We start from the raw sequence: 57,671 nt of genomic DNA, 5'->3' as shown, positions 1-57,671 counted from the left end.
GGACCTTTGGTAGAAAAAGCAACCTGCTCGATCTCAGATGTCTCTTCATTCAAATAATATAGTGAAAGATCATAATCAACCGTAGCCGAATTAACTACACTTAAAAAAGAAGTCAGTTTCGCTGGATTAGTGACTTGAGTATAAAACCAGCGACTTTCTCCTTCAGCAGCAATGTAACCTTGATAGGCTTGTCCTGTCTGAATAAACAAAGCTTGATCCGGTGTAGTATTCGTTCCATACGTATCGTCAGCTACTACACTGAATGAACGAGCAGACGACGGCAACGTGATGGATTGTGATAATTCACTTTTTGAGATAGTCAAGAAATCTTTAGAGTTGTTCAATCCATTGTTTGGCGCAACATTTTGCACTAGAGGTGTAGTTACCCCCAAATCTTTATGTATTGCTGGAGTCTGTGCATGGGTGGTTACTCCTCCCCAACCTAAGCCTAATGTCACAAGTAATACTGTTATACCTACTAATTTCGTTTTCAAAATATCACTACTTTTTCAAATATATGTTATTTATTAGTAAATTATACCTAAAATAAAATTTGATAGTCAACTACATTTTTATCATTTTAGGTAAAAAATATTAAAAAATAAAAAAACTCTGTATCTTTTTAGCGATACAGAGTTTTTTGTGATTTATATTATATTCAAAATATAGCGCATTAACGTATATGACTATGCCAGATTTCTTCTTCTTCATCTGTCATTTCGCCTACAATTTTGTGGAATTTCACATATTGAGCGAATGTATCTTTTAACAACTGAAATTGAGCAAACGATCCGCTGAATTGTTCAAGTGAAACCGATTTGGAAACCGTCTCAATATTGCTAATCTGGCATCCACTGTTCAGTTCCAATTGCTTCAGATTAGGCAAATCGGCAATCGCTGAGATATCAGAGATACGTGTATCATGAATGGTCAGCATTTCCAATTGGTCACAAGCTTGTAGACAACTCATATCAGCAAAATAAGCATCTTCGATATGAAGCTTGCGTAAAGACAACGACTCACTAATATGTTGCCAGTCCTCCGCTGTCCATTCTCCAGGAGAGCATACTTTCAATTCCCGCAGTCCTGTGATCGAAGATAACGCTTGAACCGCTTGACGTGACGGTGATGAAAGAGCAAGGGTAGTCAACTGCTTCATCTGGGCTAAAGGCGTATAATCTTGAATACGCGTATCTGTGCAATCTAGATTACATAGATGTGGTAATGTGGCTAAAGGGTCCAAGTCTTCAATCAATGTTCCTTCGAGATTCACAATTTGCAAATAAGGTAATCCTCGTAATGGAGTCAGATCCCGAATCGGATTACGAACAAGATATAACTTTTTGAGTTCACGGCAATTCGCAAGCGGACGAATATCTTGAATATCATTGACACTTAGAATCAATTCACGCACTTCATGACAACGTTCTAGTGGTGTGATATCCGTTAGTTGTTCACGAATCAAAAAGATTTGATGAGCACGAGCGAACTCTTCCACAGTATTGGATTTGTTGATAATTCGGTCTCGCCAGCTATCATCCAACTGCTCAAACCATTCTTTTAACGGTATTTCTGATTCATTAGCTGGCGTATGGGCTTTGGGTAGATCAGCAAGCGCATAGGCCTGAGCATCTTTCAACATACGTGATTGTTCATTACGGCCATACATCCAATATTTGAATCCATCATCTTCTTCAATCGTATAATTTCCGTGACGAACCGTATCACGCATAAAATGAATAAATTCGCCCAGACTACGTGCAATCACATATTTCATTTCTTCATCACGTCCGAAATTAATTACCTGTCCAACGACTCCATGTTCAGCAGGAGACAAATCAATCCCTAGATGATTCCCCCCTCCATCATGACAAAAAGGAATCCAGTGACGATTGATATATTGCTCTTTGATCCAACCTGATGGAATCGAATAATGATCTCCCATCGTCTGGTACTCTGGTTCAAGCTCTGACCATATTTTCCATTCGCTAACCATCTCTTCCAGACTCAAAAATTGCAAGCCAAAAAAGAACCCCGGTCCACTACGAGACTCGCCATTGTGTATGTGATACAGTTCTTTCAGATCATCAGTGAAAGAGACACCAATTGTAGCTTCAGCTTGCTCTATTTCTTCATCTCCAGCAGAAGCTTTGAGCGCTTCTTCGAGACTATTCAATTCTGGTCGTAATATGGATTTAATTTCTTCAAGCCATGTTCCGATCATTGTTGTTTCCTCCTATTCGATGAGCCTTTCCTTGTGCTTATCATCATCGTCATTCATTAAAGTATACCGTTGCTGATGCTGCATACCTAATTTCGCAGCATGATTCACCTCAAATATAATATGTATTAACCGATATTAAAGGTAACGATTAACATTTCCAAAAAAAGGTATACATCTGTACGTACATAATACAGATGTAATTACAGGCTTAATCAAGCAATGCACTTCTTTTGAAAATCAAAATAATTTCTCGTGAACCACCTTGTGACAGACTGGTATCAAATGTCGATACAAGCTCCCATCCATCAAAACCATAGGCGTTCAATTGCTCTTGTAATTCGACATCATCTACTTTGCCACCGAGGAAACCTCCGGTGTGTAATTTGACTGTACGGTATTCCCATTGACTCATTGTATTCTTCCTTTCATCACCAAACATAATCTTCATTTATAAGCTTATGACTAAATATACACGATTACGTGTCAGGTTTCAAAACGTCATTTGGCAAGGCAGTACTTTTATTTTAAAATAAATAATGAATATCGTCCCTGTCCTTGCGTGACTATGTTAAACTAAAATTATCTACTTATTTTTTGTTCAGGTACAGAAAGACCATACTATTCTGGAGGAATTATACACGACTCATGACGAAGACAATCGGACTTGTCCGCCATTTTAAAGTAAATAAAGAATTTCCTCTTCGCCAGTTTGTCACAGTCAGTGAACTGATTGCTTGGCTTGAAGAATATGATATTGCGGATATCCATGATGGTACAACAGACTTGCGCGGATTTAATTGGGGAAAATGCTTTGCCAGCGATCTCCCGCGTGCGATCAAAACGGCACGTTCGATTTATGATGGCGAAATTACAGTAATGCCTGAGTTGCGTGAACTCACACCTCCAAGCTTCAATACGAATATACGTATTCCGTTTATCGGATGGGGCGTTCTTTTCAAAATGGCTCCTTTACTAAGCCGTAGATATCGTAAAATGATTCGAGAAGTCGAAGCACGTATCAATCGTGCACTAGATGTGATTTTATCTTCAGAGGAAGAACATATCCTTGTCGTGAGTCATTGGGCATTAATGCTGTATATGCGTAAGCAACTGGTCAAACGTGGCTTCAAAGGCCCACGAATGAGACAAGTGGAAAATGGGAAATTGCATGTTTTTCAAGCAATAACAGTTCAATCTCCTTATCCGATCAACAAAAAGCAAACCCATAATCAATTCGATTAAATAACGATTGAACCTCAATAGACTATCCTTTTCCTCAGAAACACTCAGGAACGGGATAGTCTATTTGAATATGTCTAATATAATATAAAGTAGCGCCCACAGCTTCTTTAGCTAGAATAGACAGAACAATACGTTCGTTTAAAGTTCAACTGAAGCAAATCTTCTTTGCGGATAAAAAAATGAATGACTCCGGCATCCCACCACATATAACCGATATCATCATCGCTTTCGATCTCCAATAACATCAGCATATCTTCAATCTCTTGATCTGCTTTCTGTTCATCGCCTTCCAAAACATCAACCAGCCATGCCCGGCGCTTCTGTATTTCATATGTATGCTTGCCTGTCAGTATCGAAGTGATGGCTTCAATCTCATCGTCTCCATGTTGTGATACAGGATAACCAAACATTTTCCCAATTGCATCATCGGGTTCATTATTCAACCCTTCGATCCACTCCAGATACTGTTCCTCAGACACACCATGATCTGCTAAGGCATCATATTCTAAATATCCGTAATTCGGAAATTCTATTTTGCCTTGAGCATGAACTTCATACGCTTGAAACGGTTGTTCTTCATCTTCTTCCAATATTGTCGTCCCTGCTGGTTCACGATAGTATAGTGATCCCATATCTTGCTCCGACATATACAGAATCTGATGCTCAATCTGGTAAGAGGGTTCATCTAATCCCACAAAAAAATAAAGCATTCCCTGACGCGGAAAATAATCAGGCAACCGATCTTCACCCACTTCGCTAACGATCTGTGACAAATTCAATTGAGCCAGTGAAGTCATATATTGTCCACCTTTAGTGCAAGGCCACTGGATATACGCAGGTAGATCAGGATAACCGCCTATACGCGATACTCCCACTTGCTGACTTCCATGCTGTCCACGTTCTAATTGAAGTACAGAACGCTGAGTAGCCTGTAAATATGGTGCTAATACAGACATCTGATGCTTATCCAGTAAGGATGGAATATAATCGCCTTGAAATGCTTTAGGCATCGAATTCATAAAGTCATCTTCCTTTGAAATAAGGTATTTTGTGTTGTAACCATCATTTCTCATTATCATGGTTGCGTTCATCGTGCCAAGCGCTACTAGCTAGCTATATTTCGATCAAGGCAATAACATCAATAGCATAAATCCACTGACCGGCACTATAATACCTACACCAATGCCCACATAAGGATAAGGTGTTTTCCAAAAAGAACGGGCTTCTTGGATATTCGACTTTTGCTTATGCCAGAAAGTGATCTGACGATCGAAGCTACGCATTAACTGTAAAGCATCCTGCTCACTACACTCGGATAATCTTTTTTTGTAAAGCGGCATAGGCAACGTCCCGTTCATGTTCTTGCCCTTGTAGAGAGTTCATCCGTTGCTCCTTCTTTCGTTATATGTTGTTGTCTTACATTATAAGATGTTCTCCGGTATTCACCGTCACATCAGGTTATTAAAGAATCCCTATGATTAGTCCGTCCACTTCCGTTGAACCACCCAATAATTCAAAAATCGCACAAAAAGACAGGAACTAATAATAATTAATATATACGCTGTATCTTTTTCCCAAGGAGCATGTCCATCCATAGATAGAAATAGGATTAAGACCAGAACACTTAGAAAGGATAAGCCTGTATTTTCACGATTATACTTCTGGAATCGATGATATACTGAACGGAAAATCAACAAAATAACGATCAAGGATGAACAGATTAAAGGATAATATTCTAACAATACAGCACCTCTTTTCACTTCTTTCTATCCGTATATCTGTCTATGGGATATATGGAAATTATAGTATAGAGACTGGAAAATTACAAAAGGTGTTTACAGCTCTAATCCTATTTCTTTGCTACGTTCCATTAAAGCTCTAAGCTTCACTTCTGTAGCTGAATCTTCTAAAGGCGTATAAATACTACACCGTAGATCGGTATTGCCTTGTACTTGTAATGAGGTAAGATCGAACAGCATTTTACCGGCTTTGGCATGTCGGAATTCGATCACAACTTCAGGTGCCGAACTGACTTTACTTTGCTCCCATAAATGATAAAAATCAGGATACAATTCACTCATCTCTGCAATGAATTGCTCATACCACTCATCATCTACATATTGACCATAATAAGCACGGAAAATCGCCAAAAATCCGCCTACAAAGTCATCCCAATTTACCGCTAAACGGCGAAACTCTTTACGTGAAAATAACAAACGAATCATATTGCGCCCCGGTTCAGGAATACTTTCAAAATCGAGAAACACATGTTTGGCGGCATCATTCCATCCAACAATATGACAATGTCGATCAGAAATAATCGTAGGACAGTATTGTAGCTGTTGTAAGATTTTGTATAGCGCAGGTGTAATAGAAGGAAGTTCTTCGGACAAAGGAACGATCGATGCACTTTTATCCAGCGCTAATGAAAATAAGTATTTCCGTTCATCCGGTGTTAGCAAAAAGGCTGATGCTATATTTTCCAATACAGAAGCAGATACTTGAATATCTCTGCCCTGCTCTAACCATGTATACCATGTTGTACTGACACCTGCTAATTGAGCGACTTCTTCCCGTCGTAATCCCGGAGTGCGTCGTCTAATGCCAACAATTAACCCCACTTGTTGAGGTAAAATCTTCGCCCGCTGAGCTTTGAGAAAAGAAGATAGGGCTTGTAACCGATGCTGTTGATTCACTGTATACCCTCCTTAGAGTGAATATGATTTTAATGCTCGTTTCATTACATATCAGTGTTCTATGATTTTGTTATTGGATTGATAGGTTTAAAAAGTATGCAGTAACCTGTTACTTATTATACTAGGATAAACGGTAACTTGTAATAGGATATTTTGCATGCCAGAATAACAGTGTAGAGGTCGCGTTTATACTGCCAAACCCAAACGCTTAGGAGGATAAAAAAGGATGGAACGAGTTGTGATTACAGGGATGGGGATTGTTTCTCCGTTAGGGAATGATATAAATACATTTTGGGATAATTTGGTGAAAGGTCAATCGGGTATTAGTATGATTGATGCGTTTGATACGTCACGGCACAAAGCCAAAATTGCAGGTGTGGTGCGTGATTTTGATGGGGATGCTTTATTTGGACGAAAAGAAGCTAGACGGATGGATCGCTTTGTTCAATTTGCAATCGCTGCGGCTGAGCAAGCTGTATCTCATGCGGGCTTAAATATCGAAGAAAGTGATCGTGAACGAATCGGTGTCTATGTCGGTTCAGGTACAGGTGGAATTCAATCGTTGTTGGATCAAGATCATATTTTATTAGATCGAGGACCTGAACGGGTAAGTCCTACACTGGTTCCGATGATGATCGCTAACAGTGCGGCCGCGATGATTAGTATTCGGCTTGGCACATGGGGACCGACGCTTTCACCTGTTACGGCTTGTTCGATCGGTAATACCGCTATTGGCGAAGCGATGCGAATGATTGCTTATGGAGATGCCGATGTGATTCTGGCAGGTGGTGCAGAAGCAGCGATCAATGAAGTCGCTCTCGCTAGCTTCGGCAATGCAACTGCTTTATCCACACGTAATGACGACCCAACCGCAGCCAGTCGTCCATTTGATCAATCCAGAGATGGTTTTGTAATGGCAGAAGGGGCTGGGATTGTGGTACTGGAATCTTTATCTCATGCGCTCGCTAGAAAAGCGACTATCTATGCTGAAGTAATCGGCTATGGAGCCAGTTCAGATGCTTATCATATGGTAGCGACTCATCCTGAAGGTCGTGGAGCTCATCAAGCCATGAAATCCGCATTGCGCAATGCAGGCATCACACCAGAGCAAGTCGATGTGATCAGCGCCCATGCGACCAGTACAGGCGTTGGAGATCGCTCGGAGACGTATGCGATCAAGCAATTATTTGGAGAACAGGCGTATCAGATTCCGGTGACTGCTAATAAGTCGATGTTAGGGCATATGCTCGGTGCGGCTGGCGGTGCAGAAGCGATAGCACTGGTTCAAATGCTACGTAATGGGATCATTCCACCGACGATTAATTTGCACCAAGCTGATGCAGAATGTGATCTCGATTATGTTCCTGAAGGTGCACGAAAAGCCGATCTCCAGATTGGATTATCCAACTCGTTCGGCTTTGGTGGTCATAATGCTGTTGTCGTTTTGAAAAAATACGAATAACCGTATAGTTATTCATTATGAACTCTACTTTATTGAACATACTTGGTTATGATGAGTTTGTGCTTATAAGGCTCTAATGCTTCGATAATATTTTTCTTCGTATGTCGTTCAAAATGATGATTCCATTCAATCATATTCATTAACGTACCGAATGAGAATCGATCTTGATCGACTTCTGTTCCTATTTTTTGACGCATAAAACGCAAAATCATTCGTCCATCTCGCACCAATGGAGACGGAGTCAAAAAAATGATCTGCTCTGCCATAGCAAAGCTAAACGTTAACCATTCATAATCCTGCCCCTCGACGATCCATGAGTCTTGCGAGACGATATCTAACAAGAGTTGTTCTCGCAGGGCAGGTATATTTCTGCGCTTCTTCTCCCCTGTTCCATTCCACACTAAATTTTCCAGTGCATAATGAGGAATACCCAATCTGCGAGATAATCGACGTGCCAGATGGGTTTTTCCACTTGCATGGGCGCCTATAATATGTATTTTCCTCGGTGTCATCTATGTTCACTCCTATTCGCTCGTTAGCCGCCCATTACGATCTGATGTCGTCTTTACTATACTAGCATAGGTTTAGTATAAATCGTTAGAGTTAACCTTTAAAAAAATAAGAGATTACGGTATGCTCTTAGCCAGACTTGTACATATTTTAATTATCGTTATACATATTGCGTATCTTTTGAATCACCTTATTCGTTTACAAAATATACAACGTTGTAGTCAAAGCATTTCTGATCACAAAGGGGGCGCCCCATAGATGACGCTTTTACACAAGCAAGATCTTACTTTATGTTCAACACATTCTACAGATCAGACGACAGCGTATTGGAAAGAGCAACTTCCATCCCTGTATAAATACTGTCTGTCATTAACCCATCATATTGCAGATGCTGAAGACCTTATGCAAGAAACCTGTCTCAAAATTCTATCTGCTCAGTGCAAAGGATTATCTATAGCACAATCAGAAGCCTATACGATTCGCACGGCTCGTAACACATGGATCGATATCATGCGTAGAAAACGTTATGTGGACGATTATATTCAGCAACATCAGCTAACGGTACACGATATAGCAGAATCCTGTCCGCAAGATATTGAACTCGCGATACAACAATTAATGAATCAGTTATCTCCGTGGCAACAAGCGATTTTTATGTTACGAGATTTATTTGGTTATTCAGCGGCAGATACGGCGCAGATGTTAGAGACGACTGAAGGTGCTGTCAAAGCAGCTCTGTATCGGGCAAGAACAATTCTGAATCAAAAAGCTGACACCTTAGACGAATACACTTCGCTCGCCGAAGATAGGGATACGCTGGTGCTCTTACATCAATACGTACAAGCCCTTCATGCAGGTGATGCTTCCAGAATCGTGCAGTTGACGGTGATGCGCATGAATACGTCCAGTCAGGATGTTCAAGCTATAGCTATCGATACCCAATGGGCTTGTGCTAAGCATTCAACATCGGCAGCAGTCTCTAATACAATGCAGCCCTTTTTGCCGTATCACAAGCAGTTCTATTCATCCTCTTCTTCTGAGATGCGTATAGCGGCTGCTTAACAAGGAGTGCTTCAGATGACAACTATCCCTTATGTGGTGGAACAAACAGATCGTGGTGAACGTAGTTACGATATTTATTCTCGATTACTGAAAGATCGGATCATTATGGTGTCTGGCGAAGTGGAAGATCAGATGGCAAATATTATTGTAGCTCAACTGCTTCATCTAGCAGCCGAAGACGAGCAAAAAGATATTCAGATGTATATCAATTGCCCCGGTGGTTCGGTATCGGCTGGCTTCGCTATCTATGACACGATGCAATTTATCAAACCAGATGTGTCGACGATCTGTACAGGTATGGCGGCAAGCTTTGGTGCAATTCTACTCGTGGGTGGTACGCTTGGAAAGCGGATGGCTTTACCTAATAGTGAAATTATGATTCATCAACCTCTTGGTGGTGCTAAAGGTCAGGCTTCAGATGTGATTCTCTATGCCGACCGCTTGCTTCGCAGTCGAGCCAAGTTGAATGAAATCATCGCAGATCGTACCGGTCAATCTTTGGAAAAGGTTGCGCAAGATTGTGATCGGGATTATTTTCTAACGGCTGAAGAAGCGGTGGCTTATGGGTTGGTGGATCAGGTTGTGACTAGGGTTTAGAAAAATAGATTAACCATATGAAATAAGCGATTACCTGATAAAAAGGGAATCGCTTATTTTTCTTTTATCAGGTCATCTTTTGGATTCTTAATGCACTGACGTTTACTTATTTTTGGGCTATCTTTAAATCCCACTACGTGCATATAAAACCAACAGATCGTCCAGACTACCCAGTCATACAGGATGTGACTTTAAATCCCACTACGTGCATATAAAACCAACAGATCGTCCAGACTACCCAGTCATACAGGATGTGACTTTAAATCCCACTACGTGCATATAAAACTACGTTGGACTGGCTTCTAACCGGGTTATGTGCTTGCTTTAAATCCCACTACGTGCATATAAAACATCCTGGTGCGTGAGCTTGCTACCATCATGCAACAGAACTTTAAATCCCACTACGTGCATATAAAACCCCGGATTTTCACACTGCAAAACCCTTGCTACATCAACACTTTCAATCAACTTCAAATTTGATTTTGCATTAAACCTCCAATGAGGAAAATAGACAGTTGTTTAAAAACGCTCAAGTCCCTTTCCCTGTCTGGCTTACAGCCGATTCGACAAAAAAATCGATCACTGCAAAATAAAAGTAAATTGTTCTCACCTATACTATTCTACACTATCACAAAAAGAGCCGATCAAATGAACGATCTTCACCAATCACTTCTTTTTTAATCGCTTTAGCAATAAAGGTCAAAATTATTGCCTATAAGGGGATCTTTCATTTAATCTTAATCCTTTTTGATTATCGTATGGAGCATCGACATAATACAGGTCAGGAATAATTATAGATTTAGACAACACTTGTCGATCAATTGTATAACGATTGATATTTACTGAGTATTCTTCAAGTTGAATCCGTGCTAATTGACGTTGAGCTATTTCTTTTTTACGATTCGCTTTCCGCCAAGTTTGAAGTAATTTTTTAAATTCTGGATCATTTTTATATTGTTTAGGTACAACTTGTACTGTTTGAATATCACGGAATAAGGCTTTGGCAAGCTTAGATGTAGTATTATACATTGTTAGATTTTCCAATTCATAAAGAGAATCTGCAAACTTTTTTCTAAAATTGAAGTTCCGTTCTGAATGCTGACTATATAAATTTTCAATCATCTGTTGCTTTTGAGATTCTAAAAGAACTTGTCCATCATAAGCTCGAAGTAAATCTACACTATATTCATAGATTTCTTCATCATAGACATACTTTACTCCACTTACATCTCCTGTATAGATATGAATATTATAATCAGTAATCGACTTTTGACCTTTACGATTGCAACGTCCATATCTTTGAAATTGACTATCTAATGAAGACATTTCACTATACAGATGATCAAAATCAATATCCAAACTCGCTTCTACCAATTGAGTAGTTACCCATATCCCATGAGAAGAAGACACCTCGAAATTATTATATTCAGATTCAACTATTATAGATACATTTGATAGTGTACCAGCAAATTTAAGAATACAATCCTCTTTGAATGCTCGATCTCGCTGAGTAAATTTAGAATGTAACAACTGGCAATGTATAGATAATGATTCTGTATTTGTGGGATTTACTTGATGTCTATTATTGATGATCTTCTCATATATTTCAGTTGCTTTAGCAATCGTATTACAGATAACTAAAACTTTACCTTGTTGACCTTTATGAATGATCTCAGCAATAACCTTTTCGTCTGCAATAGGATCATCATGTAATTTAAGGTAATGACGTTGGAGAGTATCCTCTATAAAATCATGTCCGCTATAGGCAATATTGCGCTTGGAAGAACCATTTAACCTTTTGGTTAATTCATCGTAATAGAAGCTAGGCAATGTAGCTGTCATTATCATAAATGATCCACCGATCTCATCAATCATTACAAGTGCACGAATAATTAGAGCAGCTAGTCGAGGGTCATAAAGTTGTAATTCATCTATAATCAATTTCGAGTATGCAAATACAGAATATTCCTTCTCATAGCCCAAATAATACATTGGAAATTGAAGGATCTGATCAATGGTTGAAATAATCAACTTATTTGCATATTGCTTTGATTGTGTAATTACTTTATCCATAAGAGCATAATCAATCTCTTGTTGCTGATCTCCGTTGTTAGATTGTTCTTCTTGATCCAAGCGAATTAAATATTCCATACTTGTAGAATGAAGTAATCCTACAGCTTGCTCTCCCCAGTGATCTTCATGATTATCTATAGACTTATAGCTAAAATGAATTCCATGCTCTCCTACAATACGTTTATACATAGCATTTAGGCTTACTCGTAAAGGAAGCGTAAAAAAGGTTTTACTATTTCCAGCCCAGATCAATCCTGCTTCTGTTTTCCCTTCGCCAGTAGGAGCAATCATAATGACATGATCCTGTTGATGATCTAATGCAAATTGCTGAAACATTCTCAATTTTGATTTAAGCCGCTCTACAATATAATGTTGTGCATATGTTCCAACCTGAATCGGAATATCGAGTTCAACAGGTACATGAGCAGAAGCAGCATGATCTAACCGATGTAGAAATCCTTTAATTAGAAGATAAGATGAATAGAGTTCTGGCTTCTTATCATGACTAATTCTCATACTAGGTAATACTTTACTGATCGAGGAAGGTAACACTTCTGCTTCCAAAACAATGCCTAATTCTTGCTCAATCTGCTCTTTATGAGGCAGAATAGAACTTTGATAGATTTGTGCAACCTCAGCCGGTGTTTCTGCACGATTACGTTCATGATGATAAGCAACGGCTTGATACAAAATTAATTGTTCCGATAAAGTTAATTTGAGAGAGCCTGCAGGTATTGCCAATACTGATAGAAAATTGTGCTGAATAATTCTTATACGCTTGGATGAATTAGTAGAATTCTGTTTTAACATGCTTTGAAAATGATTATCATATTTTCCCACATCATGATATGAGACAGCCCATTTTAATAGTTCCCAGTCTCTTGAACTCATTTGTAATATCTTATCTTTGCAATAATTATATAATTGCTCATAACGTTCTTCTAATGCTTGTGTATGTTGTTGGATCGTTTCTGCTGGCTCTGATTTGGCTAGAAAAGAAGATGGCATAGATTTGTTCTCCTTTGACATACAATAAAAGGAACTTGATCAATATCAAAGTCCCTTTTATTTCATCTTATTTACTTTATATTTCAGCACGTTATACTAATCTACTGTTGGAAAAAATACACCATACTTTTTACCATGATCGGTATCTACCATATAGGGATAATCATGATATCCAATAGCTTCCCCAGCTTGAATATAACCCACCCTAAACTTTTCCCATACTCTGACTCCATTAACAATTTCATATTTCCAATTCAAGCGATAAGGATAACAACCATATTGATCTAATTCGAGGAAGTCTTTAGGCACATAGGCATTATAAGTAAGTGTCAAATCTTCTGTAGCCTGTACTAATTCTACCTGTTCACAAGGTTCTTTAAGCTGTACTAGATCTTCCCAACGTCCTAGACTCAAATGCATAGAATTGTTATTAATTCGATCTTCAAGCTGATCCAATACATCAGGTTCTGCTTGTACATGAATAAGTAAGTTCACATCATACAACATATGTGTATAAATCGGCATTGTTGAAAGGTCTTCTAGATTGCGCTTAAACCCCAAACCATCTGTTGTTAAAACAAAGTCAGATGTATCACTTTCTTTAAAGAAGTAATGCGTCTGATAATCATGAATCAACGTATCATAATCTCCTTGAATACTGATCTGCATAGGTACAAATGCTGTAGCTTCCAACACCGCATGAAGCATTCCTTTTACAGTTGAATGTGGTGGTAGTGGATACGTTTCTGCTACTTTAAAAGCAAATGGTTTTTTGTAACAAGCGGTCTGTTGATACAATTTGAGACGTAACACTTTCATTACGAACGATCCTCAAAATAAACTTTGATTTCTTGTTTGATCGACTCAAAAAATTGTTCTACTGTTCCTATTCGATCTTCGGATGTTACATTTTTCAACTCACTCTCATTACGGAAAATGCCCGATACATAACCAATATGGGTCGAATCACGCATCGTTTCCCCTTTAAATGTGCTTGAACCGACCTCAGATAACATCTTCGTCTCAATATTCCATAATTTATTATGAGGCTTCAATGCGACTCGCCCTAAGAAAAATGGATTTGCTACAGGATACATACCACCAATAATGAACAGCGGGGCTAGTGTCTCTTGACGACCTCGAATATTGCGATTAAGTAATTTAAGAACATCCAGCAATTGATGCAATCGAGCACTCTTTTGAGTAGCTTCAATTTCAACATGTGTATTAGATCGGGGTTGATGGTCTATACCAATATGATCCAGATCAATCGTGACTGTATACGTATAAAAACTTTCGTGTTGTTCAATATTCGCTAAATTAGCTGTCTCCTGAATACGCTCTGCCATACCCATGTTTGTTAATAACTCCATATCAAAGCGATAAGGCTCTAGAGAGATCGCATGAGATAAACGAACGGTAGCTGGACGCTTCAATGATGGATTACCTGTTTTCAAATAACCAAATAAGTCCATCTCCACTGAGTCTTCGATAGTGATATTGTCTTTAAATTGAACAGTTCCTTTAGCTTTATCTACTGTATTCAGATTCCAATCAAACCACTCGTTTCCCAATCGTACAATATCGTAGCGAATGCTTTGACGCGAAGCGAATGTTAACACTTCTCCGTTACCACGATGAATCTTTTTTAGTTCAGAAATATTAGCGATACCTTCTCCATAATTAAGAGAATTTGCGCGGAAAATAACCGTAAATGTGAGGGCTCTACTCATTAATTTTCTACCTCTCCTTCTGTATGCGCAAAATTCTGTTCTAGTTCATCATCTCGCATATGTTCTGATGTATCTTTAGTTTTGTCTATTTTTCTTTTTTCACTACCCAATAAAGCGGCAATAAAGGTATTAGCAATCGTCTCAAAATCTAATTTTTCTTCTTGAAAAATATCGACAAAGATTCTTGGAATGCCTAAAGGTGGGGAACTGGTACCATTTGCATTTCTACGAGCTCCTGTAGTATTAGCCGATAAGTAAATACGGAAAGTAGTATCTAAAAAAGATTGCTTATCCCCTGCATTCACAGCATTCAAAAGACGATATACAATACCTTCAAGCTTTTTACGTCCACTAGCTCTATAATCACTTTGTTCTGTATTTGTAGCATTAGATTCGAATGGGCGACTAAATACAAACCGTCTTCGAAGCTTGACCCCTTCTTCATAGATCTCATTAATCTGGCTATCATGTACACTCAATTGAAGTTCCCCCTTTTTGGCAAGTGAAAGATGGTACCTTGCATTAATAGCAATGTGTGCACTTTTAGATAACAATTCTTTTTCATAAAAATTAGCTCGAATCATTTGACGCAACAATTCATAGATATGCCTTTTGGGATCATGCCCTTGCAGAATTTTGCGTAAATACAAATCTCGAATACGATTGTCACTAATATCTTTCAATTTGTATCCTGAATCAGCCAGATATGTAGCTATATAAGCAGGCATATGATAGTAATCTAGCAATGTTTTTTTCATTTGATATTCAGAATGAAATTCCACGAATAAATATGAATTTTTAGACTTTATATTTTCGGCTTTATGTTTCATTTCTCCCAGTAAACCAATAATAGATTCACTCCAAGAATTTGTTCTTTTTCGTTGTAAGCGATAAATATTATTTAATTTTACTAATCCTTTAAAATTAATATTATCCATAACTATGCCGAAAAAGCGCTTATTGACTTCAGTATGTTCATTCCCCAAACGTCGATTATAATCAACCATACCAATAGGTACGCAGAATAACAGTAGCCGAGCAATTGCACTGATAGGAATAGGATTCTTTTTATCAAATTCCCAATAAAAATTAACAGCTTTCTTTTTAGAAAGTGCTAGAGGAGAAAATGTAAGTTCTTCATAAGATTGTGTAGCAGGTACACCCTCTATAATGGAACATTTAGATATATGTTGATCAAAATATTGCAAAATATCTTGACGACTATTTAATTTTTTGACAGCACGTAACCAATCTTTATAAGGCTTATGCGTATCACTATATTTTTGAAGCAAGGCAGGAATAGTTGATTCTACAGTTGATCCATCTTCTTGTTCCTGATGAAGACGTTCATATAACTGCAAATCTCGTAGTGCAGGATCAGCAAAGTCTTTATTTAACTGCTGAATATGTTCTTCTTTGGATTTTGCATTGAAAGACGGCTGTAATATCGAAGCTTGACCAAAAAATATACCCAAAATAACAGCTTTCACATAATTAAGAGTTAACTTCTCTTCTATGAAAGTGGTAGCCATGATGCGCTCATATTCGAGTACACTAACTTCGATCTGCTCTGCATCTTGGTAATCTTCAACTTGATTTAATTGTTCAATCACTTGCGCTAACTGGTTACATTCATCTGTATTTGGAAAATATTTTTCTACTTTTTTATACTGATCATTCATGATTTTGCGAATCGCTTTTGCACACTCTTTGATCACTTTATTTTGATCTTTCAGAAGTTGAGCATCTATTAGCTGATTGGGATCGCTTGCTTGAGACGTTATAATTTTGTTATATGCACCATTAGCTTTCTTTTTTGACCATTCCATTCTACCGACATCTCGGCGAACAACACTAGATTCTTTGATCCACCATTCGATATATCGTGCAGAGAAAAGTTCTATATGTTTTTCAGTCAAATGAATACTATAAGAAGTCATTATATTAGGTACATCTTCTTCTAAAGGAGTCATACTTATATCAGTACGATCAAATAATCGTGTTAATCCAATCATTCCCGCGGTGATCATCCAATCTTCTGCAAATATTTCTATTGAAGCAGACAAATACATTCACTCCTCTCTCACATATTCCAACATACCAAATGATTGTGAAGCTCGCTTTCCTACGCCAGATTGATATAGAAATTGCAGATCATCTGGATGCCCTGTTAACTTTAAATGTCCACGATAAGCCGTAAAATACAAATTTTTCTTACCTGTATGTTGATTACGGAATGTAGAATTAGACTCTTTGATTACCACACGCTTCATCTGTAGTGGTTCGATTACAATTGGACGATAAGGTTTACGTCCTGTAAGTTCTTGAATACGGAGTGCTGCATAATAACCGAACTCTGTTACGTATTCAGGTTGGTCAGGATGAAGAGGTTGCCCCTCTTTATTTTCGATTAAGATTGGAGATAACGTAGAAAAATAAACCTGTTCGCTTTGAATTTCAGTCTCGGGTAACATCTGAATATTTAAGCGTGTCCAAGTCTCATGATAGGTAGTATACGTTGTTAGCCGTTGCAATCCATTAAATAGGTGAAGCATAAATGACATATCTGCGGAGGTAATATTGATGGTGAGGCTTTTCAAATGAATCTCATCTTCTACATATGTAAAATCACGCAAATATACTGCTGTGGCGAACGGCTTCATTTTGCCTTCATTCTCAATATAAAGAGATTCATAATAGCCACGATTTGATTTTTTTAGTGCTTCTTTTAAGATTGACAACACTATAAACCGATAACTGACTGCTATACGTGCGACTTCGTATGTTACGCTCAAGCGCATAAGTTCACTTCCTTTTAGGTAAATTTAGTTAGTGACCTTTAGAACTATATAAAAAGGAATATAGTCCCATATTATCATTATTGAGATAATAGTGTAAATATAAATAATTTACACTATACTTTAGATAATCAAGGCATCTAATTCAGATGCCTTGATAAAAATAGCTTATTACAGACAAATGAGGTAAAATGATAGATAATGAAATAAGGTCGAATCTTTACTTGGCGGTGGGATTCGTAAGGACTACTTGAATTGTTAAATTGAAGTAGTCCTTTTTTATTTCAAAATCATAATGACAACAATAGTTAACAAAATCATCAAATAAATAGTCATCGAATTTTGAAATGTTTTCATCTTGCTACCTCCTTTATTTTAAAAATAATTTTTTATAAGATGTAGTTTTGACTTGGATCATATTTTTATTATACTAAGTTTTGATGATAATACAAGTATGTTTATTTCTGTTGATTTTTAATCACTAATTTATAAATAACATTTCTATACAAAAAGGAGTAAAGCAAATGGTTTTAAAATCCATTGCTTTACTCCTTTTTTCCACTACGTTCATATAAAATTGTTTGCTTATGATATAGTTTTGACTTTTTATATCCCACTTGTTCAGATCACTAAACATGCACGATTAATTTTAACATAAAATTTTGAACTAATCTTGTTCGTTTTTCAAATCATACACTAGACCACTTAATCCTAAATTTCCTGATCCTTGTTCTAGGAAATCTTTCATGATAAATTCTAAAGCATTCATACTCTTTAGATATGTAAACCATTTTTCTATTTCTTGAGCTTTTTTACTTTTTAAATCAGTGACTAAAATGACTCCTCCATAATCAACATCATGAATATATTCTTTCACATCACCATTTCTAGATAGCTGAACTCGTCTGATCCAAAGTGTGTTATATTCATCTATAAACATGGCATGTTCTTTTCCAATTATATATCCTGTAATAAATTCTATATTCGAATCATTTCCATATGAGTTCATTTTAATATTAATTTTTTCTAAATTAATCATTATACACCTCTCATATCATTTATAGTTTAACTCCTAAAGATAATATAACGCTTCTAAAGTTAAACTTCAATCGTTAATTCAATATTATAGATGTTTAGGCTATAATGAGGTGTTGGAGGTGCTACATATGCCCATTTATATAAAACTGGCTGAAGTTTTAGAAGAAGCAGGTATCTCAAGAAATACACTTGCTCGCGAAGCTAAAATAAGACCTAACACGATTTATGACATGCACGATAATAAAACAAAACGGATCGATTTAGTGATGCTTACTAATCTGCTAGACGCTTTGTGCGAACTTACGGGTCAAGAGTATCAAGTCAGTGATATTTTTGAATACCGCAAAGGAAAACAAAAAGAAGACAATTCCTAAATAGGAGTTGTCTTCTTTTTTACCTTGATAAAAATTATGACTACATTACATATATTTAACTACCACTACGTGTATATAAAACTTCTTATTGTCTTGGATTGCAGATGTGTCTATTTATGCTTTAAATCCCACTAAGTTCATATAAAACACTTTATATACTAAACGAGCACCAGTTGGGCTAGAAGCATTTAAATCCCACTACGTGCATATAAAACCCCGAAATTCCACACTTCAAAACCCTTGCTACATCAACGTTTTTCCTAAATTAAATTTTCTATTTTGCATTGAACCGCCAATAAGGAAAATAGACAAGTGTATAAAAAGTCTCAAATCCCTTTCCCTGTCTGGCCTACAGCCGATTCGACAAAAAAATCGATCACTGCAAAATAGTAATAAACTGACTTTACCAAATTATAATAAAGTACTAAAAAAAAGGAAAGTATATTCTATATTGACCCCTTTAATCACTTACAATAAAACCTCATTTAAAGATTAGGAGTATTGCCTTCTTACTCCTACAATTCTTCCATACCCGACAAAAGCGATGTGTCTTTTTGTAAATACAAAAATTATTTCACATCTTCAAATATGTAATGAAGTTGTAATCCATCTTTTAATCCTTGCTCATACATAGTGGATTCTGCTAATCCTTGAACTAAAGTTATTTTTTCTTCGTAGGTTAAGAAGAGTTCTTTTACTTCAGCAGGAACTTGATTAGAAATGTGTTCGAGAAGTTGTGTACATCTTTCATTAATGACTGATACTCTCCCAGACTCGCTAGATGACTGCTTCCAATCTCGTCCATTCGTATCGACATGAATTGATGAAAAGCAGACTTTATCTGATTGTGACGAAGTATATTTTCCATGATTATGTCTCCTTAAAAGTTAAAACTATATTTGAACATAACAAATAAAACTATTTCTTGAGCAAACTAATGATTTGAGATAAGCTAATCTGGATATATTCAATAAATCGAATTTTTAATTTGAGAAATCAAATATGTATGAATCTACAACACAAAGTAAAAGATGTGATTGAATATATCCCCAGATAAAATAATCAATACTATTATCCGCTTATTAGTATAAAAATGATTATATACGCCTTTTAGTATAGAGTCAATCTTCAATTCAAGACTTTATGTCTTTATTTTGCATTTGTAACAGTTTAATATGATGGAAAGAAGGACTACATAATGAGAACGATACGAATAAAATTAGATGAATTGATGGCAGAGCGTGGTCTTACACAGATGAAGCTTGCAGAAATGTCGGGCGTACGTCAAGCAGCCATTTCTGAAATGTCACGTAATATCCGTGAACAAGTTAATTTGAGAACACTCATCAAAATTGCTGATGCTCTAGAAATAGATGATCTATCCGAATTGATGGTAATCGAGAAAAACGAATAATACTAGTTTTGAACTTAATAGTAGAAATACAGAAAAGACTCACTAATATGCACTAAAGCATAGGCGAGTCTTTTGAGCATGCAATTTAGATTTAGATTTTCATTTCAATGTCCGTTTGAAAATGTGCCATTTTATATGTAGCAATTAACTACTTGATTTTAAATATGTAAAACGATTATAAAGCAAAGTGGTGAAACAGAGATACCCTTCCCCTACTCACACCCTTTTACTACTTACTATATGCATATAAAACTACCAAAAAGAGATATAGCCAATTGCACTTGTTATGTCTTTAAGTCCCACTACGTACATATAAAACTTAATAATTTCAAAAGGAATTAGCACTCCTACATCCTTTAAATCCCGCTATGTTCAAATAAAACGTGAAGCTAATTCCTCAATGTGAAACTTCCAATTGTTCTTTAAATCCCACTACGTGCATATAAAACTCGCGCGGAGCGTATAAACGCTCACGAGCTGATTGCTTTAAATCCCACTACGTGCATATAAAACTTACCTGTTTCATGCATTGCAATAGCTGCTAGTGCAGCCTTTAAATCCCACTACGTGCATATAAAACTGAAGTGAAAACAATTAGACAGAAATACTATAACGTTCTTTAAATCCCACTACGTGCATATAAAACCAGCCCATGTCTGACCGCACAGCTCACACAATCCCACTTTAAATCCCACTACGTGCATATAAAACCCCCTTCCCTTTAACTAAACGACCATCTGCCATAATAACTTTAAATCCCACTACGTGCATATAAAACAATAGTTCTACACCGTTAAAGTACTATTACAACATATCTTTAAATCCCACTACGTGCATATAAAACGAATGCTTTTACCCAGGAGCAAGATCCTTTTGTAGTCTTTAAATCCCACTACGTGCATATAAAACTCATTTACTACGTACTATTCGGAACGGTCATACATTCTTTAAATCCCACTACGTGCATATAAAACAGGAATGCCACCCGACTGAGCGGTTTGCAAAAATTCCTTTAAATCCCACTACGTGCATATAAAACGATCGGAACGATAGATGATGTAAAACAGACAGAAGATCTTTAAATCCCACTACGTGCATATAAAACTTCCGTCCATATTGACCGACCAGGCTGTTGTACCGGTCTTTAAATCCCACTACGTGCATATAAAACACGTGGCAACGTGTTGATGATCAATGCTGGATATAACTTTAAATCCCACTACGTGCATATAAAACCCCAAAATTTCACACTCAAAAACCCTTGGTACATCAACGTTTTTCCCAATTGAAATTTTCCATTTTGCATTGAACCTCCAATGAGGAAAATAGACAACTGTTCAAAAACGTTCAAATCCCTTTCCCTGTCTAGCTTACAGCCGATTCGACAAAAAAATCGTTCACTGCAAAGCCAATACACTTTACTTCTATTCCCATCATAGGACACAATATTCTAATCGTCAAAGCCAACTTTTTTCCCCTTCTATTCTACTATTACTACTTCCGAATACACAAAAACAGACTTATCTCAATCATATGAGATAAGCCTGTCTTTTTTATTGCCAATTACCCCTTCGTTGCCCCTGCCGTCAATCCATGTACCAAGAACCGCTGCAAGAACATATACAACAACGTAATCGGCAACGCCACCAACACCGAGCCTGCGGCGAATAGGGTAAACTCTGTACTTGAATACGTATTGACCAACTCATACAACCCTACCGCCAATGTCCAGTTCTCCCTCGAACGTAAGATCAGACGGGCGAAGATAAAGTCAACCCATGCACCGGCAAATGTCGTCAATGCAATATACGTAATAATCGGCATCGACAACGGTAGAATAATCCGACTGAAGATTTGAAAATGACTTGCACCATCCAACAAAGCCGATTCTTCTAATGCTCTTGGAATCGTATCGAAAAAGCCTTTAGCCACAAACATTCCCAGTGCTGCACCAGAGGTATACACCAGTACTAGCGCCCACGGCGAGTTCAGTAAGTTCATTTGTAGTAAAATAACATACACTGCAATCATACTCATAAATCCCGGGAACATGCCTAGAATCAGTACAAGTGACATCATCGTTTGTCTGCCTTTAAAGCGGAAGCGTGACATGGCGTATGCGGTTAGCACTTGGAAAAGCGTTCCTAAAATCATACTCGTAATGGCAATTTTGAGCGTATTCCAATACCATTTTAAGTAAGGCAAATCTTTGTCCGATTGCGAACGGAACAAGTCCATATAATGCTCTAATGTTAATTTTTGCGGAATCAATGTCTCACTATAGAGCGAATCGCCTTCTTTGAGTGAGGATAAAATGATCCAGAGTGCTGGATAAATACAGCCAATCGCGATCAGTACAAGCAAGATGTAACTGAACACCAATTTGACACGTTGTTGTTTTCTCATTGGATCATATCCTCCTCTTTAAAGGAACGGCTACGTCGATAGTTATAGAGCGAGAATGCCGCAATAATAATAAAGATAATAATGCCGATCGCTGAAGCAAAGTTATAACGCTGATTTTCAAGAGTTAGCTTATAGAGCCATGTAACTAATAGATCGGTACTACCTGCAAACGCATAATCTCCATTGGCTGGTAATCCATTTGTTAACAAGAAAATCACGTTAAAGTTATTGATATTGCCTGCAAATTGCATAATTAAGATCGGAGCCGTCTGGAACAATACGAATGGCATCGTAATATTGCGGAACTTCTGGAACCCTGTCGCTCCATCCACTTCTGCCGCTTCGTATAGATCACGCGGAATCGCTGTCAGTACACCCAGTACAAGAATCATCGACACGGGAATACCGATCCACATATTTACTAGAATCACGGTCACTTTTGCCCAGAATGGATCATTCAGCCACGGTACTGAACCCAGACCCATCATCCGCAAGTATTGGTTGATCGGCCCAAATTGGAAGTTCAGTAGATTACGCATAATTAGTAGAGAGATAAATTGCGGAATTGCATACGGCAAAATAAATAGCGTACGCCACATGCCTTTGAATTTGATCCCTTTTTGCTCAATCAGTAATGCGACTAGAATACCGCCGAAATATGTAGTGACTGTCGCAACCACTGCCCAGATAATCGTCCATGTAAGTACACCAATAAACGTATGACTCCAGGATTTGAGTGTTAATAGATTGGTAAATGTACGGAACCCTACCCAATCGACTAGATTTTTAGCTGGAATATGATCGGGTGCCGAGTAATTGGTAAATGCCATTAATACCATAAAAATAATCGGAACAATCGTAAACACTAATACGCCAATCGCTGGTAAAGTCAGTAACAAATAAGGAAACCCTTGATTACCGATCATTTTCCATGTCTGACGGAATGTATTGGCACGTTCGCCACGTTCGCGCTTTTTACCAATACGATAAGCGTCTTTGATATTCGCAATATAGAAGCATATCAATAAACCAATATACAATAGTGCGACCAGTCCGTAGATCATCATAAAGATCGAATGATCTCCCGGTACGTTCTGATACAATCTGCCAACTTTCTCCATACGGGAAGGCTGATCACCAAGTGTGATCAACCCCCAGATATTGTTCGCCAGACTGGTAATAATCAGATAGACACTTACCAGTTCAGCAATCAGGAAAATAATTCCTTTCGCCCACTGACGATTAACCATTTGCCCGAGTCCCATAATCAGCGCAGACAAGATCGCTGCTATAAGCCCACTTCCTACACCTGTTGTTCGCTCAGGATGGATCGATACGTTCCCCATTGTTATTGCCCTGTCTCGATATTACTCTTCATTTGACTAACTAGATTATCCAGTGCTGCTTTTGGATCTTTATTATCGTTCCAGATCGAAGACATTGCTGCTTCCATTGGAGACCAGAATTGCGCCATTGCTGGGATCGAAGGCATCGGTACTGAATTTTCAAACTGTTTCAAAAATACAGATGCAATCGGATCGCTTTGTACTTTTTCGCTTTCAGCTACTTTGGTATTGGATGGAAGAGCTCCATTCATTTCAAAGTTCTTAGTCTGCCATTCTTCGGAAGTAATAAAGTCTGCAAATAATTTAGAAGCATTCGGATACTTCGTATAAGCGTTTACAAAATAAGCTTTTACACCGGAGAATGGAGTCATTGGTTTACCATTTGGCAAATTTGGATACATGCCTACACCGATATTTTTAACCGATTCTTTGAGTGAACCTGTATCCCATGGACCACTGATATTCATTGCTAATTTGTTAGACGTAAATAATGATTTTTTGATATCTGCATTGATATCTGATGTTTTAAGCGGAAGAATTTTGTTCAATCCTTGAATAAATGTTGTTGCTTCAATAGCTGCTGGATTGTTCAGACCGATATCTGTTGCATCTGTACCATCACTGCCGAATACATAGGAACCGTATCCACCGATAAATGGGAATACATAGTATCCGTTACCAACTTCCCACATGATCGCAAATTTATTCGCTTTTGTATCGTTAAATGTATTTGCAAAATCAATTACGCCATTCCAATCTTGCGGTACTTCTTTGATCAAGTCTTTGTTGTAGAAAACGGCTGTGGTTTCTACCGATTTGGGATATCCATATAACATATTGTCATACGTTAACGCTTTGATCGCAATTTCACTATTGCGTGATTTGGTATCTTCTTCGAACCAGTCATTAGGCAACACAACGCCTGCGGATACCCCTTGACCAATCTGATCATGAACCCCGGCGAATACATCTCCACCTACACCTGCTGGTCCATCTGTTACCATTTGACCCATCGATTTGTCTGGTCCAACTTCAGCAAAGCTTACTTCTACATTATATTTTTCTTTAAAAGCTTTAGCGGCTGCTTCGATAAATGTTTTCTGATCGCCACTATCCCATACGGTAAGTTTGGCGCCTTCTTCAGGTACCATTTCTTGCTGATCGGCTGCTGTTGCAGGATCTGTGGTTGTTCCCGGTGTAGTTGTTCCTGCTCCACCACTATTACATGCCGACACTATTAACATCATAATTAATAAACAACTCATGATTCCCCACTTTTTACGATTCATCATTCTTTTTTCCTCCGCTCTATAGTATGATGGCGAGCGCTAAAATTATGTACTGTTATCAAGGGTTTGTTGCCTATGTACTTTGACTATATCATTTGCGCAAACGTTTGTTCATATTAGCATATGATACCCTTTTCTTCAGCCATAAAAGTCTAATAATCACCACTAAAGGTAAATGATGTTATAAGTAAGCGCTTTATCCAGCAAATCCATCATAACTGAAATATGGAAATTGTAAAAACGTTTGCACAAACAATTTAACGCCATATTCTGGCTTTTTGCAGATATAATTGCTTATATCCTATCTATTTCTCTGAAAATCATAAAATATCGCCTATTTTCTTTGGAAGTGTGTATATTTTGCAGTTTACATCCGTATAGCATATGTTTTAACATAGATAATACAGATAGTGATGGTTCTCAATATCCCAAAAACCATGACCAGGGAGGTACACATGTCGGTTACGATCAAAGATGTCGCCAAAAGAGCAGGCGTATCTCCTTCTACCGTTTCGCGTGTATTGTCTAATCATCCGCGAATCAGCCATGCTACCTCAGAAAAAGTGAGAGAGATTATGGAGGAGATGGGCTACCATCCGAATATGATGGCGAAAAGTCTAGTATCCAAAACAACCAAAAGTTTAGGTGTGATTTTACCTAAGCCTGCGGAAGAGTTGTTTTTGAATACTTTTTTTATGGAATTAATACGTGGTATTGTGACCCAAGCGAATCGAAGTGGATATGATGTCGTCCTCACTTCAGGCGCTAGTGAAAAGGAAGAAGTAGACGCCGTGTCTCGCTTAGTTTTTGGTGGACGTATTGATGGAGCGATCTTACTTTATTCTCGTCAAAATGATCCGGTTGTTGATTTCCTAAGTGATAAAGAATTCCCAACGGTACTGATTGGACGCAGTGAGCAACATGCGAATGTTCTTTCTGTCGATACCAACAATATAGAAGCGGCGGCAGATGCTACCCGTCATCTGATCCAATTAGGGCATCGACGGATTGGCTTTGTAAGTGGTCCTTCTGAGCTCGTCGTATCGCTTGATCGAATGAGCGGTTACCGACAAGCGTTGCAAGAAGTAGGTCTTCCTTTACGGGATGATTGGATTGTGGAAGGAGAATTTTTGCAAGAAAGTGGTTATCGGGCAATGTCCTTTTTTATGAATTTGCCTGAACGTCCAACAGCACTTGTGGTTGTCGATGATATTGTCAGTTTTGGAATTTTGCGTGGGCTCCATGAATTGGGTTATAAAGTACCTGATGACATCTCAATAGTGAGTTTTAATAATATTGCGCTTGCTGAATTATCGACTCCACCACTAAGCAGTATAGATATTGGTATTTATCATCTTGGATATACAGCTTCGCAAGCATTGATTCAAGCGATTCGTGGAGATGATCATGCGTTACTTTCACAGCGTCATATTGTTCCTCATCGTCTGATTGTACGGGAGTCCTCTATGTTCTCCCCTCCTCATACGGAGTCATAATCATTCACATACGAACTCAATAAAGCGACTGAACCAGACATTATTGTTCTGGCACAGTCGCTTTATTTGCTATGAAATACATACATCCGATATCCAATCTATAACGTATACCATATAACACTAGCATGAGATGGTACATAAATATTTAACAATAATAGGAAATAAATAGATGTATATTCAATCATTCCCTTTATTTTGTCTTATTTGTAGCATAATTTAATGTTATTTTAAGCTAGCCATCACATTTCGTTAAAGTATGCACGATATAATAACTATACAGAAACAGCATACAAGTTATAGATCATTATAGTTTCTGTATTGATCTACTGATTTTTTGAGTCAACTACTATTTCATCCGAGGAGGGTTTACTTATGAATAACGATAATAACTTATCTCTATGGATGACCCAATTTCTGTGCAGTCCTGATCCAGTGAAAGAAGAACGTATTGAAGAAGCAGAGATTGAGAATAATCCAGTTCTACTGCAAAGCATCCGTTTTCACTTAGAGCTTCGCAATCGGCATGATCTGCTTGAACATCACACGTTATAATAAAGGATGGACTCATGAATACATTCAATCCCAAGATTGAGCGATCTCATCACAGCGATTGTTCGTTCCATATATAAACCCCTTATCCACTTACAGGACAAGGGGTTTATTGTATTTAAACTTCTCTTTTTTGATCCGTATATAGAATACGAATATAATCTTCATGTTGAGCTTGCGTTTTGGCTACACGAGGACGTTCATTCTCTGGAATCACTTCATAAGCTTTACGTAGATATTCTTTATTCTCTACTGTTGGATTTTCTAAATAGTCATAATACCGATTTCTACAAATATCATATAAGCTTGGATGCTTGTTTAACTTTTGATAAATGTCGAGTACTTGCTTGTATTTATCCTCAATATCTATAATGTAACTTCCATTGACCATTACTACATCACCGAGATGATCGAGTGTAATCTTAGTCGGTTCTACGAGTTCTGTAAAAAAGGTGCCGTTGCTAAATAATTCTTCTAACTCTTCTAACTTTAATATTTTTTGAAAAACAGCATTTTGACATTCAATCGTACCGTCTTTATATACCGTGAGGTATACCAGATAATCAATACCTTCATACTTCATAAAGATAAAAAATCCTTCTCCTGTAACGACTTTATATCCTACTTCAGACTCTACAAAGAAATCTTGGGCATAAGGTGATTCTACAATTTTATATTTCTCTTTTTTCATTTTTTCGGCAAAAGAAACTTCGTAGATATTATGCATACCCGGATTCAATTGCTGTACTAACTCCGTTATGTAGTCATAATAGCTCTGTGCATCGTGCTTCCATGAACCGCCAATCGTGCGATAATCCCCTAAGCCAAAAACGGAAATAGATTCTCCGTCAGGTACTTGTGGTGTTAACCATTCCAAATCAATCTTTTCGCGCACGCCTTTGAGATCAGCCAGTTCCCAACAATTCACCATTCCATCTTCATAGATATCTACATTGATATAAAAGTATTGTCCATTACGGATAAATCCAGGAATAGTGGTACCTTCTATTATTTTTTCTCTTCGAATTTTATGCATGAGTCATCTTTCTTCCTTCCTATATGCACTATCTTTTTTATAGATTGATAATAATAGTTATCTATTTATTAACCTATTAAGTAATTGTTTAACGTATTATAAGTTATAAATTTTAGGCGGTCATCTATTTTCTTGAATAAAACCCTTAATAAGTATAGCTTACTTTTTTAAATAGTTAAGTAAATTATGTATTTAGTCTAGCAAAAAGCTCTTACCCTGTAAAATAATCATATCGATTACTTTCAGAATAAGAGCTTATTTAGATCTTATCGTTATTTAATTATAAGCTTGCTAGTTATAAGCTTTGTTACCTATTAATCGTTATCGTAGTCGTCGTTGTCATCATCATTGTCATAATCTTTATCGACTGATAATACTTTACCTGTAGCTGCATCAATCTCTACAGTTGCTTCGCCACCAGCGATTTTCAAGTCAACTTCATAAGTCACTCGACCATCATCACTATCACGATCTACTTTAGTCACTGTACCTTTTACAGCTTTCAAAGCAATGGCTTTAGCTTGTGCGACTGTTTTTACCTTGTTGTTGGCATTGTTTGTAGCCGTCTGGTTGTCGTTGTCATCATCGTCATTATCATCGTTGACCACTTTCAACACAGTACCTGTAACTGCATCAATATGAACATCTACATCTTTAGTAGAATTGGCTTTATCTACATCAACTTCATAGTACATTTTGCCATTATTGTAACGTTCCAAATCTACACCATCAATCGTACCTCCAGGTACTTTCGTTAATGCGATTTGCTTCGCTTTGGTTTCACCAATTAATTTGCTTGTTGTTGCTGTTGCACTATTTGAATTACTTGAATTATTCGTAGTCGCTGCTGTCACAGTTCCCATTGTTCCCAAAGCGATTGCTGCTGATAATACACCGATACCTAATTTTTTGTTCATCATGTTATGTTCCTCCTAATAATTTTGTAATATGTTTTTCACTTGTTCTTGCCTCTGCTATTAATATAAAGCTTACAAATGAGATGTCGATTACAACAAGATTAGAATTTGATGAGAACGTTAATTATTATGAACTTCTTCTTAGTTCTCGTTGTCGGAATCGTCAACATCATCCCATGTGACAGACATGACTGCTCCAGAAATCGCATTCACCTGTACAGTAGCTTCTCTTTCATCTGGCGTATCAATATCGACCAAGTAATACGATTGTCCTTTATCTTCATCATCTTCATAGTCGGTATCATCCACTTTACCGGGTACTTGAGTCAGTGCAATTCGCTCTGCATCTTTTTCTTTTAAAATCAATACAGGAGGTTTGGATGAATTGTTCTTATCTTTAGGCTTTTCTTTGTCTTTACGATCATCTTTGCGATCTCGCTGATCTTCAGGTGACGCAGGCGCACCGACTGGCGGCTGGTTCGGATCAGGTGTACCCATAGCTGGCTGATCATTAGACGGTGGTTGGTTATTAGCTATTCCACTGTTGTCATTACTGCTATCTTTATTTTCAGTAGTTGAAGTCGGTGGTGAAGATTCAGTCGGTGTCGATGTAGTATCGCTTGTATCTGTCGAATCTTCAGCAGATGATGTATTTGTACTATTGCTGCTATCTGTTGTTGCCGGTGTAGTAGTAGAAGTCGTTGGCTCGGTTGCTGTTGAACTGGATGAATCTGAGCTAGACGAATCTGTTGTATTCGTACTATTAGGTGTAGTGGTCGCTACTGTCGATTGTCCGATCTGTTGAATCGATTGAATCGCTCCACTGTTACCGTTGACTTGAACTTGATACATGCCTTGATCCGATTGTAACTGAACTGTATAGATTCCATTATTTAATGCAGTCTCTGTTACTTTACCCGGATATTGCTTGAGTACTACATTTTTGGCTTGTGTTGATGTTAAAACAGGGCTCGCTTGTGCTATAGATTTCCACCATAATGTCATTAAAAACATTAAAATTAATAAAATCACGACTGCTCCGGCAATCCACCATCGTCTGTCTTTGATAACAGTTGCTACTGTATGAGTAGCAGGTGATGCTGTTCTTTGCATCTCTCTTCGTCGCATTTATGGATCACTTCCTCAATATAATTTCTAATTGCATCGTTATTATACAGGCTCTTCATTAGAATTTGCTGAGAACACGGTAGTTGTGGGTACAAAAATAGCAGGTAACGAGACAATCGCTGTTGTGCCTTCTTTTTCTACACTTTCCAGACGTATCGTAGCGCCAATCGCATCTGCTATTTCTAAAGCTAAAGTCAGACCTAGTCCAGATCCTCCTACATCGGTACGACTACGTGCTTCATCAACCCGATAAAAGCGGTCAAATACTTTGGATAATTCAGCTTGAGGAATACCAATTCCTTGATCAATAATTCGAATACATCTACGCTGTATCTTCACTGTACCTGCATGCTCTGACATGGGTTGATCATTTTCAATCTCAATCACGATCGGATTCTGACTATATTTACGAGCATTATCTAATAAAATGAACAACAATTGTCGCAATTTACCAGCATCATTTTGAATCAATAGTAGCGACGGTTTGGCTAGCAATTCAGGGGAAATACGAACATCAATCTGACGCTGATATGCATTATGGAACCCTTTGACCAATTGATCAATTTCTTCAGCTAAATGCAAAGGTTCTATCGATAAATTCCACTGTTCTTTGTGCTTGGCTAATAACAGCAGTTGCTCGGTCATTTCTTTCATACGTACCGCTTCTGAATGAATCGCATCAACCGACTCATGGAATAGCTCTGGACGATCCATCCCTCTACGCTTTAACAGACTGGCATAACTTTCAATAATGGTGAGCGGTGTTTTGAGTTCATGAGAAGCATTAGACACGAACTGTTTTTGCTTATCATAATTGGTCTCAAGTAGATCAATCATTGCATTAAATGTCTGACCCATTTCTAATAATTCATCTTTGGACTTAGGATCTAATTCCAAACGCTTGAATCGCCCGCTTCGCTTAATCTCACTCATCGTTGAAGTCATGGCTCCAATAGGGCGCATAATAATTCGTCCTAGAATATGACCTGATAAAATAACCGGAATCATGGCTAACCCTGTGACTGTAATCAATACGATTCGAAGTACCTGCAAATAATTTTCTGTCTGATGCAGGCTTTCTGTCACTTGCACATTCACAACAGAACCGTCCGTCCAGATCACAGGAATAGATACGAATACATACCCATTCGCATTATACGTAATTTTTTGAGATTGTAATTCTTTACTATAGCTTACGGTGCGCTTACTTAATTCTTGTTCCGAAGAAGAAGTTACGACTAATGAATTATTTCCTTTTTCAGTGACAATACGGATCATTCCATCTACAGGAACATAAGCACGTAATAGATCGGCTGTGGTCATCGAACCTGCGATTTGCCGAATATTGTCCGCTGTTTTGTTGGTCTGTGATTCCACTCGTACCAATTGTTCATTGATCGACAAGCGGCTAAACACAATATAGACCAGCACATTGGTTAAAATAAATAACAAGGCAAATAACACCGAAGAATACAAATGTATTTTACTTCTTAGCTTCATCCTGTATCCTTTCTGTTAACTATTATCTTTAATAACATACCCTACTCCGCGTACTGTATGAATCAGTTCGCGTTCAGGATCTTGATCTACTTTTTTGCGTACATAACGGATATAGACATCTACGACATTGGTATCTCCGTAATAATCGTATCCCCAGACCGCAGTGACAATCTGATCCCGATTCAGTACTTGCCGTTTATTTTTGAGCAAATAAGCTAACAGATCAAATTCACGTGGTGTGAGCTCAATCTGTTGCTCACCTCTGATTACTTCTCGGGTTCCTTCGTTAAGACGTAAGTCTGCTGCGGTTAACCAGACTCCATCATTGTCTTCGATAACCGGAACAGTCTGTGGACGTTGCCGTAGAGCTGCACGTACACGAGCTAATAATTCTTCGATTTGAAAAGGCTTGGTAATATAATCATTCGCTCCCAAGTCCAGACCGGCTACTTTATCTTCAACAGAACTTTTGGCGGTTAATAAAATAACAGGTATATTGCCACCCACACCACGAATCCGTCTCAAAATTTCGATACCACTCATTTCGGGTAACATCACATCTAACAAAATAAGATCATACGTACTTTCTTGATACAGATCCCATGCTTGTGCTCCATTATAAGCTTGTGAAATATCATACCCTTCTGCTTCCAGTTCAATCTGCAACAGTCGAGAAATTTTGTGTTCATCTTCTACGATTAAAATATGTTCCTTCAATCTCTGTTCCTCCTTGTTGCTATAGCTACTCTGTATTCACTTATCCTTTATCATAACAGACCGTGCGATGTTCACGAAATTCAGTTGTTGCGCTAATGAATTATATCGACAAAAAAGGATATCCTGCTTGAACAACGATAGGCATGAGACGCTATCATTGCAGTCAGGATATCCTGTAAAAGAAGTCTATATCATTAAGATTTGTTTTTATCGATCAGCATGTCTTTGATTAATCCGATCTGACCAATAATTGATTCAGGATCATAGTAAGCATAGGTGTCATAAGGTAACATATAGACCTGTCCTTTTTTCACAGCCGGCAAGCTTTTCCATAAAGGGTTATCCAGAATAGAACTCTTATCAACCTGTTCCGCATCATTATTAAAGCAAATAAAAATATAATCAGCATTCGCATATTCTGGCAATACTTCAAGGGAGATATCTTTGATCTGTGCATCGTTATCAATCACTTCTTTTTGCACGATATCTAATGGTTTTAATTGGAGCGCATCATAGATAGCATATCCGCCACGCCCATAATTTTCACCGAGTACAGCTATTTTTTTACTCCGCACATTAATAAGTGCCGCAGTTTGTCCCGGTTTTACTATATGTTTAATTTGTTCACGTGCTTGTTCAGCTGTCTGATCATAGCGATCTAACCATGCCTTTGCTTCTTTTTCGCGATTTAATAATGTACCGAATAATTGTATTTCTTCTTTGGGATTATGGTAGGAAGAATAAGGAACATAGATCGTTGGAGCAATTTTGGAATATTCTTCGTATTTTTCGACATCAAAATCGTTAATAACGATCAGATCAGGATTTAATTCAACTACTTTTTCCAAAGAAGTGGGTGTACCAATATCACTAATCGATTGTTCTTGTTCTTTCAAAAATGGACTGCCCATCCACCACTCTTTGTTTGCCCCTACAGGAGTCAGTCCAAGTGCAATCAGTGTTCCATGGTAATAGGTAGATACAATTCGTTTGGGGTGAGTAGGGATAGTCACTTTCCCTTTAGCTGTGTCGATCGTTCGTGTTGCAGACTGTGATGATTCTGTGTTCGTCTGTTGACTCTCTGTTGCTGAAGTAGTACTTGTACGACTACTACAAGCTCCCAATACCAGTGCTATACATAACAATAGTACACCTGTAATGATAGTCTTTTTTGTATATCTGTAATAATTCATAATGTCCCCCTGCGATTTAATTGATAATCATTCTCAGGTGGAATCATAACAAGTCTATCGTATAACGTCTATGCACAAATATGATCATTTATCATGACAATCATGATATGAACTGTTGTAACCATAATTTTAATTGTGCTTCTTGTGAACAAGGATCAAATCCATAAAAAATATTGCGATCCATAGTATAACATTGTCGATTCTGTACAGCTGCTAATTGTTGCCACTCTAAAGATTCCATTACAGGCTCCAAAGCGACTTCTGATGTGCCTTCAACTGGATAATAAATCACAATCATATGATCTGCTGCATATCGACTTAATTCTGCTAAAGTCACTTCTTTACTGATCAAATTCTGATCTATAATATCTTCTTGTACGATTGCAGGAGGATGATGATGTAACTGTTGATAAATAAGCGGCCCACCCATACTGCGCCGATCACCGTATACATATATTTTTTCTGAGACGATTTTGTAGATACCTACTGTTTCATCCATACCGATAAACGAGGATAATTGTTCTCTCGCTTGCTGTATTTGCCGATCCCAATCATTTAACCATTGATGTGCCTGTTCTAGCCTGCCTACCTGCTCCGCTAACCACAACCATTGTTGTTGCCAGTTGTGATGTTCAATAGAGAGAGTTTGTACAGGTACATATTCTTCTAATATGAATCTACCCAGATTATCTTCATACGCAAATACAAGATCCGGCTGTACATCATTCATCGTCTGTATAGATTGCTCTAGACTATCATGCAATACAATCATCGTGCTTAGATCCAGATGTTGATGATACTTCTCCCATTTCCATTGTTCCAAATACCCTGCTTGGGGAACCATACCAAGTTGAAGAAGCATCGCTGTAAAAGGATAATTCCACGTAGCATACTGCTTCTCAGACGATTGATACTGCTTGGGCGATAGACCAAATAAAGACTTAAACCGACGGCTAAAATAATGCTCGTTCGGATATCCGTTACGTCTAGCAATCTCGCTAATACTTGCACTAGAATATTGCAGGTCTTTTTTGGCGGCATTCATTCGCCAGCGGTAGACATAATCGGTAAACGAAATACCTTTATGCTTACGGAAAATACGAGAAAAATGTTCAGGTGTAATCCCTAAGCGAGCAGCGATAACCGTACGCCGTATCTCTTCACGATAATACATCCTTACCTCATCTGTAGCCTGCTGTATCATATTCAGATTAGTTGCTTCTGTCCCTGGTGACTGATGGTTCCATATCAAATGTAATAGTTGATAAAAAAGAAGTTGGCTATACAGCTCTTTTTCTACAGACAGTTCTTTTGGCTGATCTACGGTTGCTAGTAATTCTTTGCCTAAGCGCTGCATTTCCAAAGGGGAATGTACAGGTATGATCGTAGCTAGACCATCGCTAGACCAAGAAGAAGATGCATGCTTATCTACGTTTTGGAACATAAGTTTCAATAGCTGGACAGGTTGTGAAGAATTATTATATAGAAATACACCACTTCCAGCTGGACAAAATAAAATCTGATCCGCTTTGATCGTAAAGTGACTGCCTTGAAGCTGGACATCTGCTTGTCCTTCTTTGATCATCATCAAAGTATCGTATTCTGCAACTGTCCATTCTTTAGGATGATGATGTAGATAAGTGATGATCGTCAATGACAAAGGAATCCATACTTTACGAGATAAGATATGCGTATGTTGTTTGTGTTCAGGAATAGATACATCGTTTGGATTGGAAAATGGATAACGATTTTCTTTTAACTGCTCAGTAATAGCACTTACTTCTTCGTCAGACAATTTACCCAAATATTTAACAGTACGATGCTTGTTCTTGCCTTGTTCATCTCGATACGATTCTACAATACGATAATACGTATATACATGTCCTTGCTTATGTACCTTTTGCTTTTTCAAAAACATGATCAAATCCCTTTCAAGTTAAGGTCTATAGTTGAGGACTACAACCTATAATAAAAGTACCTGAAAAACTCAGGTACTCGGGTCTAAATCCTGTTCATTATTCGTTTCCAAAATATAATGATTATCATTTAGTGATGTCAAAGAATAAAGCAGTACGTCAAAATGATAATTGATCTCACAAAATCATGAATAAAAAACGATTTACTAGCCAATAATTTTCTGATAACTAGCAATATCGAGCCGCCGACCAAATTTATAACCAACTTCACGAAAATGAGCACATTTCTCATAGCCATATCGTTCAAATAAAGCGATACTATTTGCATTTTCTGTACATACCGTTGCAATTAACACATGAAATCCACTTGCAACGCCTGCTTGTTCTAGAAAAGTGAGCGATTTTCCGCCTAATCCTTTGCCTGTCTGACCGGGTTTTAGATAGATCGTTACTTCTGCTGTAACATCATATGCTTGTTTATTTTTGTGTGGAGTGATTAAGATGTAGCCAGCGATTACAGGTGTAGGTTCAGCATTAGAGACTACAGAATTATCCTGTGTATCCTGTTCTTCGATAATCACATAAGACTTGTAATGAGCAGGTACATTCATAATCTGCGCGCGCATCTGTGCCAACGATAACAATTCCGTATGAAAAGATACGGTTGTATGCTCTACATAATGATTATAAATCGACAACACTTCAGGCAAATGCTGTTCTTCTATCGGTGCAAATCGAATAGTACTCATCTCTAACCAACCCCTCTATTCACAAAAAATAGTGCATCATTCTTTGCTCTGATAGTTGGAATCAAATTGTTCTTCAGGCAAGTCAAATGAAGCTAACTCTTCTTGAATGCGGTTTGCCGATTAATCAGCTACAATCGCATAAATTTTGGCATCATGAAAACGTCCTTTAACATACAAGTTTTTACGCATTAAGCCTTCATATTGCATGCCGACTTTCTCCATGACTCGTGCAGAATTAATATTATCAGGCATACAACGAGCTTCGATCCGTACCAATTTCATTTGATTCCAGCCAAAGTCGATAATTGCTTTCATCGCTTCTGAAGTATATCCACGATTCCAAAATTCTCTAGAAAGAGCGTAACCGACTTCAGCTTTAAAATGTTTGGTATTCCAATTGATAAAGCCCATTGTACCGATCAAGCGCCCGGATTCTTTATGTTCAATCCCCCATTGAGAGACAGCGCCTTCTTCATATTTTCCAAGTAAAAAGGAAATAAACTGTTGGGTCTCTTCGATCGACTGGTGTGCATGCCATGTGACATAACGAGTCACTTCTGGATCAGAACCATAAGCGTACATATCTTCTGCATCGTCCATCGTAATCGGACGTAAAATCATTCTTTCTGTTTCCAGTACAGGCAAATTCCCAAAAATATCTTCGATTTTCATATGTATCTGCTCCTTCAAATTGGGATAGGTTATATGTATTTTACCATATATGTGAGTAGAGCGTTGCTAACAAATATGATCAATGTTCATACAAAAAAACCGTCCTTAAGGACAGCTCCAATTACTGTTATCATCTACATTTTCTATTAACTGCGATAACCATAACGTAGATCATTGGCTGTCACAATACCTACCAGATGATCTTGATCGGTAACAATCACACTATCATTGCGGAAATATTCAGCACGCTGCTCTGCAAGCTGTTGTACATCAGTTACATTATGATGAACATCAACAATAAGAGGCTTTTGTGTCATCAACTTCACAATTCGTTGCATCTGAAATCCATCCATGCCTGAACGTCTATTCACACGAAAGAAAAAGCGAGCACACATCACGATACCTACTGGATGATTGTGCTTATCACAGACTACAATACTTTCAGCTTCAGGATAACTGGACATGACTTTAAGCGTTTGTTCACATGTCTGCTTGGTTGTGACTTGAGGAGCACTACGAAGAAGATCAGTAAGGGTTAACGTGTCTTCAGGTGGACGACTATCTGGAAATGAAGGTATCGCCACTGCTTGCAAAGACGTAGCTTCATTTGTTCTCGCTTGTCTTAGCAGGGGCTTCAGCATCTGACTAATCATGATCGATCGCCTTCTTTCTATGATTCAGAGTATATATGAATCGTACTCTTTCAAGATTAAAGGCGATAACGAATCATGTGAAATACATGTAAATGCTATTTGGTAACATTATTACAGATCGTTTAGCGTCCATTCATCACGCCAAGATAATGTAATTGCACCATCGTCTGCTATTTTAATAGGTAACCAGATATAACGTGAATCTTTGAGGTTATCTTTTTTCCAGCGATCTCCCATATAGATAAATTTACCAGGTGCTCCTTCTACCGGAATAATATGTGTGCTTTGCGAACCAAATGTAGTCTGACTATCTGGTGCAAAATTTTTCAACGGCGCCCACGGACCAAAGATATGATCAGCTACTGTATATTTAGCAACATTCGGGTCCCAGCCAGTCGCTCCAGAAGTCACCATATAGTACTTGCCGTTGTGCTTGAACATCGCTGGTGCTTCACGCTGTGCTCCCGGGAATACACGCACATAATCTTCACCATAGACCGATTGATATTCCTGATCTCGTTCTGCTTTGCCTTCTTTGTGCCAACCTGTAATGTCGGTATAGTCATCGTTTAGCTTGGAAATATAGATCGTTAGATTCTCTTCACTGGAATAGACCAGATAAGCGGTTCCATCATCATCTTTGAATAAAGTCATATCTCTTGCCATCCCCGGTTGATCGGGCTGTCCATTGTACTCTGCATCTTTAGGTGCTCGATCCATACGGAATCCTTCTCCATATACAAAAGGACCTGTTGGTGAATCAGACAGCGCATAGCCTGCTTGAGCTTTGGCATAATTAGCAGTTGATGTCGCACTTGGCCCATCGGTATGCATCCACATAACGTACTTGCCTGTTTTTTCATTATAAATCACTTTAGGGCGTTCGATAATACGATTCGTTCCAATATCATTAAGTATGTTAGCAGTATCTGTACGTCCTGCATATAATTTAGAAATAACTGGATCATTAGTAAAATCATCTTCCGATTCAATGGCTGTTAATGCTAATCCTTTATCTTCCCAATTATAAAGGTCTTTGGAAGCATATACATGAACGCCACGTGCAGGTAAGTATCCATTGGTCTTGTCTTCCCCATACCAGTAATAGGTCTCATCTTGCTGATTGTATAATATTCCGCCTCCATGTGCTTGAATAGGTACACCATTCGTATCATTCCAGACCGCACCGGGTGTAAAAGATGAGGTATTCGCTACCTGGATTGCTGAAGAAGTATCATTTGTTGTAGATGCTGAGATCGATGCAGGCATCCATAAAGAAGTGAACAATACAGACCCACAGACAAGAGGTAGCCATTTTTTACTTATTGACCATAGATTCATTACATTGCCTCCTTTTATTTTGTATACGCTTACAAAAACATATAAAAAATATACTCCCCTAATCAGGAAGTATATTTCTCATTGTAATAAAAACCATTTTTTAAGTCAAATATCTAATAAAAGGAAAATGAATGACATATTGTTTAATTATTCGCAATCCAAGTCTCATAACGACTGTGATCATTCCACATATGTTCAAAAATAACTGACCATTTTTCCGCCAGATTAGCATCATGAATAGCGACTAACACTTCATCATTTTCTTCGCTTGATTCATCGGTATAATTAAATGAACCGACAGTAGCAATTTGACGATCTACAATTAACATTTTCTCATGCATTTTACCATCAAATGTATTGATCTTAATCGTTGCTCCTGCTTCTATTAATGTTTGAAGCGCTTTGATTTGTGATTTCTTTTCTACTTTAGTTTTATCCGTGAGAATATGCACTTGCACACCACGCTTTTGCGCATATTCCAACGCTTGAACAATTGATTCTCGTGACAAATTGTAGATAGCTATATCCAGTGTAGACTGTGCTTTATTGATTAAATTAATAATGAGCTGATCCGGCTTTTGTCCTTCTGCTGAAAAGACATAATCAATCGTTGTTCCCGGATCTGTTGGCGTACTTTGTGTAGTCGGTTCTACAGTAGGCTTGGTCGTAGATGATATATGATCTGAATTTTTTTGAAGTGGCACTGAATATACTTCAGGTGCAATCGTTTTTGAAGTGCTCGAACACGCACTCAATACCATCACTGCACTCAAAAAAGTAAAATGAAGCAAACTTATTTTATGACGTAATAAGGTCATTATGGGCAAAATCCTTTCTTTATGCATCAACTTCGATGAAAGAGATCATTCTTCTTTAATGAATACACCCTATTATAAACCAATGCTCTTTCGAATCAAAATAACACTCTAATAAATACCTTTTATCTTCCATAGATATAAAGGACTTCCACCTCTTTGGCACGAATACTATAACCATCATTCACGATTGGGAGATGATTATTAATGATTAAAGGAATCAGTCAGGCTGGACTTGGTCACATTTCACCTGAAGAATTAGTCCGTTCTGCGGCTACGTATGGATTTGGCGCTGTCGATATGAGTACGGATACATTAGTTGCTAAGTATGGATTAGAAGGAACTCAACAACTTTTGAAAGATCATCATGTCGTATTGGGTTCAATAGGCTTGCCTGTAGAATGGAGTCAGACCGAATCCCTTTTTCGTGAACAATTAACCCGTGTAGCTACAACAGCATATCAAGCTTCTTTACTTGGTTGTGAAAGCTGTTGTACATATATTTTACCTGCTACCGATGAATTACCTGCTGCTTATATGGCGCAGAGTATTGTGCGTTTACGTCAGATCGCTTCTATTTTGGATGCATATGGTATTCGATTAGGGTTAGAATTTGTAGGGCCACATCACTTGCGTACTGCTTGGAAATACCCATTTATTCATAGTGTGGAAGATACCTTAACAATGATTGATGCCATAGATCAGACTAATGTAGGCTTACTGGTCGATGCTTATCATTGTTATACAACAGGATTTACAGCGGATGATATTCGTCAATTACGTGCAGATCAGATTGTCCATGTGCATATTAACGATGCCAAAGATATTCCTATGGATCAAGTGCTGGATAATGATCGCTTATATCCTGCTGAAGGGGTCATTGATTTGCGTTCTTTTGTTCAAGCTTTGCAAGATATCGGTTATACGGGTGTGGTGGCACAAGAAATTCTCACACCAGAACCGCCTACCGATTCAATCACGTCATTATGGGAACGTTCAGAGCGTGGATTTAATCATGTATTTCAAGCTCTTTCTACGATCTGATCGTCTGTTGATTGATTCTATATATTAAGAATTTAATAAAGATATACAAAATAAGCCTCACCATCCGTCTCTTGTACTCATCAGAGATCAATGGTGGGGCTTTACAATTGAAATGTGCTTATTTTATCTATGGCTATCTATTAATGCTGTTGTTCGATGAAAAATGTGCTGTACTCTGCATATCCTATGGTATCCTGATCATCACTTGTTAATTCAAATGGCTCTATTCTTTTTTTCAAATCCACAGCAAATATGCCTACTTTGGCACCTACCCAATGCCCGGGGTGAATAGGTTCGATATGTGGAATATCAATAAAATGGCTACCATCCAGACTATAACTAAATTGAGATAACCCTGCATGCAAAATAGATACCGGAATCTGATCTTCTCTTGCGGTGCTTGCAGGTGCAGGATGATCGACTTGCTTGGTATCTAACCATACTGATACACGCAGATAGATAGGATTAGATATATGTGGTTGTGAAGGATTAACCTGTAGATCATGCAGATCTGTCTGCCAAATGTCTTCTTCAATCGGATGATCAAGCGCTTGCCCCTTAGCATCTTGATCACTATAGCCTTGTGTTAACGATAAACGGTAGTGCTGATCTTCATTCTGCTCTATCGCTAAATACGTATATGTTCGTCCAAATACAGTGAGTCCGAATTTCTCAGTCATCGATTTGGGAGCTATCTGCAATCGGGTCGTCGCTGTAAAATGGGATGAAGGTAACTTCTGTAACAACAATTGTGGAGCATCGTACAATACCGCCTTGTCCGATAATCCTACTTCACGAGATACAAATGGACACGCATATAATCGTAACTCCTGATGTTCATCATCGGTAGCATACCAGTCTGGTTGCGGATTTGCTTGCCATTGCCACTGTGATCCAAAAGTCTGAGTCGCTCCATCTAATAATTGGATCTGTTCCTCATAAAGTGAATACGGTTGCATAGATGTGATATTCGAAGCTTGATTTTCTGAAGAATATTCGATAGCTGGATTGTTATTACGAGTTACAGGCATATGCCATTGTGATACAGGTTCTCCTGCTGTCTGCCCTTGTTGATATTGTCCGATAATAGGCCAACCGTTATCCCATTGCATCGGTTGAAGATGAGTAATTCGTCCATACGCATATTTATCTTGAAAATGTAAAAACCACGACTCTCCTGCCGCTGTCTCTACCCAACTTCCTTGATGTGGTCCATTCACTTCACTATTTCCTTGTTGCAACACAATTCGATCTTCATAGGGTCCGAAAATATGGTCAGCACGCAAAACAACTTGCCAACCGTGACTGACTCCTCCCGCAGGAGCAAATAGGTAATACTTGCCTTCACGTTTGTAACACTTGGGACCTTCCATAACAGGATGAACCGATCCACCATCATACACAATTTGTCCTTCACCCAGAAGTTCACGACCATCTGCACTCATACGGAACATTTGCAATTTACTTCGAATCCCTGAACGACTATGAGCAAAAGCATGCACAAGATAAGCTTGCCCATCTTCATCCCAAAATGGACACGGATCGATCCATCCTTTGACTTTTTTCAACATATGCGGAGCAGTCCATGGGCCTGTTGGTTGTTCTGCCGAGCACATAAAGACACCTTCATCCGGCGTACTGAAAAACACCAAAAAACGTCCATTCTGATAGCGAAGACTAGGTGCCCATACCCCTTCTCCATGTCTAGGCTGATCATAATCAGACGAACCTTCTAGAAATTCTAACTTGGGCAAAATATAATGAATCAACTTCCAATGTACAAGATCTGTAGAATGAAGTAAGGGTAATCCCGGAACATGCGCAAAACTAGAAGCCACCATGTAGAAATCATCCCCTACCGCAATAGCATCAGGATCAGAGTAATCTTCATGAATAATAGGGTTCGTATAGATTTGTGGATCAGACTGTAATGTCATTGATAATATCCTCCTTCAATCTATTATGTTAACGTGTTCATTTTCACTTCTATCATACCCTGAATGCCTATAGAAATTAAAGTATAAGCTTACAAATTTAGTGATTTGAACTATAAATACGCTCTCAGTTCAATCATAAAAGCCCTTATAAATTAGACTACTTATTTTATTCAAATTAGTGGTACTGAAATGTATGTAGATGGAGCAGAATCTTTGCTATCTTAATATAAAAAAAGCGCCCTGCGATAAGCAGACGGCGCTTTTTTTATTTACTTTTATATGCAAGACATGATGCGATATGACTCAAGCAGATGTTTAGACGTATGCGTTACGTGTGTACGACAACAACGACTCTACATTCACAATTGGTATAATTTTACCATTCACTTCAAAAGCATTCGGTAAAATATCACGGCTATTTACTTCCGGGTTTTCTTTCAACTCTGATTCTTCTACAGTCGCTGTATTGTCTAGCTCATCCACTAGTAGAGCAACACGAGTACGACGAAGCAAAATCATTTTGTCTGTTTCTTTCGGTTCTTCATAAGACACAGCCAATACTTTACGCAGATTAACCAACGGGTACAATGCTCCACGAATCGTGATCAATCCTTCATGCCAATCTTCTGAAAAGGGTAACGGTGTTCCTTTTTTAGCAGTTTGAATTTCATCAATTTCATTAAAGTTAATAGCATAAGCTTGACCTGCTACATAAAATACAATCAATTCGATTTTCATAATGATTAGCTCCTCGAACAATATAATCTGACATTTGCGTATATATCCTTTATCGACCAAATGGTTCATATTCTTTACTACTTTCTCTATTCCTGTACATGTACGTACATTTCACCACAGAAAATACATATTATAGACAGGTCTATTATCTATTTTGATCTATATTCTTGAAATATGTTTAAATAAGTGCTACTATTTAGAAAATTAGTGTATGTATCAGTTTATTATTAATGTTTATATAAACTATAAATGTACGTACATATTTTTTAAATCAAACTTGTAAGCGTTACCTGAAAATAAAGCAGGATAATGCTATACCACACTTCAAGGAGACGATATCATGACCAACTTACCTGAATTCAAAAATCCGATTGTGGAACAACGAGCTGATCCGTGGATCTACAAACATACAGATGGATACTATTATTTCACAGCTTCTGTACCTGAATATGATCGACTAGACGTAAGACGTGCTCAGACGATCCAAGGATTAGCTGATGCTCCTGCGGTAACCGTCTGGCGCAAACCAGACCACGGACCGCTTAGCAACCTGATCTGGGCTCCAGAGCTACATTACATTAATGAGAAATGGTATATCTACTTCGCTGCGGCTGATGTTCCTGAACCGGTGAATGGTACATTTAATCATCGTATGTATGTGATCGAGACAGATGCGGCAAATCCATTAGAAGGTCAATGGGTAGAAAAAGGACAAATCATTACAGAGTGGGAATCTTTCGCACTGGATGCCACGACTTTCCAACATAATGGCACCCTTTATTATGTATGGGCACAACGTGATTATGATATCCCGGGCAATTCCAATCTTTACATTTCAGAAATGGAAAATCCGTGGACTCTTAAAGGTAAACAAACGATGTTGACTAAGCCTGAACTGGATTGGGAAGTAATTGGTTTCCTTGTAAATGAAGGGCCAGCTGTGCTCAAACGTAATGGCAAAATCTTTATTACGTATTCTGCAAGCGCTACCGATGAGAATTATTGCATGGGATTACTGACTGCTGATGAGAATAGTGATCTGTTAGATGTGAACTCATGGCACAAATCGCCACAACCTGTATTTACAAGTGCTGCTGAAAATGGTCAATACGGCCCCGGGCATAACAGCTTTACCCGTACTGAAGACGATCAACATGATGTACTTGTCTATCATGGACGTAATTACACTGAAATTACAGGCGATCCATTATACGATCCTAACCGTCATACACGCGCACAAGTGATTACATGGAATGAAGATGGTACACCGAACTTTGGCAAGCCTGTGCCTGATGCAGGATTTGTTCGTTCTTAAATCAAGATTTGTTTGTTCATAAATAGAGACAATGATATGGATACGGAGATGAGTGAATCATGAAGTTAAACAATATCAAATTACCAAAATGGAATTTTTGGAATTTTGGCGGATTGTTCTTTTTCTACTTTTTAATCTGGGCAGTTGTACTTGCTTTCTTACCGATCTGGTTAAAAGAAGAAGCAGGACTTGATGCTAGCCATACTGGACTTGTATTTTCAGCAATTTCGTTAATCGCTTTATGTTATCAACCGTTTTTCGGTGTGATTTCAGACAAATTAGGATTCCGTAAAAACTTATTCTGGTTTGTTGTTATTGTTGCTTTATTTATGGGACCCTTCTTTACCTTTTTATTTATTCCACTTCTTCAATATAATATCTGGGTAGGCGCGATTATTGGCGGTATTTACCTTAGTGCTGTTTTCCAGGGTGGTGTTGGGGTCGTTGAAGCGTATATTGAACGTGCTAGTCGTGCCAGTTCGATCGAATATGGTCGTGTACGTCTTTTCGGTTCAATTGCTGGTGCTACAGCGACTTTAATCGGCGGAATGATGTATCTGTATAATCCTATCAGTATTTTCTGGTTCGCATCTTGTTCTGCGGCTATATTGGGGATTCTATTGCATACAGCCAAAGTTGATCCTTCGGCAAGTGCAGCCGGTGTACCTGCGGATTCGAACGAAGCTTCTAGTGAGATTACCAAAGAACGTGTATTTTCGATTTTCAAACTTAAAAATTTCTGGTTCTTGTCTCTACTGATTGTCGGTACAGCAAGTGTGTACGATGTATTTGATCAGCAATTCCCGAACTATTATAATCAATTCTTTGCTTCTCCTGATCTAGGTACACAGCGCTTTAGTGAACTGGTGTCTTTACAGACAGCGATTGAAGCGATCTTGATGATCTTTATGCCATTTATTATTAACAAAATTGGAGCCAAAAACGGACTGTTACTTTTCGGATTATTAACGTTTGTGCGTATTTTTGGAACCGCTATCGCAACAGACACTGTCAGCTTATCATTACTTCGTTTGATTGCTGCTGTTGAAATGCCATTGTTGTTAGTATCCATTTTCAAATACATTACAAGCGTGTTCGATATCAGACTTTCCGCTACGATCTATTTGTTAGCGTTTAACTTTGCCAAGCAAGCCGCTATTGTGGTCTTCTCAAGTATTGCCGGTAACATGTACACCAGTATTGGTTTCCAAAATACGTATTACTTCTTGAGCGCCATCGTATTACTGATTACGGTGATTTCGATCTTTGGACTATCCAATGATAAAAACAAACGTGAGCCTGTAGGAAGCGTTACCCCGAAGCAAAACAAAGAACGAATGGTAGCTATGCCTAAAGTATAATGTAGCTTGATAAGCAGTATATGTAAGCGTTATTAGTAAGCGTCATCAGAACGATATAAGTTGTTGAAGGTAGATATCATAATACAAAAAAGCCTTTCAGTCTTTTACGCTGAAAGGCTTTTTTATTTTTAATTATTTAGAGAAAATTACTAATACTACATTTCATATAACATACTTTTTTTCAAAAATACTTTTGGTGATCTATATGACTGCTAAAGTTCCTTACTCAACATCTAAGCCTTTTTCCATTTCAGATCTAAAAGAATCGGTGGAATATACTTTGGACTGACAAAATCATATTGTAAATCCATATTTAATTGTCCAAGTAAAATATTAAGATCTTGATCTAATTTTAATTTCCATCGATCACTGACCACAGCCTCGTTTTGGTTTACACAGTTCATTGCTTGTTCCCAAGACATACTGAGATCGAAACTATTATTAACACTATTAATATATTCGTTGTAATTCTGTTGTTGATGAAGTTCAGTTTCTTGGTCTATTTCAGAGTCCCATACCAAATCAAAATCTGGACCATGCAAACCAGATTTTTCAATAAATTCTTTAAATTCATCAGATACAAAACAGTACTTACTTGGAAATTCAGGAATTTTAAATATTTTATTATTTGTAGTTATAAGTTCTTTATTAAAATATATTTTTTTGTAATTTGTTTTTTTACCTTTTTTTGAAAAATCAGCAATTGATTTATCTTGGTCTACACAGTCAATCACATTAATAATATTAAGAAGAAAAAATGAGTGGTTCTCATGAATAAGAGGTAAAAATTCTACTTCTCCTTCCAAAAAAATTTCAATTTTTTTCTTTGCTTCTATACCTATTACGGGTGCACTAGGAAGAAACGATGGAAAATCTTTATACTTTTTTTTGCTTCCTTCAATAAAAACTTCAAATGGTATCCACTCTTTAATGAGAGATTGACCTCGGATATTATCTAAAAAATCAATCCATTCACCTATAGTCAGTACAATATTTTTTTCACTACTAGTTATTTTCCAAATTTTCATTTTTTTCCTCTACTCTAATAGATTTTCAAAAATAAATTTCACTTTGTTTACAATATTTATATCATTATAACGAATTAATTGCATATTTAATTTACTATCACCATTATCTGTAGGGTATAGATAGATTAATATTTTATGCAACTTATACATAGACATCTATATTAATTAAAAAATTTTGTTTTCTCTATAATTTTATAACTATAAAAGGGTTGAATTTACAATTCATTTTGGTACAATATGGTTTGGTTATAAGAACCATACCAATTCAATCTAATGAACGGTTTAAAGGAGTCTACTCGTGAATAATCTAGTGAAAGAACGCTGGTATGCTGTGCTGGGTATTGCTATTGTGTTTGGTGGTATTTTGGTTATCAAAGCATTCAGTGGCGATCTGTAATTTGAACTCAACTATAACGGCTTAATGCCAACATGATGTTACTGTAGCAAAAAGAGCTTAAACGATGTCGGGAAATAATCACCCATGACATTGTTCAAGCTCTTTTTGTGTATATTTTTAGCATATATCATATATTCGGTTAGCTTGTTAGTATTGCTTGAGATTCAATATATGCTCATAATGAGTCTAATCTTATTCACTTCTTATCTTGGTTACTAGCTATGATATTAGCTTAATTTATACAATAGTTCACCTGAACGTGTATTAGGCTGTGTTGCAGATTGTAGATCATTATAATCATTAATATTGGTTACAATCACAGGTGTAATCGTCTCATATCCTGCATCACGTACTGCTTTGAGATCGAACTCCATTAATAGATCCCCGATCTTCACTGTTTCTCCTGCTTTGGCATGAGGTGTAAAATGTTGACCTTTGAGCTTCACCGTATCGATTCCGATATGAATTAACATTTCGGTTCCGGTGTCGCTTACAAGTCCAATTGCATGTCCACTTTTGGAAACAGAGAATACTGTTCCATTTACAGGTGATACAATTCGTCCTTCTGTCGGTTCGATCGCTACCCCTTTACCCATAATTTCTTGAGAAAATGCAGGATCATTGACAGCGCTAAGTGGCTTCACTTCACCAGCTACAGGGCTGAAAATATCGGTAGCAACCACTTGATGAATAGTCGGTTGGTGAATATCAATGACATTCGATGCTGCTACCTGATGACTTGTTGCAGACTGACTATTGCCTTCAGTATTGGCAACTGGAGTAGATGCAGACTCTTCTGTCTTTTCTTTAATTCCTGCAAAATAAGTAATCGCTGTTGCAGATACTAGAGCAACGACACCACCCAATAGTGCATAGATTAGTGTACTGATCGATGGGCTGATAAATGCTGCTACACTCGGTAGACCCACCAATCCGGTAATCACGTACGATTTAACATGGAAGATACCCATAAATGCTCCACCTATCGCTCCACCGATTAGAGCAGCAATAAATGGTTTTTTGAATTTCATATTGATACCATACATAGCAGGTTCCGTGATCCCCATAATAGCGGTTAAACCTGTAGAGAAGCCAAGCGATTTGGTTTGAGCATTTTTGGAACGAAGACCTACGCCTAGTGCTCCACCTGCTTGCGCCCAGTTAGCGGCAAACATCAACGGAATAATAAAGTCATATCCTAATGTTGTAATCGAACCGATAACAATCGGTGTCAAAGCATAATGCATACCTGTAATAATTAACAATGACATCGTACCACCGATTAGAATACTTGCGACAATCGACATATTTTCAAATAACCAAGCGATTCCACCGGATAATCCATTTCCGATAATAGACCCTAATGGTCCAATAGCAATCAATGTTAAAGGTACCATAACTAACAATGTAATCGTAGGTACGACTAATAATTTGAGCGATACATGAGTAAAGCGATCTACTACCTTTTCTACATAAGAAGCGATCCAGATCGCAATCACGATCGGAATAACTGTCGAAGAATATGTCGCTGCTACTACTGGAATACTAGCAAATGTTACCGCTTGCCCTGAACCCAATAATGCGGTGATCGTCGGGTGCATAATAGCGGCTCCTAAGGCTGCCCCGATATACATATTACTGCCCAGCTTACGAGAAGCACTAATCGCTAGAATAATGGGTAAGAAGTAAAATGCTCCATCTCCGATGGCTGACAAAATAATGTAAGTAGAACTTGTGTTAGACATCCAGCCTAAGGCTACAAGGATCGCTACGATCCCTTTGATCATCCCTGCGCCGGTAATTGCAGGTAAGATCGGTGTAAACATACCTGAAATAAAATCAAACAGCGTACTGATTGGATTCTGTTTCTTTTTGGGTTTGGATGAAGATGTATTTTCAGTCTGCCCTGCTCCAGGTATCTTTTTGATTAATTCTTTGTATACATTGGCGACTTCATTTCCAATAATAACTTGAAATTGACCGCCATTTTTCATGACACCCATTACGCCGGGTGTTTGTTCCAATTGAGCTTTGTTGGCTAGATTATCATCATTCAAGTTAAAACGAAGTCTGGTCATACAATGAGTGACCTGATCAATATTACTTGTACCGCCGACTAAATCCAGTATGTCTTGTGATAATTTCTCTCTATCCATAGTAAGCTTCTCCTTTTTATATAGGGCTATTACGATTAGGATACAAAAAAACCTAAATGCCTATAAATGAGTCAGTCTACACTGACAGTACATACAATGCTTCTATAGCATATTGCATGATCATCTATCCACATTCAGGTTTTGCCTAATTAAAGTCACAATCCCATTCATTGATGTATTTACTTGTGTGAGTTGGTTCATGATACTACCCTTCTGATCGTTCTGTCTGTTCAGCCTTGGTAATCCGTTCGATATGAATCGTGAGATACAGCAATTCATCTTTGGAAAGGCTACGCTGGTGAATTTTGCTGGTGTAGGACTCAATTTTCTGTGCACATGCATAAGCGTTAGGATACTGGACTTTGACCATATCATGGAGTGAATTGTCTCCACTATCGCTTACTGTATCATGCAGTACGCGCTGTGCGAAAAACTTTAAATGCGTCAAAAAGCGGAAATAACTTAATGATTCTTCATCCATTTCAAAAACATAATGTCGGGTAACGATTCGTAGAACATCTTTGACGATATTGGTCATACTGATCGTCTCGCTCATCTCACCGTTCAATTGTGAGTTCACGAAATGGAGCGCTATAAATCCACCTTCATCTTCAGTCAGTTCAACACCTAATTTGTCTTCAATCATTTGGAGCGCTTTCATACCGATTACGTATTCTTTACGGTATAACTTTTTGATCTCCCAAAGAATCGCATTCCGAATCTCTATGCCTTGTCGATAACGCTCTATCGCAAAATGAATATGATCGGTCAGTGAGATATAAATGCTGTCATGCAATTTGCTTCCGAGTATCGTCTGCGCATATCGGATAATTTCGTCTGAACAATCTACGTATTCGATGGGAATGTCTGATAATAATGTCATCAACTTTTGTGAGACTTCCCTGCTTTCGAGCTTGAATACTTTTTCTACTTTTGTCTCATCCACCAGATCGCCAGGGTGCTTTTTGAAACCGATACCTCGACCCATGACCACCAGCTCCTGTTCAGAAGCATTGATGACTGTGACAACATTATTATTCAGCACTTGTGCTATTTTCATTCCCATCACCTTTTACTATCAAAATAGTCAAAAAGGCAAAACCAAAAATGACTTGGAGCGTCAATTTCGGTTTTGCCTGAGTAATCAGTAACAATCCGTGTTTTTGGTTTTCTGTGAATCCATAGTAACATACGCTCAAAATGTTAGCAACATTTTTTTGTAAGCACTTACTTCACTACTATGTTACAGCGAAAAGCTTTTTAATTCAAGCTTCAATCAGTTCAAACCCTGCTACTTGTACGTGTTTTACATTGGAACCAATATACACTTTGAACTCTCCAGCTTCTGCTACCCATTGCAGTCGTGCATTGCAATACTTGAGCAATTCCTCTGTGATTTCAAATTGTACTTGTGCAGTTTCACCTGGAGCTAGTGTAACTTTTTCAAATCCTTTTAGTTCTTTGACAGGACGAACCGTACTTCCGTATAGATCTTGAATATACAATTGTACAATTTCTTGTCCTGCCACTGCACTGGTATTCGTCACTTGAACCGTTGCTATAATCGACTCAGAACGTTGCATAGTAGAACGGCTTAATTCGATAGTAGAATATTCAAATTGGCTATAACTCAGTCCATAACCAAAAGGATATAAAGGATCATTCGGACCATCTAAATATTTGGAAATATATTTTTCGTGTTCATTTTCGGCAGTAACCGGTCTACCTGTATTGAAGTGATTGTAATAGATCGGTACTTGTCCCACTTGCTTCGGAAAGCTCATTGTTAATTTGGCAGACGGATTGTAATCGCCGACTAATACATCAGCAATCGCATGTCCTGCTTGCGATCCCAAGAACCATGTTTCAACAATACTATCCATATGTTGCTCATACCAATCCAGTACCAGTGGTCTACCATTGGTAAGAACCAATACCACCGCTTTACCTGATTGCTTCGCTAATTCAACAATCGCTTCTGCTAACTGTTGCTGTGGTTCAGGAATCGTAATATCCATACGTGAAGCCGCTTCACCGGACATTTCACTATTTTCACCCAGTGCTAACAAAATCACATCGGCATGACTAGCCACTTCAAGTGCTCGTTCAATTCCACCTGCAATCGATTCATTCACTTTGGAACCTTCACTGTATAGCAGACGATCTTCTTGAATCCCTTTGGCTTGTAATCCTTCTAATAGAGTGACTGTATCTGCTCCATATTTGGAAAACTGCCAAGGCCCTAACAAATCTTTGCTATCTCCGAAAGGTCCGATGACTGCAATGCGTGCACTCGATTCAGCCACATGAAGCGGTAACGTTTGAGCTTCATTTTTGAGCAAAACGATTGATTTCTGCGCCAATTCACGACTAGCTTGTAGATGGTTTTCGTTGAAATGATACTCGACTTCTTTATCTGGACGCACATAACGGAAAGGATCATCCATAATACCGATCTGATATTTATAAGTCAAAATACGTCTTACAGCATCATCTAATTGCTGTTCTTGAATCTTGTCGTCTGCTACAAGCTGTGGTAAAAATTGCTCATACGTTTGCGATACCATTTCGATATCCATAGTTGCATTAAGCGATAGACGAGCAGCTTCACTACGATCTTTCGCTACACCATGCGTGTAAATCTCTTCTACTGCACCATAATCAGAGATCAAGATACCGTCGAATCCTAATTCATCACGCAGTAAATCTTTCAAAATTACTTCACTAGCTGCAATCGGAATCCCTTGATAAAAGTTAAAGGCATTCATCACCGAAGCCGCACCTGCTTGAAGACCAGCCTGGAAAGGAGGCAAATACAAATTACGCAACATCCATTCTGAAATATCAACAGTATTGTAATCACGACCGGATTCAGAAGCGCCATAAGCAATAAAGTGCTTCAGACAAGCAATCAATGTTTCTTTGTCAAATAAACTAGCCCCTTGGAAGCCTTCTACTTGCGCTCTAGCAATAAGAGAACCTAGATACGGATCTTCACCTGAACCTTCGACTACGCGTCCCCAACGAGCATCACGTGCAATATCAACCATAGGTGCATGGTTATAGGTAATTCCTGTAGCGGTTGCTTCTTTGGCTGCGATTGCACAAGCATCACGAATCGCTTCAATATCCCAACTACAAGACCATGCCAACGGTACAGGGAAAATCGTCTGGAAACCATGAATAACATCCGCATTAAACATCAATGGGATACCTAGACGAGATTTTTCTACAGCTGTTTTTTGCAATTCAAATACACGACTACTATTAAAAGCACCTAAGATCGAACCTGTACGTCCTTGTTCCACGAGAACGTCTGCCGATTCTGCTTCGATATCGCCACCAAAAGCAAAATCAGAAGCCATACACTGACTCATTTGCCCGATTTTCTCGGCAATCGTCATTTCGCCAAGCAACTGTTCGACTCGAGCTTGAATATCTTCTGGAGTGCGCTTGATAACATTATTTTTATGATAAGGAGCAACGACGTTAATCAATTCTTCGCTTAACGATTGTCCTCTACCTCTTGTACCATCAAGCTTCATCACTCCTGTAAAAGGTAGTGAAATAAAGCCAGTAAAGCAATCTTCTTCAAATACCATTTCAATCGTAGCTTCGCCTTCTCCATGCGGCAACACAACCACACTTCCGGTAGCTTTCAACGTATTGCCTTCTACATGGATGTGCTTGATATCTAGAGCAAGTGGTAATGGCTCCATTTGCACGGTCAAAGAGTAATCCTGTGGTGTTGGCTTAGGAGACTCTTGCTGAACCTCAAATAAAAATTTCCACTTGGATGATTGTAATTGTGATGTACTGTTCCATATTCCTATCATTCGTATGCCCTCGTTTCCAATTGCTATTCTCTATTTGTATATAGTGTACTGCTCTAATGTAAGCGTTATGACATTATATTTATGGTATTATTCCTATTTTTTTAGTAAAATAATAAATACCTTATTATTCGATAATAAAAAAAGATCGAGCAAAAATGATTGGAGTTGGGCAATGATATGAATAGTCACTGGTTAAATACCCTTAAATTTATGATGAAATGTATACATATTGAGTATCAGATTCCACTTTATCTTGTAGATCAGCATGCTGTACTGATTGAAGAATACCCTGCGCAGAACTTTAACCCTTTGTATACAAGTAAAAGTGAAGGGTTACAATTATTGACCAAACATATTCAGGGCAAGTATCCGCTAATTCATGCGACGAATTTTGTAGAACAGTATCTCATTATACCTTTACATTCGTATCCAGATGCTATTACAGATGAAAATGTTAGTAGTGATGCAAATAGGAATGTTTCCGCTTCTGATCTATCTTCTACAGTGCATACTACTTCTACCACGATGGCAGGTGCACTGATCGCAGGTCCTTTTTTCAATGCGATTGTGCCGGAAGAATTGATCAAAGGCATTATTGTAGATCATCAGTTATCATTCCGTCAGCAAGATGAAGTATGGGCATTTTATAAAAAAGTTCCCTTGATCTCCAAAGAACGTATCTATAATGCTGCGGTCATGATTTATTTTATGCTGTACCAGCAAGAATTAGATATTGCCGAATTGATTCAACATAACCTGCATATTCCTGCTACGTCTATTCACCGTGTGTATTTGGACTCTATTCCACGTCTAGCTTCATCTGAATCCTTAACACATCATGAGAATGATCCAGAATACTCGACCTCGGATCGTTATCATCATAATCCAGAAATGGAACGTGTCTTTCTTCAATATATTCGAGAAGGTCGCAAAGAAGATTTGATCCAGTGGGAATTAGGCTTTCCTACTGAAAAATTAGGCGTATTGTCCAAAAAAAGCTTGTTACGTAACGAAAAAAATCTAGGCATCTGCTCGGTTACGCTCGTCACACGTGCAGCGATGGATGGCGGAGTCAATGCTGAAATTGCTTATACGTTAAGCGACTTTTATATTCAAGCAGTTGAAGAATGTGAAAATCCCGCTCAAGTGCATATGACGACTCAACGATGTAATGCTGACTTTGTGGATCGCGTACTGGAAGGTCAAAAGCAACGATATTCGCATGAAGTTAATCTCACACGTCATTATATTTTCAGCCATCTGTACGAACCGATTCATCTACAAGATTTGGCAAAAGAAACAAAGCTAAATGCTGATTATTTATCGCAGTTATTCAAAAAAGAAATCGGCTGTTCGCCTGTTGTCTACATTCAGCAACAACGTATAGATGAAGCGAAAAAATTAATCAGTCTCTTTCATTATTCACTAGCGGAAATTTCGACGTTATTGCAGTTCCATGATCAGAGTTATTTTACGAAGATTTTCAAAAGGTACACGGGGGTTACGCCGAAGCAGTATCAGAAGAATCGTACGGGTGGGGAACGGATGGGTGTGGGGGTGTTTTAGAGTTACAGCGCTCCGGGTGCGGTATTGTTCTTGCCGTCGCTTGTTGTAAATGGATACCTTGATCAACCGCTTTGCGGTAGGTATCCATTTACAAAGGCGAGCGCTTCGCTCTTTCAGAACTATATCGCTCCCTGCGCTCAGTGGAAGTTTGTAACTCTGGTGTTAGATATATTGCATCTTTTTCAGATAAAACTGAATTATATTCATTATCTTCAGCAAAAAGTCTAATGATTTAGTATAACCATAATAAATAAGTGTTTCTTGTTTGGATGTAGACACTGATTTAGCGAAGGAAAAGGAATTATCCGTAAGAAGCGTAGCGTTAGCCTTACAAGTTTTCGCAAGAAAACTACTTCGTAAGCATACACTAAGAATGGATATTTACTGCGATAGCAGTTGTTCAAAATATCCATTCTTAACAGCGATCGAGAGGATAATCCTTTTACGTAGCGTTGTCCCTTCACCGCATAAAAGAAAAAGGAAACCCTCCCCACTATCATAATCATCCGCAGACAATCACAATACCAAGAAGGATTCCCTTCATTCACTAACTATATTCAGCTCATTCAATCCATATGCAATATTAAGGACGATCTACAGGTTTGATTTTCCAAATTTCTGACGCGTACTGCCCGATCGTCAGATCACTAGAGAATTTACCAGAATGCCCAATATTGTGAATAGATTTTTTCAGCCATTCTTTACGATTACGATAAGCGAGATCAATCTGAACATGAGCTTCTGTATAGGCAGAGAAATCTTTCAATACGAAATACTCATCGTTCATATCCAGAATTGAACGGTACAAAATATCAAATTCATTATTATGATTAGTGAATGGTCCACGTTCAATCAGTTGGTTCATGACTTCTTGAATACGTGAATCGCTGTTATAGATATCACGAGCATTATAACCACCATGCTGGTAATAATCCATCACTTGATTTGCATGTAAGCCGAAAATAAACATGTTATTGTCGCCTAACATCTCATGCATTTCCACGTTAGCACCATCCAATGTACCAACGGTTAGAGCACCATTCATCATAAATTTCATATTCCCTGTACCGGATGCTTCTTTACTGGCTGTCGAGATTTGCTCACTAACATCAGCCGCCGGAATAATCTTTTCTGCTAAAGACACTGAATAATTCTCTAAGAAAAAGACATTCAGTTTGTCTTTCACATCTGGATCATTATTCACAACGTTAGCTACGCTGTTAATTAGCTTGATCGTACTTTTTGCTAAATAATAACTTGGTGCTGCTTTGGCTCCAAAGATAAACGTACGTGGAACCATATCCAGTGATGGCATAGCTTTGATCTGATGGTACAGGTGAATAATATGAAGAATATTCAAGAACTGCCGCTTGTAGGCATGCAGGCGTTTAACCTGTACATCAAAGATCGAGTCGGTATTTACTTTAACATCGTATTTTTGCTCAATATACGACGCTAACTTTTGCTTATTATTCAGCTTGATCTGAGCTGTCCGTTCTTGGAAGCTAGCATCTTCGCTATATTTCAAAATGCCAACCATTTCTTGTGGATGCGTGATCCAGCGTGTACCGATCGATTCACTAACCAACTGAGACAATTCAGGGTTAGCATGCATCAACCAACGACGATGCGTAATCCCATTTGTTTTGTTATTGAACCGATCTGGATATAGCTCGTAGAAATTTTTCATTTCGCGTTGCTTCAGAATATCGGTATGCAATGCAGCTACACCATTGATACTATGACTACCTGCAATCGCCAAATGTGCCATTTTCACTTGATCATCAAAAACAATCGCCATGTGCGCTACACGATCAGGATCGTTTGGATATTTATCCATCAACATTCCGCAAAAACGAGTATTGATCTCTTCAATAATCATATACACACGTGGTAATAGTTCACGTACCATATGAGTCGGCCATTTTTCTAAAGCTTCACTCAAAATCGTATGGTTTGTATAGGAGACCGTTTTCGTCACAATTTCCCATGCGGTATCCCATCCATAGCCCTTTTCATCTAATAAAATACGCATGAGTTCAGGAATAACCAGTGTTGGATGCGTATCGTTAATATGAATGGCTATTTTTTTCGGCAATTCTTCGTAACTAAGCCCTAATTTATCATAGGTACGCAGAATACTTTGAAGACCAGCAGAGCAAAGGAAATACTGTTGCTTCAAGCGAAGCAGTCGTCCTTCATATTGGGAATCATCAGGATACAAGAACTCGGAGATCGACTCTACCGAACGATTGTAATCCAGATAGCTGTAATAGTTGCCTCCTGAAGAAGAACTACGACTTGCCATCTCACGCATTGGTTCTGCACTCCACAGACGA

General features: G+C 38.1%; 48 protein-coding genes and 2 CRISPR repeat arrays (2 of these 50 running past the window's edge). Of the genes, 12 read left to right on the top strand and 36 right to left on the bottom strand.

Features of this window, described 5'->3' with window-relative positions:
- The 3 genes from PO903_RS15565 to PO903_RS15555 form a co-directional block, all read right to left on the bottom strand.
- A protein-coding gene (locus PO903_RS15565) for a carboxypeptidase regulatory-like domain-containing protein (RefSeq protein ID WP_273593876.1) crosses the window boundary here: on the bottom strand, positions 1–494 show its start. It extends 868 nt beyond the left edge of the window; only the first 494 of its 1,362 coding nucleotides appear in the window; the start codon lies at positions 492–494; the stop codon falls past the left edge of the window.
- 179 nt (positions 495–673) lie between these two features.
- Positions 674–2,224, bottom strand: coding sequence for an SMI1/KNR4 family protein (locus PO903_RS15560; RefSeq protein ID WP_273593875.1), 1,551 nt, complete (start codon positions 2,222–2,224; stop codon positions 674–676).
- Between the two features lie 208 nt (positions 2,225–2,432).
- Positions 2,433–2,636, bottom strand: a complete 204-nt coding sequence (locus PO903_RS15555) for a DUF4177 domain-containing protein (protein ID WP_069328188.1) — start codon at positions 2,634–2,636, stop codon at positions 2,433–2,435.
- Positions 2,637–2,869: 233 nt separating this feature from the next.
- On the opposite strand from PO903_RS15555, the gene PO903_RS15550 reads away from it, so the two are divergent.
- Positions 2,870–3,466 carry a histidine phosphatase family protein gene (locus PO903_RS15550; RefSeq protein ID WP_069328187.1) on the top strand — a complete coding sequence of 199 codons (597 nt, stop codon included), beginning with the start codon at positions 2,870–2,872 and terminating at the stop codon, positions 3,464–3,466.
- 107 nt (positions 3,467–3,573) lie between these two features.
- On the opposite strand, the gene PO903_RS15545 is transcribed toward PO903_RS15550, so the two are convergent.
- The 3 genes from PO903_RS15545 to PO903_RS15535 form a co-directional block, all read right to left on the bottom strand.
- Positions 3,574–4,485: a YwqG family protein gene (locus PO903_RS15545; protein ID WP_273593874.1), complete on the bottom strand. Its 912-nt coding sequence runs from the start codon at positions 4,483–4,485 to the stop codon at positions 3,574–3,576.
- A 105-nt stretch (positions 4,486–4,590) separates the two neighbouring features.
- Entirely contained in the window at positions 4,591–4,824 is a 234-nt protein-coding gene (locus PO903_RS15540) for a hypothetical protein (protein ID WP_273593873.1), read from the bottom strand.
- Positions 4,825–5,301: 477 nt separating this feature from the next.
- Entirely contained in the window at positions 5,302–6,162 is an 861-nt protein-coding gene (locus tag PO903_RS15535) for a helix-turn-helix transcriptional regulator (RefSeq protein ID WP_273593872.1), read from the bottom strand.
- Positions 6,163–6,388: 226 nt separating this feature from the next.
- Here PO903_RS15535 and fabF point away from each other — a divergent pair, with 226 nt between their 5' ends.
- Positions 6,389–7,624: a beta-ketoacyl-ACP synthase II gene (gene fabF / locus PO903_RS15530; protein WP_273593871.1), complete on the top strand. Its 1,236-nt coding sequence runs from the start codon at positions 6,389–6,391 to the stop codon at positions 7,622–7,624.
- A 29-nt stretch (positions 7,625–7,653) separates the two neighbouring features.
- Here fabF and PO903_RS15525 read toward each other — a convergent pair whose 3' ends face one another.
- Positions 7,654–8,136: a P-loop NTPase family protein gene (locus tag PO903_RS15525; RefSeq protein WP_137225016.1), complete on the bottom strand. Its 483-nt coding sequence runs from the start codon at positions 8,134–8,136 to the stop codon at positions 7,654–7,656.
- Between the two features lie 256 nt (positions 8,137–8,392).
- Here PO903_RS15525 and PO903_RS15520 point away from each other — a divergent pair, with 256 nt between their 5' ends.
- Positions 8,393–9,196, top strand: a complete 804-nt coding sequence (locus PO903_RS15520; protein WP_273593870.1) for an RNA polymerase sigma factor — start codon at positions 8,393–8,395, stop codon at positions 9,194–9,196.
- 15 nt (positions 9,197–9,211) lie between these two features.
- Positions 9,212–9,793 carry an ATP-dependent Clp endopeptidase proteolytic subunit ClpP gene (gene clpP, locus PO903_RS15515; RefSeq protein WP_273593869.1) on the top strand — a complete coding sequence of 194 codons (582 nt, stop codon included), beginning with the start codon at positions 9,212–9,214 and terminating at the stop codon, positions 9,791–9,793.
- Between the two features lie 121 nt (positions 9,794–9,914).
- A CRISPR array of direct repeats spans positions 9,915–10,211; the repeat unit is 29 nt; unit sequence CTTTAAATCCCACTACGTGCATATAAAAC.
- A gap of 287 nt (positions 10,212–10,498) precedes the next feature.
- Here the strand turns inward: clpP and cas3 are convergent.
- The 6 genes from cas3 to PO903_RS15485 all read right to left on the bottom strand — a co-directional run bounded on the left by cas3 (position 10,499) and on the right by PO903_RS15485 (position 18,444).
- Positions 10,499–12,874, bottom strand: coding sequence for a CRISPR-associated helicase Cas3' (gene cas3, locus PO903_RS15510; protein ID WP_273593868.1), 2,376 nt, complete (start codon positions 12,872–12,874; stop codon positions 10,499–10,501).
- 96 nt (positions 12,875–12,970) lie between these two features.
- On the bottom strand, positions 12,971–13,693 hold the full coding sequence (cas5b, locus tag PO903_RS15505; protein ID WP_273593867.1) for a type I-B CRISPR-associated protein Cas5b: 723 nt from the start codon (positions 13,691–13,693) through the stop codon (positions 12,971–12,973).
- Complete coding sequence (cas7i, locus tag PO903_RS15500; RefSeq protein WP_273593866.1) at positions 13,693–14,607, bottom strand: type I-B CRISPR-associated protein Cas7/Cst2/DevR; 915 nt, start codon at positions 14,605–14,607, stop codon at positions 13,693–13,695. The genes cas5b and cas7i overlap by 1 nt, the downstream gene beginning before the upstream one ends.
- Entirely contained in the window at positions 14,607–16,673 is a 2,067-nt protein-coding gene (locus tag PO903_RS15495; protein ID WP_273593865.1) for a hypothetical protein, read from the bottom strand. The genes cas7i and PO903_RS15495 overlap by 1 nt, the downstream gene beginning before the upstream one ends.
- A gap of 6 nt (positions 16,674–16,679) precedes the next feature.
- Positions 16,680–17,408, bottom strand: coding sequence for a CRISPR-associated endoribonuclease Cas6 (gene cas6, locus PO903_RS15490; RefSeq protein WP_273593864.1), 729 nt, complete (start codon positions 17,406–17,408; stop codon positions 16,680–16,682).
- Between the two features lie 664 nt (positions 17,409–18,072).
- Positions 18,073–18,444, bottom strand: coding sequence for a hypothetical protein (locus tag PO903_RS15485; RefSeq protein WP_273593863.1), 372 nt, complete (start codon positions 18,442–18,444; stop codon positions 18,073–18,075).
- 127 nt (positions 18,445–18,571) lie between these two features.
- On the opposite strand from PO903_RS15485, the gene PO903_RS15480 reads away from it, so the two are divergent.
- Complete coding sequence (locus PO903_RS15480; RefSeq protein WP_273593862.1) at positions 18,572–18,817, top strand: helix-turn-helix domain-containing protein; 246 nt, start codon at positions 18,572–18,574, stop codon at positions 18,815–18,817.
- 694 nt (positions 18,818–19,511) lie between these two features.
- On the opposite strand, the gene PO903_RS15475 is transcribed toward PO903_RS15480, so the two are convergent.
- The gene (locus PO903_RS15475; RefSeq protein WP_273593861.1) at positions 19,512–19,685 is read right to left on the bottom strand and encodes a hypothetical protein; all 174 of its coding nucleotides are present in this window, start codon (positions 19,683–19,685) and stop codon (positions 19,512–19,514) included.
- A gap of 330 nt (positions 19,686–20,015) precedes the next feature.
- Here PO903_RS15475 and PO903_RS15470 point away from each other — a divergent pair, with 330 nt between their 5' ends.
- The gene (locus PO903_RS15470; protein WP_273593860.1) at positions 20,016–20,231 is read left to right on the top strand and encodes a helix-turn-helix domain-containing protein; all 216 of its coding nucleotides are present in this window, start codon (positions 20,016–20,018) and stop codon (positions 20,229–20,231) included.
- Positions 20,232–20,521: 290 nt separating this feature from the next.
- A CRISPR array of direct repeats spans positions 20,522–21,467; the repeat unit is 29 nt; unit sequence CTTTAAATCCCACTACGTGCATATAAAAC.
- 327 nt (positions 21,468–21,794) lie between these two features.
- Here PO903_RS15470 and PO903_RS15465 read toward each other — a convergent pair.
- The 3 genes from PO903_RS15465 to PO903_RS15455 are packed head-to-tail and all read right to left on the bottom strand — an operon-like array spanning position 21,795 to position 25,275.
- Complete coding sequence (locus PO903_RS15465) at positions 21,795–22,637, bottom strand: sugar ABC transporter permease (RefSeq protein ID WP_069328176.1); 843 nt, start codon at positions 22,635–22,637, stop codon at positions 21,795–21,797.
- Entirely contained in the window at positions 22,634–23,983 is a 1,350-nt protein-coding gene (locus PO903_RS15460; RefSeq protein ID WP_069328175.1) for a carbohydrate ABC transporter permease, read from the bottom strand. Before PO903_RS15460 ends, PO903_RS15465 begins: the two co-directional genes overlap by 4 nt.
- Before the next feature lie 2 nt (positions 23,984–23,985).
- Positions 23,986–25,275, bottom strand: coding sequence for a sugar ABC transporter substrate-binding protein (locus PO903_RS15455; RefSeq protein WP_069328174.1), 1,290 nt, complete (start codon positions 25,273–25,275; stop codon positions 23,986–23,988).
- A gap of 452 nt (positions 25,276–25,727) precedes the next feature.
- Between PO903_RS15455 and PO903_RS15450 the strand changes: the two genes are divergently transcribed.
- On the top strand, positions 25,728–26,768 hold the full coding sequence (locus tag PO903_RS15450) for a LacI family DNA-binding transcriptional regulator (RefSeq protein ID WP_273593859.1): 1,041 nt from the start codon (positions 25,728–25,730) through the stop codon (positions 26,766–26,768).
- Positions 26,769–27,140: 372 nt separating this feature from the next.
- Positions 27,141–27,320 (top strand): hypothetical protein, encoded by a 180-nt coding sequence (locus PO903_RS15445; RefSeq protein ID WP_069328172.1) that lies wholly within the window; start codon positions 27,141–27,143, stop codon positions 27,318–27,320.
- A gap of 115 nt (positions 27,321–27,435) precedes the next feature.
- Here PO903_RS15445 and PO903_RS15440 read toward each other — a convergent pair whose 3' ends face one another.
- The 12 genes from PO903_RS15440 to PO903_RS15385 all read right to left on the bottom strand — a co-directional run bounded on the left by PO903_RS15440 (position 27,436) and on the right by PO903_RS15385 (position 39,957).
- On the bottom strand, positions 27,436–28,353 hold the full coding sequence (locus tag PO903_RS15440) for a DUF7638 domain-containing protein (RefSeq protein WP_273593858.1): 918 nt from the start codon (positions 28,351–28,353) through the stop codon (positions 27,436–27,438).
- 314 nt (positions 28,354–28,667) lie between these two features.
- Entirely contained in the window at positions 28,668–29,273 is a 606-nt protein-coding gene (locus tag PO903_RS15435) for a PepSY domain-containing protein (protein WP_273593857.1), read from the bottom strand.
- Positions 29,274–29,411: 138 nt separating this feature from the next.
- Entirely contained in the window at positions 29,412–30,398 is a 987-nt protein-coding gene (locus PO903_RS15430; protein ID WP_137225034.1) for a PepSY domain-containing protein, read from the bottom strand.
- A 42-nt stretch (positions 30,399–30,440) separates the two neighbouring features.
- Positions 30,441–31,898, bottom strand: a complete 1,458-nt coding sequence (locus tag PO903_RS15425) for a sensor histidine kinase (protein WP_273593856.1) — start codon at positions 31,896–31,898, stop codon at positions 30,441–30,443.
- A gap of 15 nt (positions 31,899–31,913) precedes the next feature.
- The gene (locus tag PO903_RS15420; protein WP_069328400.1) at positions 31,914–32,615 is read right to left on the bottom strand and encodes a response regulator transcription factor; all 702 of its coding nucleotides are present in this window, start codon (positions 32,613–32,615) and stop codon (positions 31,914–31,916) included.
- Between the two features lie 194 nt (positions 32,616–32,809).
- Positions 32,810–33,808, bottom strand: coding sequence for an ABC transporter substrate-binding protein (locus tag PO903_RS15415; protein ID WP_273593855.1), 999 nt, complete (start codon positions 33,806–33,808; stop codon positions 32,810–32,812).
- Positions 33,809–33,908: 100 nt separating this feature from the next.
- Positions 33,909–35,726 (bottom strand): AraC family transcriptional regulator, encoded by a 1,818-nt coding sequence (locus PO903_RS15410; RefSeq protein ID WP_285097246.1) that lies wholly within the window; start codon positions 35,724–35,726, stop codon positions 33,909–33,911.
- 204 nt (positions 35,727–35,930) lie between these two features.
- Positions 35,931–36,473: a GNAT family N-acetyltransferase gene (locus tag PO903_RS15405; RefSeq protein ID WP_273593853.1), complete on the bottom strand. Its 543-nt coding sequence runs from the start codon at positions 36,471–36,473 to the stop codon at positions 35,931–35,933.
- A 120-nt stretch (positions 36,474–36,593) separates the two neighbouring features.
- The gene (locus PO903_RS15400) at positions 36,594–37,145 is read right to left on the bottom strand and encodes a GNAT family N-acetyltransferase (RefSeq protein WP_069328405.1); all 552 of its coding nucleotides are present in this window, start codon (positions 37,143–37,145) and stop codon (positions 36,594–36,596) included.
- Between the two features lie 146 nt (positions 37,146–37,291).
- Positions 37,292–37,798 (bottom strand): CBS domain-containing protein, encoded by a 507-nt coding sequence (locus tag PO903_RS15395; RefSeq protein WP_273593852.1) that lies wholly within the window; start codon positions 37,796–37,798, stop codon positions 37,292–37,294.
- Between the two features lie 111 nt (positions 37,799–37,909).
- A complete protein-coding gene (locus PO903_RS15390; protein ID WP_273593851.1) occupies positions 37,910–39,139 on the bottom strand; it encodes a glycoside hydrolase family 43 protein in 1,230 nt (409 codons plus the stop codon).
- A gap of 143 nt (positions 39,140–39,282) precedes the next feature.
- Entirely contained in the window at positions 39,283–39,957 is a 675-nt protein-coding gene (locus PO903_RS15385) for a phospholipase D-like domain-containing protein (RefSeq protein ID WP_161594306.1), read from the bottom strand.
- A 204-nt stretch (positions 39,958–40,161) separates the two neighbouring features.
- On the opposite strand from PO903_RS15385, the gene PO903_RS15380 reads away from it, so the two are divergent.
- A complete protein-coding gene (locus PO903_RS15380) occupies positions 40,162–40,998 on the top strand; it encodes a sugar phosphate isomerase/epimerase family protein (RefSeq protein WP_273593850.1) in 837 nt (278 codons plus the stop codon).
- Between the two features lie 140 nt (positions 40,999–41,138).
- On the opposite strand, the gene PO903_RS15375 is transcribed toward PO903_RS15380, so the two are convergent.
- Positions 41,139–42,935, bottom strand: coding sequence for a glycoside hydrolase family 43 protein (locus PO903_RS15375; protein WP_273593849.1), 1,797 nt, complete (start codon positions 42,933–42,935; stop codon positions 41,139–41,141).
- A gap of 315 nt (positions 42,936–43,250) precedes the next feature.
- Positions 43,251–43,673, bottom strand: coding sequence for a chemotaxis protein CheW (locus PO903_RS15370; protein WP_069328409.1), 423 nt, complete (start codon positions 43,671–43,673; stop codon positions 43,251–43,253).
- 340 nt (positions 43,674–44,013) lie between these two features.
- On the opposite strand from PO903_RS15370, the gene PO903_RS15365 reads away from it, so the two are divergent.
- Positions 44,014–44,988 (top strand): glycoside hydrolase family 43 protein, encoded by a 975-nt coding sequence (locus tag PO903_RS15365; RefSeq protein ID WP_137225054.1) that lies wholly within the window; start codon positions 44,014–44,016, stop codon positions 44,986–44,988.
- Between the two features lie 59 nt (positions 44,989–45,047).
- Positions 45,048–46,349: an MFS transporter gene (locus tag PO903_RS15360; protein WP_241669425.1), complete on the top strand. Its 1,302-nt coding sequence runs from the start codon at positions 45,048–45,050 to the stop codon at positions 46,347–46,349.
- Positions 46,350–46,582: 233 nt separating this feature from the next.
- Here PO903_RS15360 and PO903_RS15355 read toward each other — a convergent pair whose 3' ends face one another.
- From PO903_RS15355 to bglX, 4 genes are all read right to left on the bottom strand, one after another.
- Positions 46,583–47,377: an imm11 family protein gene (locus PO903_RS15355; protein WP_137225056.1), complete on the bottom strand. Its 795-nt coding sequence runs from the start codon at positions 47,375–47,377 to the stop codon at positions 46,583–46,585.
- 624 nt (positions 47,378–48,001) lie between these two features.
- A complete protein-coding gene (locus PO903_RS15350; protein WP_273593848.1) occupies positions 48,002–49,930 on the bottom strand; it encodes a beta-glucoside-specific PTS transporter subunit IIABC in 1,929 nt (642 codons plus the stop codon).
- Positions 49,931–50,135: 205 nt separating this feature from the next.
- On the bottom strand, positions 50,136–50,990 hold the full coding sequence (gene licT, locus PO903_RS15345) for a BglG family transcription antiterminator LicT (RefSeq protein ID WP_137225058.1): 855 nt from the start codon (positions 50,988–50,990) through the stop codon (positions 50,136–50,138).
- 205 nt (positions 50,991–51,195) lie between these two features.
- On the bottom strand, positions 51,196–53,766 hold the full coding sequence (bglX, locus tag PO903_RS15340) for a beta-glucosidase BglX (RefSeq protein WP_273593847.1): 2,571 nt from the start codon (positions 53,764–53,766) through the stop codon (positions 51,196–51,198).
- 177 nt (positions 53,767–53,943) lie between these two features.
- Here bglX and PO903_RS15335 point away from each other — a divergent pair, with 177 nt between their 5' ends.
- Positions 53,944–55,332 (top strand): helix-turn-helix domain-containing protein, encoded by a 1,389-nt coding sequence (locus PO903_RS15335; RefSeq protein WP_273593846.1) that lies wholly within the window; start codon positions 53,944–53,946, stop codon positions 55,330–55,332.
- 583 nt (positions 55,333–55,915) lie between these two features.
- Here the strand turns inward: PO903_RS15335 and PO903_RS15330 are convergent.
- Positions 55,916–57,671: the 3' portion of a glycogen/starch/alpha-glucan phosphorylase gene (locus PO903_RS15330; RefSeq protein WP_069328415.1), read on the bottom strand. The gene runs 689 nt beyond the window's last position; the window shows 1,756 of its 2,445 coding nt (coding positions 690–2,445); the start codon falls outside the window, past its right edge; the stop codon is at positions 55,916–55,918.

The organism is Paenibacillus sp. PK4536 (assembly GCF_028594455.2).
Taxonomy (GTDB): Bacteria; Bacillota; Bacilli; order Paenibacillales; family Paenibacillaceae; genus Saccharibacillus; species Saccharibacillus nuruki.
Note: the sequence above shows the minus strand (reverse complement) of the source record. Positions and strands in the feature narration are given on the sequence as shown.

What these genes read in the sequence shown, in the direction of transcription:
- PO903_RS15370 (WP_069328409.1), bottom strand. Translation starts at nt 43,673, where the DNA reads ATGAAAATCGAATTGATTGTATTTTATGTAGCAGGTCAAGCTTATGCT.
- PO903_RS15425 (WP_273593856.1), bottom strand. Translation starts at nt 31,898, where the DNA reads ATGAAGCTAAGAAGTAAAATACATTTGTATTCTTCGGTGTTATTTGCC.
- PO903_RS15335 (WP_273593846.1), top strand. Translation starts at nt 53,944, where the DNA reads ATGAATAGTCACTGGTTAAATACCCTTAAATTTATGATGAAATGTATA.
- PO903_RS15390 (WP_273593851.1), bottom strand. Translation starts at nt 39,139, where the DNA reads ATGAATCTATGGTCAATAAGTAAAAAATGGCTACCTCTTGTCTGTGGG.
- PO903_RS15480 (WP_273593862.1), top strand. Translation starts at nt 18,572, where the DNA reads ATGCCCATTTATATAAAACTGGCTGAAGTTTTAGAAGAAGCAGGTATC.
- fabF (WP_273593871.1), top strand. Translation starts at nt 6,389, where the DNA reads ATGGAACGAGTTGTGATTACAGGGATGGGGATTGTTTCTCCGTTAGGG.
- PO903_RS15465 (WP_069328176.1), bottom strand. Translation starts at nt 22,637, where the DNA reads ATGAGAAAACAACAACGTGTCAAATTGGTGTTCAGTTACATCTTGCTT.
- PO903_RS15545 (WP_273593874.1), bottom strand. Translation starts at nt 4,485, where the DNA reads ATGAATTCGATGCCTAAAGCATTTCAAGGCGATTATATTCCATCCTTA.
- cas3 (WP_273593868.1), bottom strand. Translation starts at nt 12,874, where the DNA reads ATGCCATCTTCTTTTCTAGCCAAATCAGAGCCAGCAGAAACGATCCAA.
- cas5b (WP_273593867.1), bottom strand. Translation starts at nt 13,693, where the DNA reads ATGAAAGTGTTACGTCTCAAATTGTATCAACAGACCGCTTGTTACAAA.
- PO903_RS15525 (WP_137225016.1), bottom strand. Translation starts at nt 8,136, where the DNA reads ATGACACCGAGGAAAATACATATTATAGGCGCCCATGCAAGTGGAAAA.
- PO903_RS15550 (WP_069328187.1), top strand. Translation starts at nt 2,870, where the DNA reads ATGACGAAGACAATCGGACTTGTCCGCCATTTTAAAGTAAATAAAGAA.
- PO903_RS15460 (WP_069328175.1), bottom strand. Translation starts at nt 23,983, where the DNA reads ATGGGGAACGTATCGATCCATCCTGAGCGAACAACAGGTGTAGGAAGT.
- PO903_RS15430 (WP_137225034.1), bottom strand. Translation starts at nt 30,398, where the DNA reads ATGCGACGAAGAGAGATGCAAAGAACAGCATCACCTGCTACTCATACA.
- PO903_RS15360 (WP_241669425.1), top strand. Translation starts at nt 45,048, where the DNA reads ATGAAGTTAAACAATATCAAATTACCAAAATGGAATTTTTGGAATTTT.
- PO903_RS15395 (WP_273593852.1), bottom strand. Translation starts at nt 37,798, where the DNA reads ATGATTAGTCAGATGCTGAAGCCCCTGCTAAGACAAGCGAGAACAAAT.
- PO903_RS15485 (WP_273593863.1), bottom strand. Translation starts at nt 18,444, where the DNA reads ATGATTAATTTAGAAAAAATTAATATTAAAATGAACTCATATGGAAAT.
- PO903_RS15470 (WP_273593860.1), top strand. Translation starts at nt 20,016, where the DNA reads ATGAGAACGATACGAATAAAATTAGATGAATTGATGGCAGAGCGTGGT.
- PO903_RS15475 (WP_273593861.1), bottom strand. Translation starts at nt 19,685, where the DNA reads ATGGAAAATATACTTCGTCACAATCAGATAAAGTCTGCTTTTCATCAA.
- clpP (WP_273593869.1), top strand. Translation starts at nt 9,212, where the DNA reads ATGACAACTATCCCTTATGTGGTGGAACAAACAGATCGTGGTGAACGT.
- PO903_RS15455 (WP_069328174.1), bottom strand. Translation starts at nt 25,275, where the DNA reads ATGATGAATCGTAAAAAGTGGGGAATCATGAGTTGTTTATTAATTATG.
- PO903_RS15415 (WP_273593855.1), bottom strand. Translation starts at nt 33,808, where the DNA reads ATGAATTATTACAGATATACAAAAAAGACTATCATTACAGGTGTACTA.
- PO903_RS15540 (WP_273593873.1), bottom strand. Translation starts at nt 4,824, where the DNA reads ATGAACGGGACGTTGCCTATGCCGCTTTACAAAAAAAGATTATCCGAG.
- PO903_RS15445 (WP_069328172.1), top strand. Translation starts at nt 27,141, where the DNA reads ATGAATAACGATAATAACTTATCTCTATGGATGACCCAATTTCTGTGC.
- PO903_RS15435 (WP_273593857.1), bottom strand. Translation starts at nt 29,273, where the DNA reads ATGATGAACAAAAAATTAGGTATCGGTGTATTATCAGCAGCAATCGCT.
- PO903_RS15380 (WP_273593850.1), top strand. Translation starts at nt 40,162, where the DNA reads ATGATTAAAGGAATCAGTCAGGCTGGACTTGGTCACATTTCACCTGAA.
- bglX (WP_273593847.1), bottom strand. Translation starts at nt 53,766, where the DNA reads ATGATAGGAATATGGAACAGTACATCACAATTACAATCATCCAAGTGG.
- cas7i (WP_273593866.1), bottom strand. Translation starts at nt 14,607, where the DNA reads ATGAGTAGAGCCCTCACATTTACGGTTATTTTCCGCGCAAATTCTCTT.
- PO903_RS15440 (WP_273593858.1), bottom strand. Translation starts at nt 28,353, where the DNA reads ATGCATAAAATTCGAAGAGAAAAAATAATAGAAGGTACCACTATTCCT.
- licT (WP_137225058.1), bottom strand. Translation starts at nt 50,990, where the DNA reads ATGAAAATAGCACAAGTGCTGAATAATAATGTTGTCACAGTCATCAAT.
- PO903_RS15520 (WP_273593870.1), top strand. Translation starts at nt 8,393, where the DNA reads ATGACGCTTTTACACAAGCAAGATCTTACTTTATGTTCAACACATTCT.
- PO903_RS15400 (WP_069328405.1), bottom strand. Translation starts at nt 37,145, where the DNA reads ATGAAAATCGAAGATATTTTTGGGAATTTGCCTGTACTGGAAACAGAA.
- cas6 (WP_273593864.1), bottom strand. Translation starts at nt 17,408, where the DNA reads ATGCGCTTGAGCGTAACATACGAAGTCGCACGTATAGCAGTCAGTTAT.
- PO903_RS15355 (WP_137225056.1), bottom strand. Translation starts at nt 47,377, where the DNA reads ATGAAAATTTGGAAAATAACTAGTAGTGAAAAAAATATTGTACTGACT.
- PO903_RS15555 (WP_069328188.1), bottom strand. Translation starts at nt 2,636, where the DNA reads ATGAGTCAATGGGAATACCGTACAGTCAAATTACACACCGGAGGTTTC.
- PO903_RS15350 (WP_273593848.1), bottom strand. Translation starts at nt 49,930, where the DNA reads ATGGATAGAGAGAAATTATCACAAGACATACTGGATTTAGTCGGCGGT.
- PO903_RS15385 (WP_161594306.1), bottom strand. Translation starts at nt 39,957, where the DNA reads ATGACCTTATTACGTCATAAAATAAGTTTGCTTCATTTTACTTTTTTG.
- PO903_RS15560 (WP_273593875.1), bottom strand. Translation starts at nt 2,224, where the DNA reads ATGATCGGAACATGGCTTGAAGAAATTAAATCCATATTACGACCAGAA.
- PO903_RS15450 (WP_273593859.1), top strand. Translation starts at nt 25,728, where the DNA reads ATGTCGGTTACGATCAAAGATGTCGCCAAAAGAGCAGGCGTATCTCCT.
- PO903_RS15365 (WP_137225054.1), top strand. Translation starts at nt 44,014, where the DNA reads ATGACCAACTTACCTGAATTCAAAAATCCGATTGTGGAACAACGAGCT.
- PO903_RS15375 (WP_273593849.1), bottom strand. Translation starts at nt 42,935, where the DNA reads ATGACATTACAGTCTGATCCACAAATCTATACGAACCCTATTATTCAT.
- PO903_RS15410 (WP_285097246.1), bottom strand. Translation starts at nt 35,726, where the DNA reads ATGTTTTTGAAAAAGCAAAAGGTACATAAGCAAGGACATGTATATACG.
- PO903_RS15405 (WP_273593853.1), bottom strand. Translation starts at nt 36,473, where the DNA reads ATGAGTACTATTCGATTTGCACCGATAGAAGAACAGCATTTGCCTGAA.